This window comes from Flavihumibacter solisilvae (genome assembly GCF_000814475.1).
Classification (GTDB): Bacteria; Bacteroidota; Bacteroidia; order Chitinophagales; family Chitinophagaceae; genus Flavihumibacter; species Flavihumibacter solisilvae.
The window spans coordinates 114,871-172,541 of sequence record NZ_JSVC01000011.1 but is presented as its reverse complement, the minus strand read 5'-3'; the positions used below and the strand labels follow the sequence as shown (position 1 = coordinate 172,541).

At 47.7% G+C, this 57,671-nt stretch carries 51 protein-coding genes (2 of these 51 only partly in view); 36 read left to right on the top strand and 15 right to left on the bottom strand.

Annotated features, from left to right (window positions below; translation table 11 throughout):
* A protein-coding gene (locus OI18_RS11075) for a capsule assembly Wzi family protein (RefSeq protein ID WP_082037929.1) crosses the window boundary here: on the top strand, positions 1-58 show its final stretch. The gene continues 1,601 nt to the left of window position 1, outside the view; 58 of the gene's 1,659 nt are visible here — the last part of the coding sequence; the start codon falls outside the window, past its left edge; its stop codon occupies positions 56-58.
* 109 nt (positions 59-167) lie between these two features.
* Positions 168-1,058 (top strand): fumarylacetoacetate hydrolase family protein, encoded by an 891-nt coding sequence (locus OI18_RS11070; RefSeq protein ID WP_052273099.1) that lies wholly within the window; start codon positions 168-170, stop codon positions 1,056-1,058.
* Here the strand turns inward: OI18_RS11070 and OI18_RS11065 are convergent.
* Positions 1,025-1,567, bottom strand: a complete 543-nt coding sequence (locus OI18_RS11065; protein ID WP_039139949.1) for a hypothetical protein — start codon at positions 1,565-1,567, stop codon at positions 1,025-1,027. The genes OI18_RS11070 and OI18_RS11065 overlap by 34 nt on opposite strands.
* Before the next feature lie 107 nt (positions 1,568-1,674).
* Here OI18_RS11065 and OI18_RS11060 point away from each other — a divergent pair, with 107 nt between their 5' ends.
* From OI18_RS11060 to OI18_RS11030, 7 genes are all read left to right on the top strand, one after another.
* Entirely contained in the window at positions 1,675-2,565 is an 891-nt protein-coding gene (locus OI18_RS11060; RefSeq protein WP_039139867.1) for a winged helix-turn-helix domain-containing protein, read from the top strand.
* A gap of 36 nt (positions 2,566-2,601) precedes the next feature.
* Entirely contained in the window at positions 2,602-3,465 is an 864-nt protein-coding gene (locus OI18_RS11055; RefSeq protein ID WP_039139864.1) for a helix-turn-helix domain-containing protein, read from the top strand.
* Positions 3,466-3,572: 107 nt separating this feature from the next.
* Entirely contained in the window at positions 3,573-4,268 is a 696-nt protein-coding gene (locus OI18_RS11050) for a hydrolase (RefSeq protein ID WP_039139862.1), read from the top strand.
* Between the two features lie 61 nt (positions 4,269-4,329).
* Positions 4,330-6,102: an amidohydrolase gene (locus OI18_RS11045; RefSeq protein WP_039139861.1), complete on the top strand. Its 1,773-nt coding sequence runs from the start codon at positions 4,330-4,332 to the stop codon at positions 6,100-6,102.
* A gap of 8 nt (positions 6,103-6,110) precedes the next feature.
* Positions 6,111-7,493, top strand: a complete 1,383-nt coding sequence (locus OI18_RS11040) for an alginate export family protein (RefSeq protein WP_039139859.1) — start codon at positions 6,111-6,113, stop codon at positions 7,491-7,493.
* A 6-nt stretch (positions 7,494-7,499) separates the two neighbouring features.
* Positions 7,500-8,165: a YoaK family protein gene (locus OI18_RS11035; protein WP_039139857.1), complete on the top strand. Its 666-nt coding sequence runs from the start codon at positions 7,500-7,502 to the stop codon at positions 8,163-8,165.
* Entirely contained in the window at positions 8,152-8,700 is a 549-nt protein-coding gene (locus OI18_RS11030; protein ID WP_039139856.1) for a YceI family protein, read from the top strand. The genes OI18_RS11035 and OI18_RS11030 overlap by 14 nt, the downstream gene beginning before the upstream one ends.
* A gap of 33 nt (positions 8,701-8,733) precedes the next feature.
* On the opposite strand, the gene OI18_RS11025 is transcribed toward OI18_RS11030, so the two are convergent.
* Positions 8,734-9,366, bottom strand: a complete 633-nt coding sequence (locus OI18_RS11025) for a hydrolase (protein WP_039139853.1) — start codon at positions 9,364-9,366, stop codon at positions 8,734-8,736.
* A 115-nt stretch (positions 9,367-9,481) separates the two neighbouring features.
* Here OI18_RS11025 and OI18_RS11020 point away from each other — a divergent pair, with 115 nt between their 5' ends.
* Positions 9,482-10,897 carry an alginate export family protein gene (locus tag OI18_RS11020; protein WP_039139948.1) on the top strand — a complete coding sequence of 472 codons (1,416 nt, stop codon included), beginning with the start codon at positions 9,482-9,484 and terminating at the stop codon, positions 10,895-10,897.
* Between the two features lie 11 nt (positions 10,898-10,908).
* Here the strand turns inward: OI18_RS11020 and OI18_RS11015 are convergent, their stop codons facing one another.
* The 3 genes from OI18_RS11015 to OI18_RS11005 all read right to left on the bottom strand — a co-directional run bounded on the left by OI18_RS11015 (position 10,909) and on the right by OI18_RS11005 (position 13,984).
* A complete protein-coding gene (locus OI18_RS11015) occupies positions 10,909-11,607 on the bottom strand; it encodes a phosphatase PAP2 family protein (protein WP_039139852.1) in 699 nt (232 codons plus the stop codon).
* A gap of 94 nt (positions 11,608-11,701) precedes the next feature.
* Positions 11,702-13,360: a SulP family inorganic anion transporter gene (locus OI18_RS11010; RefSeq protein WP_039139850.1), complete on the bottom strand. Its 1,659-nt coding sequence runs from the start codon at positions 13,358-13,360 to the stop codon at positions 11,702-11,704.
* A gap of 12 nt (positions 13,361-13,372) precedes the next feature.
* The gene (locus OI18_RS11005; RefSeq protein ID WP_052273097.1) at positions 13,373-13,984 is read right to left on the bottom strand and encodes a methyltransferase domain-containing protein; all 612 of its coding nucleotides are present in this window, start codon (positions 13,982-13,984) and stop codon (positions 13,373-13,375) included.
* 135 nt (positions 13,985-14,119) lie between these two features.
* On the opposite strand from OI18_RS11005, the gene OI18_RS11000 reads away from it, so the two are divergent.
* Positions 14,120-14,824: a Crp/Fnr family transcriptional regulator gene (locus OI18_RS11000; protein WP_039139848.1), complete on the top strand. Its 705-nt coding sequence runs from the start codon at positions 14,120-14,122 to the stop codon at positions 14,822-14,824.
* A gap of 4 nt (positions 14,825-14,828) precedes the next feature.
* Here OI18_RS11000 and OI18_RS10995 read toward each other — a convergent pair whose 3' ends face one another.
* On the bottom strand, positions 14,829-17,150 hold the full coding sequence (locus OI18_RS10995; protein WP_039139945.1) for an ABC transporter permease: 2,322 nt from the start codon (positions 17,148-17,150) through the stop codon (positions 14,829-14,831).
* 227 nt (positions 17,151-17,377) lie between these two features.
* Here OI18_RS10995 and OI18_RS10990 point away from each other — a divergent pair, with 227 nt between their 5' ends.
* The 9 genes from OI18_RS10990 (at position 17,378) to OI18_RS10950 (ending at position 32,148) form a co-directional block, all read left to right on the top strand.
* Complete coding sequence (locus tag OI18_RS10990) at positions 17,378-20,236, top strand: TonB-dependent receptor (protein WP_039139847.1); 2,859 nt, start codon at positions 17,378-17,380, stop codon at positions 20,234-20,236.
* Positions 20,237-20,238: 2 nt separating this feature from the next.
* The gene (locus OI18_RS10985) at positions 20,239-21,300 is read left to right on the top strand and encodes a phytase (RefSeq protein WP_039139845.1); all 1,062 of its coding nucleotides are present in this window, start codon (positions 20,239-20,241) and stop codon (positions 21,298-21,300) included.
* 37 nt (positions 21,301-21,337) lie between these two features.
* The gene (locus OI18_RS10980) at positions 21,338-24,550 is read left to right on the top strand and encodes a GH92 family glycosyl hydrolase (protein WP_039139843.1); all 3,213 of its coding nucleotides are present in this window, start codon (positions 21,338-21,340) and stop codon (positions 24,548-24,550) included.
* A 65-nt stretch (positions 24,551-24,615) separates the two neighbouring features.
* Positions 24,616-25,827, top strand: a complete 1,212-nt coding sequence (locus OI18_RS10975) for a purple acid phosphatase family protein (RefSeq protein WP_039139842.1) — start codon at positions 24,616-24,618, stop codon at positions 25,825-25,827.
* A gap of 102 nt (positions 25,828-25,929) precedes the next feature.
* A complete protein-coding gene (locus OI18_RS10970) occupies positions 25,930-28,092 on the top strand; it encodes a xanthine dehydrogenase family protein molybdopterin-binding subunit (RefSeq protein WP_039139840.1) in 2,163 nt (720 codons plus the stop codon).
* Positions 28,089-28,568 (top strand): (2Fe-2S)-binding protein, encoded by a 480-nt coding sequence (locus OI18_RS10965; protein ID WP_039139839.1) that lies wholly within the window; start codon positions 28,089-28,091, stop codon positions 28,566-28,568. Before OI18_RS10970 ends, OI18_RS10965 begins: the two co-directional genes overlap by 4 nt.
* 12 nt (positions 28,569-28,580) lie before the next feature.
* On the top strand, positions 28,581-29,249 hold the full coding sequence (locus OI18_RS24870) for a hypothetical protein (RefSeq protein WP_052273095.1): 669 nt from the start codon (positions 28,581-28,583) through the stop codon (positions 29,247-29,249).
* Between the two features lie 71 nt (positions 29,250-29,320).
* Positions 29,321-30,934: a B12-binding domain-containing radical SAM protein gene (locus tag OI18_RS10955; RefSeq protein ID WP_152616792.1), complete on the top strand. Its 1,614-nt coding sequence runs from the start codon at positions 29,321-29,323 to the stop codon at positions 30,932-30,934.
* A gap of 65 nt (positions 30,935-30,999) precedes the next feature.
* Positions 31,000-32,148: an alpha-hydroxy acid oxidase gene (locus OI18_RS10950; RefSeq protein WP_039139838.1), complete on the top strand. Its 1,149-nt coding sequence runs from the start codon at positions 31,000-31,002 to the stop codon at positions 32,146-32,148.
* 18 nt (positions 32,149-32,166) lie between these two features.
* On the opposite strand, the gene OI18_RS10945 is transcribed toward OI18_RS10950, so the two are convergent.
* The 3 genes from OI18_RS10945 to OI18_RS10935 all read right to left on the bottom strand — a co-directional run bounded on the left by OI18_RS10945 (position 32,167) and on the right by OI18_RS10935 (position 33,889).
* Entirely contained in the window at positions 32,167-33,030 is an 864-nt protein-coding gene (locus OI18_RS10945; protein ID WP_039139837.1) for an SDR family oxidoreductase, read from the bottom strand.
* A gap of 107 nt (positions 33,031-33,137) precedes the next feature.
* Complete coding sequence (locus OI18_RS10940) at positions 33,138-33,437, bottom strand: YciI family protein (protein ID WP_039139835.1); 300 nt, start codon at positions 33,435-33,437, stop codon at positions 33,138-33,140.
* Positions 33,380-33,889, bottom strand: a complete 510-nt coding sequence (locus OI18_RS10935; protein WP_039139834.1) for a hypothetical protein — start codon at positions 33,887-33,889, stop codon at positions 33,380-33,382. The genes OI18_RS10940 and OI18_RS10935 overlap by 58 nt, the downstream gene beginning before the upstream one ends.
* Positions 33,890-33,956: 67 nt before the next feature.
* Between OI18_RS10935 and uvrA the strand changes: the two genes are divergently transcribed.
* From uvrA to OI18_RS10885, 10 genes are all read left to right on the top strand, one after another.
* Positions 33,957-36,485: an excinuclease ABC subunit UvrA gene (gene uvrA / locus OI18_RS10930; RefSeq protein ID WP_039139833.1), complete on the top strand. Its 2,529-nt coding sequence runs from the start codon at positions 33,957-33,959 to the stop codon at positions 36,483-36,485.
* Positions 36,486-36,659: 174 nt separating this feature from the next.
* Positions 36,660-37,334, top strand: a complete 675-nt coding sequence (locus OI18_RS10925) for a YceI family protein (protein WP_082037927.1) — start codon at positions 36,660-36,662, stop codon at positions 37,332-37,334.
* A 41-nt stretch (positions 37,335-37,375) separates the two neighbouring features.
* Positions 37,376-37,765: a hypothetical protein gene (locus OI18_RS10920; RefSeq protein ID WP_039139829.1), complete on the top strand. Its 390-nt coding sequence runs from the start codon at positions 37,376-37,378 to the stop codon at positions 37,763-37,765.
* A gap of 19 nt (positions 37,766-37,784) precedes the next feature.
* Positions 37,785-38,714 carry a DUF5777 family beta-barrel protein gene (locus tag OI18_RS10915; protein ID WP_152616791.1) on the top strand — a complete coding sequence of 310 codons (930 nt, stop codon included), beginning with the start codon at positions 37,785-37,787 and terminating at the stop codon, positions 38,712-38,714.
* A 33-nt stretch (positions 38,715-38,747) separates the two neighbouring features.
* Positions 38,748-39,152 carry a c-type cytochrome gene (locus tag OI18_RS10910; RefSeq protein ID WP_039139827.1) on the top strand — a complete coding sequence of 135 codons (405 nt, stop codon included), beginning with the start codon at positions 38,748-38,750 and terminating at the stop codon, positions 39,150-39,152.
* Between the two features lie 6 nt (positions 39,153-39,158).
* Complete coding sequence (locus OI18_RS10905) at positions 39,159-39,377, top strand: hypothetical protein (RefSeq protein WP_039139825.1); 219 nt, start codon at positions 39,159-39,161, stop codon at positions 39,375-39,377.
* A 24-nt stretch (positions 39,378-39,401) separates the two neighbouring features.
* Positions 39,402-40,310, top strand: a complete 909-nt coding sequence (locus OI18_RS10900; RefSeq protein ID WP_052273091.1) for a 4Fe-4S dicluster domain-containing protein — start codon at positions 39,402-39,404, stop codon at positions 40,308-40,310.
* A gap of 11 nt (positions 40,311-40,321) precedes the next feature.
* Positions 40,322-41,638: an NrfD/PsrC family molybdoenzyme membrane anchor subunit gene (gene nrfD, locus OI18_RS10895; RefSeq protein ID WP_039139824.1), complete on the top strand. Its 1,317-nt coding sequence runs from the start codon at positions 40,322-40,324 to the stop codon at positions 41,636-41,638.
* Positions 41,619-42,518, top strand: coding sequence for a hypothetical protein (locus tag OI18_RS10890; protein WP_152616790.1), 900 nt, complete (start codon positions 41,619-41,621; stop codon positions 42,516-42,518). Before nrfD ends, OI18_RS10890 begins: the two co-directional genes overlap by 20 nt.
* 20 nt (positions 42,519-42,538) lie before the next feature.
* Positions 42,539-43,906: an NAD-dependent succinate-semialdehyde dehydrogenase gene (locus OI18_RS10885; RefSeq protein ID WP_039139821.1), complete on the top strand. Its 1,368-nt coding sequence runs from the start codon at positions 42,539-42,541 to the stop codon at positions 43,904-43,906.
* On the opposite strand, the gene OI18_RS10880 is transcribed toward OI18_RS10885, so the two are convergent.
* The 5 genes from OI18_RS10880 to OI18_RS10860 form a co-directional block, all read right to left on the bottom strand.
* On the bottom strand, positions 43,907-44,143 hold the full coding sequence (locus tag OI18_RS10880) for a hypothetical protein (protein WP_152616789.1): 237 nt from the start codon (positions 44,141-44,143) through the stop codon (positions 43,907-43,909).
* Between the two features lie 310 nt (positions 44,144-44,453).
* A complete protein-coding gene (locus OI18_RS10875) occupies positions 44,454-45,494 on the bottom strand; it encodes a phosphotriesterase family protein (protein ID WP_082037926.1) in 1,041 nt (346 codons plus the stop codon).
* Positions 45,451-46,278 carry a phytanoyl-CoA dioxygenase family protein gene (locus tag OI18_RS10870; RefSeq protein ID WP_039139818.1) on the bottom strand — a complete coding sequence of 276 codons (828 nt, stop codon included), beginning with the start codon at positions 46,276-46,278 and terminating at the stop codon, positions 45,451-45,453. Before OI18_RS10870 ends, OI18_RS10875 begins: the two co-directional genes overlap by 44 nt.
* 12 nt (positions 46,279-46,290) lie before the next feature.
* On the bottom strand, positions 46,291-47,460 hold the full coding sequence (locus OI18_RS10865) for a Gfo/Idh/MocA family protein (protein ID WP_205410025.1): 1,170 nt from the start codon (positions 47,458-47,460) through the stop codon (positions 46,291-46,293).
* Positions 47,461-47,477: 17 nt separating this feature from the next.
* A complete protein-coding gene (locus OI18_RS10860) occupies positions 47,478-48,920 on the bottom strand; it encodes a glucoamylase family protein (protein WP_039139817.1) in 1,443 nt (480 codons plus the stop codon).
* A gap of 171 nt (positions 48,921-49,091) precedes the next feature.
* Between OI18_RS10860 and OI18_RS10855 the strand changes: the two genes are divergently transcribed.
* The 6 genes from OI18_RS10855 (at position 49,092) to OI18_RS10830 (ending at position 57,069) form a co-directional block, all read left to right on the top strand.
* Positions 49,092-49,958: an AraC family transcriptional regulator gene (locus tag OI18_RS10855; protein ID WP_039139815.1), complete on the top strand. Its 867-nt coding sequence runs from the start codon at positions 49,092-49,094 to the stop codon at positions 49,956-49,958.
* A gap of 181 nt (positions 49,959-50,139) precedes the next feature.
* Positions 50,140-51,453 (top strand): TolC family protein, encoded by a 1,314-nt coding sequence (locus OI18_RS10850; RefSeq protein ID WP_039139813.1) that lies wholly within the window; start codon positions 50,140-50,142, stop codon positions 51,451-51,453.
* A gap of 9 nt (positions 51,454-51,462) precedes the next feature.
* A complete protein-coding gene (locus OI18_RS10845) occupies positions 51,463-52,590 on the top strand; it encodes an efflux RND transporter periplasmic adaptor subunit (protein WP_039139812.1) in 1,128 nt (375 codons plus the stop codon).
* Between the two features lie 18 nt (positions 52,591-52,608).
* Entirely contained in the window at positions 52,609-55,800 is a 3,192-nt protein-coding gene (locus tag OI18_RS10840) for an efflux RND transporter permease subunit (protein ID WP_039139811.1), read from the top strand.
* A gap of 47 nt (positions 55,801-55,847) precedes the next feature.
* Complete coding sequence (locus OI18_RS10835) at positions 55,848-56,408, top strand: RteC domain-containing protein (RefSeq protein ID WP_039139809.1); 561 nt, start codon at positions 55,848-55,850, stop codon at positions 56,406-56,408.
* 88 nt (positions 56,409-56,496) lie between these two features.
* Complete coding sequence (locus OI18_RS10830; RefSeq protein WP_039139807.1) at positions 56,497-57,069, top strand: nuclear transport factor 2 family protein; 573 nt, start codon at positions 56,497-56,499, stop codon at positions 57,067-57,069.
* Positions 57,070-57,072: 3 nt separating this feature from the next.
* Here the strand turns inward: OI18_RS10830 and OI18_RS10825 are convergent, their stop codons facing one another.
* On the bottom strand, positions 57,073-57,671 hold the 3' portion of the coding sequence (locus tag OI18_RS10825; protein WP_039139806.1) for a pirin family protein. Its footprint extends 271 nt past the window's final position; only the last 599 of its 870 coding nucleotides appear in the window; its start codon lies beyond the right edge, outside the window; the stop codon is at positions 57,073-57,075.

The following is a 57,671-nucleotide window of genomic DNA, read 5'->3' as shown; positions in this document are numbered from 1 at the left end:
CGGTCGCAAGAACGTAAATAATGTTTTTGCCGGGTTGTCGACCGCATACCTTTTCTAACTGGACCTTCGCCGATACTGAAGACGATTCCCGTCATTATGTAAGTTTTGCCTTTTATTTGTACAAGCTGCCGCATTTCTCCGCGCTTTCAAAATATAAATAACTGGTCATGAAGCTATTTAAAACCACTAAAGGAATTATTCTGCAAGATCAGGAACAGTTTTACCTGGTCAACCAGGATTGGGATAAATTGATCAATCGCAACAATCTCCACGATCATCTTGTTGCCCTTTTAGAAAATGCAGGTGCTATATCGGAAAAAGACGCGTTAAAATATTGCACAGAAAATATTCTCCCACCCGTCGGGCGCCAGGAGGTGTGGGCGGCAGGAGTTACCTATTTGCGCAGCCGCGACGCAAGGAAAGAAGAATCGGCTGAATCGGGTGGGGCAGATCTTTACGATAAGGTTTACCAGGCTGACAGGCCGGAACTCTTTTTTAAATCGATGCCACACCGGGTTCAGGGTCATGAACAGGAGTTGAACATCCGGCGTGATTCTGCTTGGAATGTACCTGAGCCGGAATGTACGCTGTTTATCAACTCTGCGGGGAGCGTCCAGGCATACAGCATCGGGAATGACATGAGCTCACGCAGTATTGAGGGTGAAAATGCCTTGTACCTGCCGCAGGCGAAAGTGTACGAAAAGTCTGCCGCTATCGGGCCATGCCTGTATGTTCCGGCTGAGCCATTGCCCTTAACAACAACAATAGCTATGCGCATCCTGAGAAACGGGACCTGCCTGTACGACGATAGCACTACACTAAACCGCATGAAACGCAGCTTTGATGAACTTGCAGGCTATCTGTTCCGGGAATGCGTTTTTCCTGATGGTTGCTTCCTGATGACAGGAACCTGCCTGGTTCCACCCAATGACTTTACACTGATGGAAAAGGATCGGGTGGAAATTTCAATCGGCGGTATCGGCATGTTGGCGAACACCATATCAACCCGGAAAGACAACTCTACTCAGCAACCGCCTTTGCGAGGGGCACGTTTATAGATTATTTTACTATCTCGTTCTACATAGTCGCCCGATACTATTGGATAGGCATACTTGGGCGCGTGCGATACACTACGGCTTCTTATAATTATCTTGTCGTTAACTTTCAGGCTATGCAATTGCTGAAATTCATTAGACTCTTCCAGCCCAAAACTAAGAATGTAATCTTCACCATTAATCCTGACCATCACGCCGAAACCTAATCGTGAGCCTGGCGGAAGAGAAAGAGAGGTTACAATTGCCTCCATATTGGTAGAATCTCTTGTATGCTTAACTATTTTAGCAGACGCGGAAAGCACTTTTTGACCTTCGGGAGACGCTTTCCATTTTGTGTACGCTATACCACCTGGAGTAGCCTCCCATTTTTCCCTTTCGGTTTTCATTTCAGCAGCAGCGGGTGGCTTTGGGGTTGATTTTTCAGGAGTTTCATTTTTGATTTCGCGATTGGCAAATACTAGTCCGCTTACCACAACCAGCGATAAGATCAGCGCATAAATAACTTTTTTCATATTTTTTGTAGGTTTAACAGGTGCAACAAAAATACTTTGATTCATTTCAGCCTGGGGGACCTGGATCGTAAATAATAGTGTAAACTTTGTAAATATATCTTGACATTATGCTTGTTAAAAGAAATTTCCTGCGCCTGAAACGTAAGCATATGGGCGGATTATTTATACTATTGCTTATCTCGATAATTTGCGTGGCTTTTAGTATTACCGGCAATGATGACTTTGACTTTGCCAGGAGGGAAATTTTGCTCCGCCGGATCGGGCATGAAATACTCCTTCAGTCGGGCGACAGTGTATCACGGGTACTACCGGTAAAAAAGATCGCCAAAAATGAATACCAGATCAGTTTTGAGAATGAGTTTACTTTTCAGCCCGAATCCCTGGTGAATACTACTCAGCGTTTGTTAGCCAAAGACCCGCTCGCAAGTGATTATGTTGTTAACGTACTGAACTGTGCCAATGCCAGTGTAGTTTATGGATATGCTATCTCAAAAAATAAGAAAGATGATATTGTAACCTGTAAAGGAAGAAGGCAACCCATAGCGTGTTACATGATTAATATTAAATTCAAACCGACAGGAATAATTACAGCAAAGAATGGATATCTCCTGGGCAGCCTGGCAGTTTTAGCATTTGTGGGATTTATTTTTTTAAGACCTGTCAAGTCGCGGAAGGACTTACCTGGCAGTCAGCATACTGGAATATTCACTTTAGGGTCGATGTCGTTCGACGCGGAGACCCGTAAGCTCATGATAAATGGAACGACCATAGACCTGACCAGGACTGAAACCCGTGTACTACGTATTTTTGCGTTGTCTCCTAACGAGGCTATAGAGCGAAGCCGGCTACAAAAAGAGATCTGGGAAGATGAAGGTGTTATAGTAGGCCGCAGTCTCGATATGTTCATATCAAAACTTAGAAAAAAACTGGAATTTGATCCGAATATCAAACTTGTTGTTATACGCGGCAAGGGATATAAGCTTGAAATCAGCGCTTAAGAAGATCTTTCGACTCCAATATTGCATGCAGGACCAATGTCAGCCACAACTCCCATACTTTCCCTCAGCCGCGATTCACCCGGGATGCCTTTTGAGATCCATACTATGCAATGGATTGACCAGAACCGCTGGGAGCAGAATTCTGCGCCTCACCGGCACGATTACTTTGTGATCATCTGGTTGAAGTCTGGCTCCGGTGTTCACCTGATCGACCTCGACAAATACGACCTGCAGCCCGGTACTGTTTATTGTATCAGTCCCGGCCAGGTGCACCAGCTCAAAAGCAGTGGCCCGGTTGATGGGTATGTGATTTCTTTCCGGCCGGAGTTTATGGCTTTGATGGATGAGAATTTTGAACTCTTCTTCAATGCCGGGCTGTTCAGTACTTACTGCCAGTCGCCCGTTATTAAAATTGACCCGGAGTCCGCAACAGAAATGGACGACATCGCCGCAAAAATGATAAAGGAGTATTCCAACTATTTCCTCCTGCGATCGCAGATCCTCCGGGGTTACATGAAGATCTTCCTCATTTTCCTTACCCGCCAGTTCGAACTGGCAAACGAAGAGGAATCCCAGTCAAAGAATATAACCCTGGTTAAACGATTCCTTTCATCAGTGGAAAAGCATTATATCAGCAAACGCATGGTAACGGATTATGCCGGCGACCTGGCTGTAACGCCCAATTACCTGAACGAAGTGGTTAAGAAGATCACCGGGTATACTGCCAGTCACCATATCCAGCAACGCATCATCCTCGAAGCAAAACGCCAGGTGGCCTATTCCAACCTCTCCATGAAAGAAGTGGCTTATCAATTGGGTTTTGATGATATTGCCCATTTCAGCAAGTTTTTCAAAAATGCCTCGGGGCAGAGCTTTACCGACTTCAGGAAAAGCCTGTGATCGATGATTTGTACAACACGATCCTGTGTTTGTCAATTGTGCAGGGCATAACGTCGTAATAGCTTTGTGTCATCAAAATCATAAAACAACAAGCTAAATTTTCAGTTATGAAAAAGATGATCAGAACAATTGGCGTTATTCTTTCAGTTATGGCTACTGCTCTTACAGCTACAGCCCAAAAACCTTCGCCGGAACTGCTAAACCCAACCAACCATGCCCTGGTGCTTATTGACCATGAAAGCCAGATGGTATTTGCCGTTAAGAATATCTCTACCGACGAACTCAGGAACAATACGGCTATCGTTGCCGGTGCCTCCAAAATTTTCAATGTGGCTACTGTGGTAACTACAGTTGCTGAAAAGAGTTTCAGTGGTCCCGTACTCAAGGAAGTTTCTGAATTCTATCCTGCCGGCAGTTATATCGATCGTACAACCATGAACACCTGGGAAGATGTAAATGCGCACAAAGCCATTACCTCTAAGAATAAAAAGAAGATCGTACTTGCAGGTCTCTGGACAAGTGTATGTATCGTAGGACCTGCATTATCAGCTAAAGCAGACGGTTATGATGTATATGTGATAACTGATGCCAGCGGCGATGTAAGCAAGGAAGCGCATGACATGGCAATCAACCGGATGACACAGGCAGGAGTTAAAACCATGACTTCCATCCAATACCTGCTTGAACTGCAAAGGGACTGGGCAAGAAGCGAAACATATAAACCCGTTACCGACCTGGTGAAGAAATATGGTGGCGCATACGGCGTAGGAATCCAGTATGCACACGAAATGCTGAATCACTAAAAGATCCTGAAATAATGTCTATAGGGGCAGGTATGCATCTGCCCCTTTTAAATTCTTCGTCATGAAACATTTCATATACTTATTTCTCATTGTTCTTTCCTTTTGGCGCCTGGATGTTTTCGCCCAGAAGGCAGATCTCATCATTACAAACGGGAAGATAACAACCCTGGCTGATGACAATGAGGAGGTGCAGGCAGTGGCGATTGCGGGTAACAGGATTGTACGCACCGGGTCCAATGCACAGGTTCTTCAGTTGAAAGGCAGGCAGACAAAGATCATTGATGCCGGGGGCAGGCGGGTTATTCCTGGCTTGTTCGACAGTCACCTGCACGTGATCCGCGGCGGAAGATTTTATAATACAGAACTTCGCTGGGACGGCGTCACCACGCTGAAGCGGGCACTGGAAATGCTGAAAGAGCAGGCCCGGAATACCCCGGAAGGACAGTGGATCAGGGTTGTGGGTGGCTGGAACGAGTTCCAGTTTGAAGAAAAGCGACTGCCCACTATCGAAGAGATCAATGAAGCAACTGGTAAGGTTCCCACTTTTATCCTCTATCTCTACGGGAAGGCCTGGCTGAATAAGGCAGGGCTGGAGAAACTCAAGATCAATGGAGAAACCCCAAATCCCGCGGGTGGACTCATCCAGAAAGACAGCGAGGGCAACCCGACCGGGCTGCTGGTCGCAGAGCCCAACGCGTTCATACTATACTCTACCCTGGCAAAACTTCCTGAACTCAGCAATAATGAAAAGATCAATTCGACCATCCAGTACATGACAGAACTCAATCGCCTGGGTGTAACTGCGGTTATGGATGCCGGTGGTGGCTTCCAGAATTTCCCGGATGACTATGCCATTACTGATTCTTTGAATAAGGCCGGGAAGATCACCGTGAGGTTGCCTTATTTTTTGTTTGCACAAAAGAAGGGATCCGAATTGAATGACTATACGCGGTGGACCGGCATGGTGGAAATTGACAGGCACACCAGCAATGGCAAAAATGAAATTGATTACCATGTTTCCGGTGGTGGCGAGAACCTGGTGGCAGATGCTGCAGACTTTGAGAATTTCCTGTTCCCGAGACCGGAGCTCCCGGTTTCAATGGAAAACAACCTGAAAGCAGTTGTTAGCCTTCTGGTTAAAAAACGCTGGCCTTTCCGCATCCACGCAACGTATAACGAAAGTATCTCCAGGGATCTCGATGTACTGGAAGCGATTAACAAGGAAACACCATTTAACGGGTTGGTTTGGTTCTTTGATCATGCCGAAACCGTGAGCGAAACCAACCTGCAGCGCATTAAGGCGCTGGGCGGCGGAATCGCCATCCAGCACCGGATGGCATACCAGGGTGAACTCTTTATCCAGAGGTATGGAAAGCAGGCTGCATTGGCAACACCTCCGGTAAAGAAGATGCTGGAGTTGGGACTGCCTGTGGGGCTGGGTACTGATGGAACGCGCGTGGCAAGCTACAATCCATGGATAGCTTTGTATTGGATCACAACGGGTAAAACAGTAGGCGGAACCCAGGTGATGGCCAGGGAAAATACACTGGACCGGAAACTGGCCCTGCAGTTGCTGACCTCAGGTGGTTATGACCTTATTAAGGAAAAATCAAAGGGTAAGATCATAAACGGGTACTATGCCGACCTGGTGATCCTTGACAAGGATTACTTAACGGTTCAGGAAGAAGTGATCAAATCAATTGTATCCAAACTGACGATCGTAGATGGAAAAGTCGTTTATGGTGACGAAACGTATAAAGCCTATGCACCAGCGGCCTTACCTGTTGTACCGGAATGGAGCCCCGTGAAACAGTTTGGCGAATACCAGCATTAATTTAAAAGATGATACGACATCGGATCTTTATTCTGTCGCTTGTAGTAAGTATAATCTCTGCAAATGCCCGGGCACAGCACCTGCCGGCATTCAAACCTTTGCGGTATGATGAGGACTATTCCTGGCTGAAAAAGGATTCGATGACTGATTTTTACAAGAGGATGAAATACCTGCCACTGTCGGCTAACGGAAATACATACCTGGGCTATGGCGGAGATGTGAGGTTCCAGTATTTCTATTCCAAAAACGAAGCCTGGGGAGATGCGCCCAAGGATGATGACGGGTACATTCTCACCAGGTGGCTGGGTCACGCGGATCTGCATGTAGGGAAACATTTCAGGACCTTTGTGCAATTGCAAAGCAGCCTGGCCAACAGCAGGATCGATCCCAGCCCGGTGGATGAAAACCCGCTTGAATTGCACCAGGCATTTGTTGATGTCAGTCCTGTTGTTTCTGGGAAAACAAATCTCACTTTCCGGCTGGGACGCCAGGAACTGATGTATGGTTCACAACGGTTGGTCTCAGTCAGGGAAGGACCAAATAACCGCCAGTCATTCGATGCGGTGCGTACTATTCTCACATCGGGCGATTACCGGGTAGACGCTTTTTATAGTCACTTCGTGAAGGCGGAGCCCGGCATATTCGATGATGGCTTTAACAAGAATGTCAAATTCTGGGGAGCTTACCTGGTACGCAACAAAATGGCCCTCGTTCATAATATTGATCTTTACTATTTAGGTCTGTGGAAAAGAAACGCAACATTTAACGATGGCAGCGGCACTGAGACCAGGCATTCCGTTGGTACAAGGCTGTGGAAAAGCAATGGCGATTGGAAGTATGATATGGAGGGATTATTCCAGTTTGGAAAATTTGCAGGGAAAACCATTTCCGCGTGGACTGCTTCCATCAATACTTCCTATGAATTCAGTGAAGCCAGGTTCAAGCCTGAGATCGGGTTTAAGGCCGAACTGATCAGTGGCGACAAACATAAAGACGATAATAAACTACAGACCTTTAACCCCTTGTTTCCCCGGGGTGCTTATTTCGGCCTGGCCGCCCTGATCGGCCCTGCGAACATGCTTGATATGCATCCGTCCGTATCGTTGAAACTTACTGACAAAGTTAACCTTGGCATTGACTATGACATGTTCTGGCGTTATAGCAAGAATGATGGATTGTATGCCGTGAACGTAGCGCTGATCTATCCTGACGGAAACTCCGGCAAAGCTAAAATTGGTAACCAGCTGGCTACCAACCTGGGCTACCAGGCAAATGATTTTTTATACCTGCAGGGCGAGTTCACCTGGTTTAATGCAGGCAGCTACCTGAAGGAGGTCGGCTCTGGTAAGGACATCCTGTTTACCGGTGCAACGGTGCAGTTTAAATTTTAATTTTTTATGGAAGTACCAGCTAATCATCTCGGGCGGATTAGTTTCCTGCTGGCATGTGTAGGTGGGTTTTGTGACACGGTAACCTTTGTGGCAGGCGATTCTATTTTTTCCGCACATGTAACCGGGAACTTTATTGTATTTGCTGCACAGGTGATTTCCGGCAGCACTGAGGATTCCTGGATCAAACTGCTCACTTTTCCAGTTTTCGTAACAGCTGTGATGTTTGGCGGCTGGCTGGCTGAAAGAAGCCTGGCGAAGTACAGGATCCTGCTGGTTGAAAGCATCTTACTGCTTGTTGGTGGCGCAGTCGCATTGATATTACCATTCCTGGGAATAATGCCGGGTGTGTATTTTGTCGTGATGGTCACCGTATTTGCACTTGGACTACAAAATACTTTCGGCAGGTTATTCGCGAAAGAAACCTTCGGGCCAACAACCATTATGACAGGAAATGTAACGCAGGCTTCTTTAGATCTTGGGAATATTCTGCGAAAGGGGATGAATGCTGATGCCGCTTCCCGGGAGAGTTTCAAAAAGCTATCGGTAACTATTGGCGGCTTTCTTGCCGGGTGTTTATTGGGTGCGCTATTGGGTAAAACTTTGGGACTGGCCGCAATAGGTATACCCGGGTTGGTCCTGTTGTCATACATTTGTCGAAATGCCGGGCAGTAAGCAAACAAAGACAATATGGGCTATCGACCCTGTTCACACGAAGTTCAGGTTTGATGCCAAATATCTTTTGATAACCAGTGTCTCCGGCTGGTTCAGGGAAGTAGAGGGAACCGTGCACTCGGTAAACGACGACTTCACGGGAAGCGAGATCTGGCTCACGTTTTATACGAATTCAATTTTTACCGGCGTCGACGAAAGGGATAAACATCTTCGCTCTGAAGATTTTTTCGACGCGCGAAATTATCCTACCATAAAGTTTCATTCCCGCGATGTGACGAGGGATGGCAATGGCCTGCGGATCAGCGGGGAACTTTCTATTAAAGAAAAGACTCAGGGACTGGTATTTTCAGCAAATTACCTTGGTAACGTGACCGATCCTGCGGGCAATATCAAGGCCTGTTTTGAAATGGATGCAACACTTGATCGTAAAGCTTTCGACATTACATGGAACCAGGTATTCGACAAAGCCGGTGTGCTCATTTCTGATGAAGTGAAATTACATGCCGATATTCAGCTATTAAGAATTCCCGGATGACTTCCTTCCCTGTAATAGGGTACGGACTGGTCTTTACCACCTCAAAGTTTCTACGAAAAATGATCCGTTTTCCATCAACGCATCAAAGAATACCTGTTTGGTGTCCAACCGGTTCCAATCTCTTTGCAGTTCACAGGCATATTGTGTAACTGAAATTAATTGTACACCCGCCTGTTCCATTCTGCGTAAAGCTGTTTCATGGGCGATTGTTGAAGTTCCTCCAACGGCATCCACTATAGCATATACTTCGTAGCCCTCTTTAATCAGGTCTAATGCGGGGAAACTTAAGCAGACCTCGGTCCATAAAGCACAGACAACTAATTTCTTTTTTCCTAGGGCCTTTACTGCATCCTGGAACTCCTTGTCTTCCCATGAGTTCACCGTGGTTCTGTCTATTTCTTTAACGTCTGGCAATACAGCTTTGATGTGCTTGATAGTAGGTTTGTTAATTCCGCTTTCCACATTCACCGTGGTAAGAACGATGGGAACATTAAAACCTTTTGCCACTTTGGAAACAGTTACGATGTTCTTTACCAGCTCTACATGGTCCATAGACCGTACTGAATTTACCTGCAGCGGTTGGTAGTCGATAAGGATGAGCGCTGAATTTGCCGGCGAAAGCAGATGATCTGTTTTGGGATCCCTGATGGGGGTAATACTGCTCATGGTAAATAAATTTTAAGGTGGGAAAATCAATAAGTAAGTTAAAATTTATTTGGCCCCCATTAACGGGAAATTAAGGTAGATTTGAAGTATTCGTTTATATACCTAAGTGGGATCCGTGAACACCCGGAATCCGACATGTAGCTGCTGCTTTTTTATCTGGATCACCTGCACTTTGATCCTGGAGTACAGCATTTGTACCGCACAATCACTTCCCGCTTTTAAGCCAATTCGTTACGAAGAAGATTATTCCTTCCTGAGAACTGATAGCGGGAGTACCTGGTACCAGAAGATTAAATATGTGCCATTGAGTAAAGCAGGCAATGTTTATTTGTCGATCGGTGGAGATCTGCGTACGCGTTTCACTGTGGCCAGGAATGAAAAATGGGGTGACGCGCCGATATCAAAAGACACATACTGGGTAAACCGGGCGCTGCTGCATACCGATCTTCGGATTGGAGCAAGGTTTCGGTTCTTTCTGCAACTGCAAAGTGGTTTTGTTTATGGCAGGAATGACCAGGTGACGGTGTTGCCGGTGGAACATAATGAATTGGAAGTCCACCAGCTTTTCACTGATGTTTCCCTGCTTAAAGATCCTGAGCGCTTGATTCTCAGGGTTGGTCGCCAGGAAATGGTGTGCGGGTCCTTACGCCTGGTTGCTGCAAGGGATTATCCCAACGTACGAAGGTCATTCGATGGTGCGAGGCTGTTGTTCCGGAAAAATGCGTGGCAGAGTTCTGTTTTTTATCACCGCGTCGTGGAAGATAAAAAATGGGCGTTTGATGATGGGGTGCTTACCCCGGGTATTGAGTTCTGGGGATGGCATAATAAAATTTCTGACCTTCCCTTCCTGCAGAATATAGAGTTGTATTACCTGGCTATGGACAAGAAACAAAGTCAGTGGAATGATGTAAAAGGACATGAGCAACGCACCACGGTCGGTACCCGGATTTTCGGGAAAGGAAAGAAGTGGACCTACGATTTTGAAGGTCTCTATCAATTCGGGCATATTGCCGACAACAGGATCCGTGGTGCCTGGTCGGTTTCCTCCAACCTCTATGTAATGCCGGGTGCACAGAAACATGCACTGAAACTGGGCCTTAAAACTGAACTGATCAGTGGCGACCGTAAGCCAGGTGACGGCTCGGTGCAAAGCCTGAACCCATTTTTTCCCAATGGTGGTTATTTTGGTCTGCCCGGGCTGATTGGTCCAACCAATCTCTTTGATCTTCATCCCTCGATAGCAATTAAACCTGGCAAAAAAATTACTGTTGGTGCGGATTACGACATCTTCTGGCGGCTGAGCAATGGTGATGGTATTTACGGTCCCGCCCCAAACCTGTTGTATCCCGCGGGCGGAAGTGACAAATCATTTATCGGGCATCAGCTTGGTGTTGATCTCAACTACGATCCCAACGCCTATCTTAATTTCCTGGTTAACCCGTATTGGTTCTGGCCCGGATCTTTTCTCGACGAAAAGAGCAGCGGAAAAACTATTTTTTTGATATACCTGGTGGCACAGGTCAGATTCTGATAACCGTTGCCTCATGGAAGTACAATCAACTCCTTTTTCTTCTTCCCCCACCTGTATTGGTGCGTCCAGTATGCCATTTTCATGCTGATGATGCCAATGCCTGCGCCCACCAACACATCACTTATGTAATGACGATTATTGGCAACGCGCATCAGTCCCACGCTGGAGGCCAGGGTGTACGCTGCATACGGCATCCAGGGAAGCCGGTCTTTGTATTCCTCTGATAAAAATGTAGCCGCTGCAAATGCATTCGCCGTATGTCCCGAAGGAAACGAATTGTAAGTGGTCTTATCCGGACGAAGCTGATGGGTTGCATTTTTCAGCAGGGAGGTGGTTCCTATTGACATTAACTCGCCTTTTATTAAGATGGCAGTCCGGTTCAGAATATCTGTCTTCGATTTTATGCCGGCAGCGTCCAGCGCATAGGCAATGACAATTGGGGAGTACTGCAGGTAATTGTCGATATGGGTCTGGAAATTGGGGAGATGCTCATTTCGCTCCTCGGCTACTTCATGTTTGATCGATTCGGAAGATCCGCCATTGGCTATAATTCCTGCCACAATAAGGGATGCAGGTGTATAAAGGGATCGGAAATTGATTTTCTGGATGGTGCGTAGCCTGACACTGTCAGTGTTTTGTCCCACTGCAGCAGACGAAACAAGTATACACAAAACGGGTAAAAGCGGTTTGAGTTTCGACCATGTATTCATTACGGCATAGCTATCGCCGGAATCTGTAGAAATTCTGGATTACGGCGCTTGGGTGCATCGTAGCTCACGATTTTTAGAAATATTTAATAAATCATCAGGGTTGTAAAATGATGGCTTTGCTCCTTTTCAACGCGGCGGCCAGGTTGCTCGTAATATTCGCTTTGCCAATGGCAAATTGCAGCCGGGAGTTTTTCAGTTCTTTCAACACCTGGCTGCTGTTGACCTCGGACAATATCAATTTTGTTCCCCGTTGTTTTGACTCTTTGTGAATCTCTTCAATTGTTTTGATGCCTGTCGCATCGATAATAGGAACCTGTCGCATCCGGATGATCAGGACTTTCGGTGCTTTTTCGACCAGCTTGATGGCATCCTTGAATTTGTGTGCTGCCCCAAAGAAGAGCGGGCCGGTAATTTCAAAGACCTCTACATCACGGGGGATGATAAAGTTTGCAATAGCTGCTTTGTCATTCCCATTGCGAAATATGGCTGCCTGGTTGGTCAATATATTCACATTGCTGTAGTGAATCATATCGCGCATAAACAGGAAGGTGGCCAGTACAATGCCCACTTCAATCGCAATAGTGAGGTCAATGAATACGGTCAGGATAAAAGTGACCAGGAGCACAGCGGCGTCGCTGCGTGCCCCGCGGAGCACAGAACGGAAACTCTGCCATTCACTCATGTGATATGCTACCACCACCAGGATTCCTGCCAGTGTAGACATGGGAATCAACGCAGCCCATTGGCCGAAAAACAGCACGATCGCTAACAGTGTGATGGAATGTATGATACCGGCAACCGGCGTCCTGCCACCATTCTTTATGTTTGTTGCAGTACGTGCAATGGCTCCCGTTGCCGGTATGCCGCCAAAAAGCGCAGAGAATACGTTGGCGGTTCCCTGCGCGCACAGTTCCATATTGGACTTATGGTTCCCGCCGATCATTCCATCAGCAACTAAGGCCGATAGTAATGATTCGATTCCTCCCAACAGGGCGATGGTGAATGCTGGTTGCATTAGTGCTTTAATTGTAGCAAGGTCGATCTGCGGAATTGCAAGAGTTGGAAATGCTGTAGCGATGGTACCAAACCTGCTGCCAATAGTTTCTACCGGGAGTCCAAATGACTGCGTCGAAATGGTGGTCAGCAGGATTGCTGCCAGTGTGCCGGGGATTTTATGCGTTATCCTGGGAAACAGCATTATGATTAGAACCGTGGCTCCTGCGTTCGCGAATGCGTAAGGATTGATGGTATTGAAATGATGGGCATAGGCCTTCCATTTGCCAATGAAATCCGCAGGGAGCTCGTTCATTTCCAGGCCCAGGAAATCTTTTATCTGCGATGAAAAGATGATCAGGGAAATGCCCGTTGTAAACCCGATGACCAGTGGGTGCGGAATATACTTGATCACAGATCCCAGCCTTGCTATGCCCATAATGATCAGCATGACGCCTGCCATCAGTGTGGCAATGATCAGCCCGTTCACGCCATGTGCCTGCACAATCCCATACACAATAACAATGAATGCACCGGTCGGTCCGCCGATCTGGACCTTACTGCCACCCATAGCCGAAATGATAAAGCCGGCGATGATGGCTGTATACAGGCCTTTTTCAGGGGAAACTCCGGATGCGATCGCAAATGCTATAGCCAGCGGCAGGGCAACAATTCCGACGATCAGTCCGGCAACCAGGTCTTTACGAAACTGGCCTATGGTATAACGTGACAGGGTGTCAAGCAACTTAGGTCTGAACATCGGCAAGGGGGCTTAGATTTTTATCCAAAACTTCAAATAGTCGTTGATTGCGGTTCCTACTACCTGGTACCCTGGCGGCACTTCATCTTCCAGGCTATGGTAGGTCACCAGCCTGGTGCCTGCAGGCTTTTTTTCCAGTTCCCTAAAAAGATATCCATTATAGTAATTGAACAACTCTGCAGAGTAGTCTATACTGTCATCAATTTTTTCGGTGCCGCTAAGGTTTTCGTAAAAAGAATTGTAGAAATAAAAATGATCGTAATGCTGGAAGTCGACCTGCGTGAAGTTTCCATATAGAAAATGTGCATTGTCAAGCTGCAAAACCTGCTTTGCTTTTTCAGCCTGTTCAACCAGGTTCCTGCGTTGCTCAATTCCAAAGAAGCTGGCCTTAGGCTGGTAATAGGCAGCCGCCAGGCAAAATTTTCCGATGCCGCTGCCAATATCAAGGATCCGGACTCCGCTATCGGTCGACAGAAACCTTGCAGCTTTTTTCGCGACCCTTAGTGGGGTCCAATGCCTTCTTGCCTGGTTTTGAATGCCTACAGGAAATATGCTGTTGAAGCTGTCATCCGTCTGGAACCATTTTTCCTGCAGCAATGATTTTGCAACACATTCCTTGTTCATCCTGCAAAATTAGACCGCACCACCTTTCCCCCCGGTAAATCATCTCACCCCAAAAAGTGAGTTTTATCACCTTTTTTCACCCGACGGGTGGCACCCGACGGGTGAGTCCCGACGGGTTAGTAAATTTGGCGAAGTATGAGTATAAAAGGCATCTTTCCCATAGACAACTGGGACTTTAACAGCGAGTCGGTCTTGACTGACCTGCCGGAGAAAGACCTGCAGTTGTTGATGTTTCACCAGTCGCGACAGCAGTATAAAAAGGGTGAAATCATCTTCAGGGAAGGGGCTTACCCGTCCGGCATTTTCTTAATCGAAGAGGGAAAGGTGAAAAAGTATAAAACGGATAAACATGGGAAGGAGCACATCATTTATGTAGCCAATAGGGGTGAACTGATTGGATATCATGCGATCCTTTCGGAAGACCGCTTTCCTGATTCCGCGGCCGCGCTGGAAGAATGCCTGGTGGCTTTTATTCCCCGTGAAGATTTCATTACTGCGGTACGGGAATCAGAAGTACTTAGTAAAAGACTGCTTAAGACCCTGAGCCATGAATTTACCGTACTAGCCAATAGCCTTACTTTACTTGCCCACAAATCGGTGCGGGAACGACTCGCCATGCAGCTGGTCATTATCCGTGAAAAATATAAAGTGAATTTTCAACCTGGAATGCCGGTAGAAATCAATATGGGCCGCGATGACCTGGCAAGTCTCGTCGGCACAGCGCGGGAAAATGTGGTCAGGATTTTATCGGAGTTCAAAGAAGAAGGAATCCTGGAAACCAGGGGCCGGAAGATCATCATTACAGACGTGCAAAAACTAATTGCGATTGCGAATGATTGAACCATTATTCCGTTCTTAAACTTTTTACGGGATTTGCCATTGCGGCTTTTATGGATTGGAAGCTGATGGTAAACAACGTTATGACAATTACAGCTATTCCTGCGATTACAAAAATGCCTGGCGAGAGGCTGATCCGGTACGCATAGTTTTGAAGCCAGCTGCTCATTATCCACCATGATACCGGCAGGGCAATTGCCAGGGAAATGATGATCAGTCGTAAAAAATCTCTTGACAGCATAGCCGTAATGTCAGCTACTGAAGCACCAATGACTTTCCGGACCCCAATTTCCTTTCTTCTTTTTTGTGCAGTAAATGCTGCCAGCCCGAACAGTCCAAGGCAGGAAATAATAATTGCCAGTCCTGCAAAATATTTTGAAAGAGCCGACACCCTCAATTCAGAATCATATTGTTTCTGGTAGGCTTCATCCAGGAAATTAAAAGTGAATGGAGATCCGGGATTGTACCTGGCATACAGCTGCTCAATGGCTGCAATAGTTTCGCGTTGATTCGCCTGCCGGATACTTGCGATGATCGTTCCGCCTGGCCATAAAAACAGGTAGGCAGGCTTGATTGGTTCGTGGAGGGATTCAAAATGGAAGTCTTTCACAACACCAATAACCTGCACGTTCGTTCTGAACCGGGTAATGGTTTGTCCAACCGGATCTTTCAACCCCATTGCTTCTACTGCTTTCTCGTTCAGGATAATTGTTGCCGTATCACCGCTAAACTCCCGGGAGAAACTCCGTCCTTCTTTCATCTTCATGCCCATGGTTTCAATGAAGTCGTAGTTGACCTCGAACGCTTCAAAGAAAACCTTCCGGTCATCTTCCATTCCGGACCATCGCATGCCGCCATGTCCGTATCCGCGTCCTACCAGCTTGTGATACGCCGTGCTTGCATTGCTGACACCGGGAATATTTTTCAGCTCTGCTATAAAAGCATTTTCCTTATCCTTCATACTTCCTTCCACAGGGAGGCGAAGTACGTTGTCTTTTTTATACCCTGCGTCCGTGTTTTGGATAAATTGGATCTGCCGGTAAATGATCATTACGGCAACAATCAAAATGGTTGATAGTGTAAACTGGAAAACGACAAGTCCCTTTCTCGATAACACTTCAGCAAAGGATGTTGAAATTTTCCCCTTCAGCACAGTAAGCGGGTTGAATTTTGATAGATACAACGCCGGGTAGCTTCCTGCAAGTAAACCGGTGCATACAATAACCGGGATAAAATAGATGATGATTGTCGTGTCAAAATTCAGGTGGATTTGTTTCCCGGTAACCTGGTTGAAGGCAGGCAGCAGGAAATAAGCAATAACAACTGCAAATACGGTTGCGCATCCGGTGAGCAATAATGATTCGGAAAGGAATTGCAGGATGAGATGCCGGCGGGTTGCGCCCACTACTTTCTTTATCCCGATTTCTTTCAGCCGCCTTGCCGCCTTGGCTGTGGAAAGGTTCATGAAGTTGATACAGGCAATAACGAGGATGAATATCGCCAGTATGGAAAACAGTCGCACATATTCAATCCTGCCTTTGTTTGTCACGTCACCATTATTGCCATATAAGTAGAGATCTGAAAATTTAACGGCGGAAACTGTTATCGAGTCACCGGTGTTACGGGTAATCACATCGGCAATGCTTTTATTGAAATTGTCGATCCTGGTTCCCTCGCTTACCAGCACGTAATTTCTCGGGCCTTTGTCCCATGTTGCAGCCCAGGGCTTTTTTAGTTGAAAGTATTCAAACGACAATACAAAATCGAACTGCTGCGAAGAATGGACAGGTACTTTTTCAAATACCCCCGACACATGAAAGGTTGTATCCTGGTCAAATCGTACGGGCTTTCCGATTATGTTTTCCGTGGTACCAAAAAGTTTGTTAGCCAGCTCATCAGATATAACAATGGATCCTTTGTCCTGTAGTACGGCACTTTTATTACCCTCAATGAGTTTGAAAGAAAAGATCTGGAAATAGTCTGCGCCAACATATTGGCCACGTGCTTTGATGCTTTTGCTTCCTGCAAAAAGCGTGTATGGCGGAAACCACTCAACAGGAGCAACCCCTGCGGCAAATTCAACTCCCTGTATTTGTTCTTTAACTATTTTACTGAGTGGACCGGATGAAGACTCTGAATTGTTCTCTAATAACTGGTACAGGCGGTCCTGGTTCGCAAAGGATTTATCATAGCGCATTTCATCATTCACCCATAAAAATATCAGCAATGCACACGCCAGTCCGGCAGACAGTCCGAGTACGTTAATAACAGTAAACTGTTTGTCTTTCAGCAGGTTCCGCCACGCAATTTTCAGGTTGGTCCTAAACATATATACCTGGTATTCAAAAGCATGCCAGTGAACAACTGGTTGATTATTAATAACCTGCATGCAAAAAAGAAGAGCATGTGTCCGATTACGATACAGTAATTGACCGGTTTTGTAACAGGCAGTAACGCCTGCTTCGCCGCCTTCATAATTAGTTAATGATTCGTTCAAAATCCCGTAATGCTGAACTGATACCTTCGGTCCCGTTGTAAAAAACACCAAGACCGTTTATGAAAAAACTGTACGTACTGCTGGCGCTTACATGCCTGGCCTGTACTGCATTTGCCCAGAATGCAGTAATTAAAATCAAAGTCGTCGATGAACAGAATCTCCTGCTACCGGGAGCGAACGTTACACTGGAAGACAAACGTTTTACTGCAGCAACGGGAAATAACGGATATGCCGTACTCACTAATGTTCCGGAGGGAAAACATACCCTGACCATCACCTATATCGGGTTCAAAGAATACAAATACGAACTCACTGCTTCAGGATCAACGATCGAATTAACAGCGAAGCTGCAATCGGGTGTGGAATCTTTGAATAATGTGCTGGTACTTGGCGACAGGCTCAAGGGACAGGCGAAAGCACTGAACCAGCAAAAGAATGGCGACAATATCACCAATATTATCAGTGCTGACCAGATAGGCCGTTTCCCTGATGCGAACATCGGTGATGCCATCAAAAGAGTGCCCGGGATAACTATGCAGAATGACCAGGGCGAAGCCAGGAATATTGTGATTCGTGGCATGGGTCCTGAATTCAACTCTGTTACTTTCAATGGTGAAAGAATTCCTTCGGCAGAAGGAGACAACAGGCGGATCCAGATGGATCTTATCCCTTCAGACATGGTGCAGACTGTGGAAGTAAACAAGACACTTACTGCCGATATGGATGCCGACGCGATCGGTGGATCAGTAAACCTGGTATCACGTGCAGCGCCGAATGGTTTGCGTTTATCCGGAACGCTTGCAGGCGGGTTTAACCCGGTGCGTGACAATGGCTTCATCGGTACCGCAAATTTTGTTGTGGGCAACAGGCTGGCAAACGACAAATTTGGATTTGTTGTAAGTGGCTCCTATAACCGGAATGTGTTTGGTTCCGATAATGTTGAATCTGTGTGGAGCAAAGATGCAGACGGCAAATTGTTTGTGAGCGACCACGATGTAAGGGTTTACGACGAAATGCGCATTCGCAGGAGTCTTGCAGCAACCTTTGATTTTAAGCTTCACCCGTTGCACACCATTACTTTGACCGGTTCCTATAACTGGCGTGATGATAAAGAGAACAGGTTCCGTTTGCGTCACAGGTACCGCGGCGATGCGGAAGACCCGGACCAGGCAGAATTGATTTATGATGGGAACGGAAATATAACGGGATATACGAATGGTGAAGTGCTCAGGCAAACCAAGGGCGGTCTCGATGACAACCGCAATGAAAGCCGCAGGCTGGAAGACCAGCGCGTACGATCACTGGCTTTGAAAGGTGAGCATTTTTTTGGAAAGCTCCGGACCGACTGGAGTGTGCAGTATGCAAAGGCCAGCGAGAAAAGACCGCATGAAAGATACTTTGCAATGGGACGTCGCAACATTACCATCAGCCAGGATATCACTGACCAGGAATTTCCATTGCTCACGGATGAAACGCCTTTATCCGGCTATACCCGCCTCAGTGAACTTACCGAGCAGTTCCAGGACCAATATGAAAGAGATCTCAATGCAAAACTAAATTTTGAATTGCCGCTTTCCATCATCAACAACCGGAAAGGTGCATTCAGGTTTGGCGGACGTTTAAGATCAAAGAAGAAGGTGAGGGACAATACTTTCTTCTCGTATGAGCCGGTTAACGGGTTTGGTGATATCACCCAGGTTCCGCTGGTAAATAAGACCAGCAGTGATTTTTACCCGGGTAGCAAATACGTTGCAGGTGATTTCATTTTTGCCAAATACCTGGGCGGACTAGATTTCAAAAATTCATCACTCTTCGAAGAAACGGATGAGCCGGCTGAATACCTCGCCGGCAACTATAATGCCAAAGAGACCATAACTGCCGGTTACGCGGAATTGAAACAGGATTTCACGGACAGGTTTTCAGCAAGGGTCGGACTGCGCGTAGAACGCACGGATATCAATTACACCGGTAATATTGTGGAAGATGAAGAAGACCTTAAAGGCACTGCGGACCTGAAGAACAACTATACGGACGTGTTGCCTTCAATAAACCTGAGATATAAACTGGCAGACAATTTTGTGATCAAGGCAGCATGGACAAATTCACTTGCCCGGCCTAAATACTACGACCTTGTTCCCTATTTTAACATCAACCCTAATGACCTGGTGCTTGGTGCCGGTAACCCTAAACTCGAACCGGTTCGCTCTTCAAATCTTGACCTGATGGCTGAAAAATATTTCAGGTCTGTTGGTTTGATTTCCGGCGGTGTGTTCTACAAAAAGATTGACAGGTTCTTTTATTCCTACATCGATAACAATTACACGCAGGACGAATTTGCAGCTGATTTCCCGGGTGTAAATAACCCGATTGGCGCTGGCGAAAACTGGGAATTCTCCCAGCGTCGCAATGGCGACGGGGCCGATGTACTCGGATTTGAAGTATCGGTTCAGCGCCAGCTCGATTTTCTTCCCGGCTTCTGGAAAGGCTTCGGCGTGTACCTGAACTATACGTATACACATTCCAAAGCATCCGGCATCTACGACGCTTCAGGAAAGCTGGTGCGCAACGATGTGAAGCTACCCGGTGCTGCTCCCAATATGTTTAATGCTTCGCTGGGTTACGAGAGTAAAAAACTGGCGGTTCGTTTGTCGGGAAATTATACGTCTTCGTATGTTGATGACAGTGATGATGGCGGCTATAACGAAAACAGTTTCTTCGATCGATACTACGATAAGCAGTTTTTCCTTGATGCCAATGCCTCGTACGCCATCACCCCGAAATGGCGGGTATTTGCAGAGGCGAATAACCTGACCAACCAGCCTCTGCGCTATTACCAGGGTGTAAAGGAAAGAACAGCGCAGGTTGAATACTATGGACCGAAACTTAACCTGGGTGTAAAATTCGACCTGGTAAAATAACTATGAGCACGACAGCTGTACTACTTCGTCTTGTCTGGATCACTTCGTCCGTATCGTTCCTTTCCTGTGGCGGTCCGCTGAAATCAGCACCGGCCCCGGATGCTGTGCAACCGCTGGTTGTAACAGAGCAGGTTGTGTACGATACGGACGATCCCGCAATCTGGATCAACAGTTCCGATACTTCAAAAAGCCTGGTGATCGGTACAGACAAGGAAACCGGGGGCGGATTATATGCTTTCGACCTGCACGGCAAAATCGTAAATAAGGTCACTGGACTGAAGCGCCCCAACAACGTGGATATCGCATACGGTGTAAAGTTGAACGGAACATTTGTTGACCTTGCTGTGGTAACGGAAAGGGAGTCGCAGTTGGTCAGGTTCTTCACCCTGCCGGCCCTGGAACCCGCAGATGCTGGTGGAATTAAAGTGTTTGCAGGTGAACAGGATCGGCTGCCAATGGGCGTTGCAGTTTACAAACAGAGTTCCGACAGTGCGCTCTATGTTATTGTAGGAAGGAAGTCAGGCCCGCACGAAGGATACCTGTGGCAATATAAGTTACAGGATAGTGCCGGCGTTGTTACTATGAGGCTCGCCAGGAAGTTTGGAAAATACAGCGGGAAAAAAGAAATTGAATCCATTGCAGTGGATAATGAATTGGGATATGTGTATTACTCCGATGAACAGGTAGGAATACGGAAGTACTACGCTGATCCTTCAAGTGGAAACGAAGAACTTGCCATGTTTGGAACAGGTGAATTTAAGGAAGACAACGAAGGGATCTCTATCTATAAAACGGGCGACAGCACCGGCTATATATTGGTCTCGGACCAGGCAGCAAACTGTTTCAACATTTACAGCCGTGAAGGTTCAAAAGGCGACCAGAACTTACATAAGCGGGTAGCCGTTGTGCCCGTAAAGGCACAGGAAAGCGACGGGAGTGAACTGACCTCCGTCAGCCTGCCCGGTTTTGAAGGCGGACTGTTCGTTGCCATGAGCACCGACAAAACCTTTCAGTACTACAGCTGGAAAGACCTCGCGAAAAAAGCAGGGCTCAAAACTCCATAGAACTACAACAATCGGTAGCTTCCATAAAATTTGACTTTTGCAAAAGACCAGCCGACTGTTTTATTACTTCCTGCTTTTTAGTGCATTCCTGTCAACTTCTGCCTTCGCTCAATCGCCCGTAAACTATGTTGATCCATTTATCGGAACGGCGAAGAGCGATGTCTTCACGAGGTGGGGAAGTGAAGGAGGCACTTACCCGGGTGCTGTGGCTCCGTCCGGTTATATCCAGCTTTCACCCGAGACAAGGGGCGGAGGAACATATAACTACGATGACAGTTCGATTTTTTATTTCAGCTGTACGCGTCACATGAGTGGTTTTCCCAGTGGATCTGCTGGCAGGCTTTTTATTATGCCGGTCAGCGGCGATGCGACCATCGATGCGGGATACAATCGCCAATTTTCACATCGCAATGAAAAAGCCGAACCTGGTTATTATAGTGTATTGCTTGATGATGGCATTCTTGCAGAAGCCACAGCGACAGAAAGATCAGGGATGTTCCGGTTTACTTTCCCCGCTGGCATGATCCCGAAAATAATGATTCGCGATGCCGGGCAGGTTGTGTCAAAGTCGTCGCGGTTGATTCATTCTGCTAACAGTGTATTCCTGTTCAGCAGCGATGCGAAAGATCTCGAAACACGCAAAGACGCAACGGTTATTTCATTCAAACCTACCCCAGGTAAAAAAAGTGAAATAGTTCTGAGGTTGAGCGTTTCAGGCGCAGGCGTTGAAAGCGCAAAAAGAAATCTTGAGGTTGAAATTGGCCAGGATGGCTTTAACCAGGTAAAAGCAAAGACCAAAACGAAATGGTCAAAGGAATTGTCCGTTGTTGAAGTAACCGACAGCAGTACTTCCAATAAAACAATTTTCTACACTGCCTTATATCATTCCCTGCTGTTGCCGTGGATCATTTCAGATGTAGATGGTAACTACCGCGGCGCCGATGGAAAAATCCATAAAACAAATGGGAAAGCACAATACGGTGGCTTTTCCCCTTGGGACACTTTTCGTTCCCTCCATCCGCTACTCACGTTGCTGTACCCGGAAAAACAAAGGGATATGCTGCTGTCGATGCTTGATATTTACCAGCAATCCGGATTTCTGCCCATTGAATCCATGACCGGCAACCATTCGGTTCCCATAATTGCAGATTCATACCTGAAGGGCATCAGCGGCATTGACAGGCTGCTGGCATACAGGGCCATGAAAAAAAGCATCATGGAGCCACCATTCCTGCAGCACGATATGGAAGCTTTCCTGCAACAGGGATATATTCCTTTCTCTTACCCCGAATCGGTAACCCGCACCGTTGAATATGCTTATGATAACTGGGCCCTGGCTTCCTATGCAAAATCGATAATGAAGAATGATAAGGATCACGAAATTTTAATGAAACGCTCGTCTCACTACCGGAACCTCTTTAATGTGCAGGACCTGTCAATGTTGCCGCGTAAGGACGAGGAGTTCAAAATGAATCCGGGAACGATCGGGTATAAGGAGGGCGACAAGTGGGTTTACTCTTATTTCGTTCCGCACAATGGAAAAGACCTGGTGAACCTCAAGGGCGGGAATAAAGCTTTTGCTGATCAACTTGACGCTGCATTTGCGGACAGCCTCTTAGTGTTTGACAACGAAACGGTATTCCATGTGCCCTACCTGTTCAATGATGCAGATGACCCTGCGAGAACGCAGAAATGGGTCAGGAAATTTATGCAGGAAAGATTTGGAACTGGTCCGGGTGGACTACCGGGCAACGACGACCTGGGGTCTATGTCAAGCTGGTATGTATTCAGCGCCCTCGGATTTTACCCGGTTTCTCCCGGTCGCCCCGACTATGCGATCGGATCTCCGCTGTTAAAATCTGTAACGCTTCAACTGCGGAATGGAAAGAAGTTCAGGATCAGCAGTCACCATAACAACGATACAAACTATTACATTCAATCGATCAGGCTGAACAACAAAAAGTATATCAGCAATACCCTTTCTCATTCTGCAATTGTCAAAGGCGGTGGGCTGGAATTCGAAATGGGGCCTGGTCCGAAGAATATTTTTCCACCTTCACATGGCGATGCCCGGATCCAGGTTACCAGCGCATCAGTATCGAAGAAAGAAGTAGAACCAAATGAGCCTTTCAGGATTTATTTCAATCTCAGGAACCAGGGTGATTTGGGGACAAAGATCGTAAGGCTGTATGTAAACGGGCAGGTGTACGACAGTATAAACTGTCTCGTTCCTGCCAGCGGATCGGTGACAGATTCAATTGTTTGCAGGTTATATCCATTCGGTCCATCCGTCGTGAAAATTGATGAGTCCAATAGTATGGAACTCGAAGTAACCAAACCTGTTGCAGGCAGCCCGGAAACCCTGCAGATAAAAGGTTTGTTTGTTAGTCCCATGTTGCAACTGAACGAAATGCAGCGCATGCATTTCGTCGCCAAAAATATTGGTGGTGAAACCCGCGGATTCAACATTCCGCTTATGCTGAAGGACTCCGTAATAAAGACGTTGGACGTTACACTCCGGCCCGGCCAGGAGATAAAGCTGACAGCGGAATTTGCTGCACATAAGGAAGGGTTCCAGGATGTAAGTGTACATGGAACTAAACAGCAGTTCAAAGTGTACAGCAAAGCCAATGACGCTGTGGTGCTGTCACTTGAGATGAAGAATATAGAAGAGGGAAAGATCATTAAGGATCAGTCGGGCTGGAAGAATAATGGCATGATCATCACGACAAAAAACCAGCCGGTTAAACCAGGGTCTGATTTGTTGCTGGGGGAGGACTGTTATATAGAAGTTCCAAACGCCACCAGCCTTGATGTAATGAATGAGTCACTTACCATGATGGCCTGGGTTCACCCTGAAAAAGAAACCCGCGGATTGGTTGACCTGCTTACCAAGGGAGATAATCACGTGTTGCAATTGTCGGGCAATAAACTTGGATTCTTTGCCGGTGGATGGGGAAGGGGCGACTGTATGGTTGACCTGCCGGCCAACTGGGTCGGCAACTGGCACCATATTGCCGGGGTTTGTGATGGCAATAGTTTACAAGTATACATCGATGGTAAACTCATGGGCAAAACAACGCTTGCTGATCCTGTGAACCTGTCCGTGACAAGCAAATGGAATGTCGGAAGAAATGAAGAGTTTCCAAATGAGCGGATCTTTCATGGTTACATGAACAGGATCAAAGTGTTTACAGCACCCTTAACCGAAACGGAGATCTTACAGGAAATGGGAAAAGCACAACAGTAATTGCGCAAACGATTGTGAACGGTTCGTTTTGCCGGCACCCGTATTTTCAGGTTTAAACAATTGGTATGAAAAAGCCCGGCCTGCTTTCAGGTAGAAGACAGTTTCTTGGTTCAGTTGCAAAAATTGCTGCATTGGGATCGCTCAATGTTACCGCATTGCCTGTCCTCGCCAATGAGCAAACTGAAGAAAACGCTTCGCTATTCCTGACAGCACCCTATTTGCAGGCTGTTAGTGCCACAAGCATCAGTATCCGCCTGGTTACGGCGCAACCGACTTATTGCTGGGTTGAATATGGAACCAACGGCGAATTCAACCAGAAAGCACATGCGATTACGGATGGACTTGTAAACGCTTATAACAGGATCCATGAGATCAGGATAGAGGGCCTTACACCCGGGATAAAATACAACTATCGCGTAGCCGCAAAAGAGATCGTCCAGTTTCAGCCATATAAAGTAACATATGGAGAAGTAGTTCACAGTGAGGCATACACGATGAACACCATCAATCCATCAGCACAGGAAGTAAACTGGTTAGTGCTGAATGATATCCACGACCGGCCGGAATCGTTCAGGCAACTGTTGGACCTGAACGGCAATGATCACTATGATTATGTATTCCTTAATGGCGACATGTTCGATTACCAGACCGATGAGAAACAACTTATCGATCACCTGATCGCGCCCTGTACTTCCTGCTTTGCGACACAGAAACCGATGATGTTTGTTCGCGGAAATCATGAAACGCGGGGAAAATTTGCACGCAACCTGAAGGATTATTTTGGCGGCCCCACCGGGCAGTATTTCACTTTCAAATGGGGGCCTGTATTTGGCATTGCACTCGACACCGGCGAGGATAAAAACGATGATCACCCGGTCTATGCTGGTATAGTGGACTTTGATACTTACAGGATCCGCCAGGCTGCATGGCTGGAAGCGCAGCTGCAGAGCAAGGCCGCACGTAAGGCAAAATACAGGGTAGTGATGATGCATATCCCGCCATTCTATTCCGGCGATGGCCACGGTACACTGCATTGCCGCGAATTGTTCTCGCCCATCTTCGATAAATATGATGTAGATCTTGTTATTTGTGGTCATACCCATGCATATGGTGTGCATCCACCTGTATCCGGATCACATAAATACCCCATCATCATTGGTGGCGGGCCTAAAGACGGTAGGCGGACACTGATCAAAGTGAAAGCAAATGCGCAACAACTTTCACTCAGCATGCTGCGCGACGATGGTGCAGTGGTTGGCTCTTATACCGTGAGTTGATATGTCAAAGGAATTGGATGAAATCGACAATTCCTGCCAACATGATTGAGGTAACTTAGCCCTTCAACAGTACCCTGTTTTTTCATCCTAAAAAACACTGGTATGGAAGGGTTAAACAGTATAGGGCGCAGGCAGTTCATTCGCAATACAACCCTCGCTGCCGGCGGGTTGATCATTCCGTTCAAAATAACGCCACGCAACAAAACCAAAGCCGGTGCGCCGGAATTGTTTTTCAGGCCAAATGCTTATCTCCGGGTCGGGTCCGATGATACCGTTACGATTGTCCTTTCCCACTGCGAAATGGGCCAGGGCATCTGGACTTCCCTAAGTATGCTGATTGCAGAGGAACTGGATGCAGACTGGAAATCTGTAAAGGCTGAGCATGCACCTGCCGCTGTCGAGTTTTACCATACTATTTACGCTACACAACGCACCGGCGGCTCAACAAGCCTGCTTTCAGAATTTGACCGTTACCGTAAAGCAGGAGCCACGGCGCGACAGTTACTGGTGCAGGCCGCAGCAAATCGCTACAAGGCAGATGTGAAAAATTGCCGCACGGAAAACGGCCAGGTGATTGTCGGTGAAAACAGGATTCGTTATGGCGAGTTGGTAGAAGAAGCGATGCGGCTGCCTGTGCCCGGCGAGGTAAAACTAAAAGAACCGGCAGACTGGAAGCTGATCGGTAAAAAAGTAAAACGCCTCGACACGCCCGACAAGATCAATGGCAAGGCGATTTTCGGTATTGACGTGCAGTTCCCCGGATTACTCACGGCCATGGTTGCACGCGCGCCAATTCCCGGCGCAAAGGTTAAGTCGTACGATGCTTCGGCAACAAAGTCGGTTGCCGGGGTTCGCCAGGTGGTACAGGTTCCCAGTGGTATCGCGGTACTGGCAGACGATTTCTGGGCGGCGAAAAAAGGCCGCGATAAGCTGAAAGTGGAATGGGTGCCAGGCGATGGTGAAAAAATTGATAGTGACAACCTGCTTGCGGAACTGAAACAACGGGCAGATAAAGGCGGAATTGTAAACAATACTTCAGGTGATCCGGATGCTGCACTGAAGCGTGCTGCGAAAATTGTAGAGGTTGAATATTACCAACCTTTCCTCGCACATGCACCAATGGAACCGGTAAATTGTACAGTGAGACTTAGTAAGGACAAATGTGAAATCTGGACAGGCACACAAACACAGACAGATGACCAGCGAGCAGCATCCGAGATCACCGGGCTTCCCATTGAAAATGTGTTTATCAATACAGTATTCCTGGGTGGCTCTTTTGGAAGGCGGAATATTACGCGGTCAGATTTTGTACGCGAGGGAGTGGAAGTGGCAAAGGCTTCCGGCAAACTGGTGAAGACTGTGTGGACCCGTGAAGATGATATCCAGGGCGGGATGTACCGGCCTGCTTTCCTGCACAGGTTTAAGGTTGGACTTGACGCTAATGGAGAACCCGTTGCCTGGAAACAGGTTAGTGTGGGTCAGTCTGTAATGACAGGAGGTCCGTTCGAAAAAGTTGCCGTGATCAATGGTGTTGACATGTTTTCAATCGAGGGCATGCATAACGCACCGTTTGTAAAAGGGATCAAGGACCAGCGCATCGAATTGAATACACCGGTATGGCCTGTGACTGTGGACAACTGGCGTGCAGTGGGCCTTAGCCATACCATTTTCGCAATGGAAAGCCTCACTGACGAACTTGCCCATGCAGCAGGGAAAGACCCGGTGGAATACCGGCGCATGTTATACAAACAGGAACCACGCTTGCTGAATGTACTGAACATTGCCGCGGAAAAAAGCGGCTGGGGAAAACAGTTGCCAAAAGGCCAGGGCATGGGTGTTACTGTTTTTGAAGCAGTGCAGAGTTATGTCGCACTCATTACTGAACTGTCAGTTACGAAAGAGAAGGGTGTAAGGGTAGAAAAAGTTACCTGTGCCATCGACTGCGGCCTGCCTATAAACCCTGACGGCATAGTTGCCCAGACAGAAGGAAGCATTGCATTTGGTTTGTCTGCTGCTTTATATAGCGAGATCACTTTCAAAAAAGGCAGGGTGCAGCAAAAGAACTTTTATAACTACCCGATGCTGCGGATGAATGAAATGCCCGACATCGAAGTGCATGTAGTACAAAGCACGGAAAAGCCGGGAGGCGTTGGTGAGTCGTCTGTCGGCCAGATCATGTCTTCGCTGACAAATGCAATTTTCGCAGCAACCGGGAAAAGAATCAGGTCGCTTCCTGTTATTCATCATTCAACCAGTCTGATATGATAAAGCTAACCGTAAATGGGAAATCCTACGAACTGGACCTGCCATCAGATATGCCCGTGTTATGGGTGATCCGTGACAGGCTGGGACTGACCGGCACCAAGTATGGTTGCGGCGTCGCACAGTGCGGAGCCTGCACCGTACATATGGACGGCGAAGCAATCAGGTCATGCGTTACCCCGGTATCGAGGGCCGCCGGCAAATCGATTGTTACTATTGAAGGGCTGGAGCCTTCTCTTAGTAAACCTTTACAGGAAGCGTGGACTGAGATCGATGTGCCCCAATGCGGGTATTGCCAGTCGGGGCAGATCATGGCCGCAGCCATCCTGATCCGTGACCAGCCGCAGCCGACAGACAACGACATCGATAATGCGATGGCCGGAAATATCTGCCGTTGTTGCACCTACCTGCGGATCCGCCAGGCCATTCACCTTGCTTCCCGGCTGAAAAGTTCCAATGCCATGCTTTCCGCTATCTAAAAACTGACTACGATGAAAAAGATCAGGTATGCGCCTGCTTCGCGGGTATGGATTACCGGTACTATTGTGGCGGCAGGTATTGTTTTTTCTCCTTTCGCCTTCCCGGAAAATGCTGTGCAAGAGCCCGTGAATCTCGCCTTCACTCTTGCGGATACAATTGACAGGACCAAAGCGCAAAATTCTAATGAGGAAAAAAAGCGGGCAGCAGAATCAAAAGCCGCGTTTGCTGACGCCTACAAGGTATTTATGCATCCGCGTTGTATGAATTGCCACCCTTCGGGTGATGCCCCACTGCAGGGCGATAAAAGCACCATCCATACGATGAATGTCCAGCGCGGTCCGGATGGCAAAGGGCTGTTCGCCATGAAATGTAAAAATTGTCACCAGGATGCCAACCTTGAAGGGGAACACCTGCCCCCCGGTATCGAGACCTGGCACCTGCCAACTGCCCAACGCCCGATGGTGTTCCAGGGTAAAACGCCCCGCCAGTTGGCAATGGGCTTCAAAGATTCGGCATTTACCGGGTTCAAAGACATTCACCGCCTGGTCGAACATGTGGAAACGGATCACCTGGTACTACACAGTTTTACTTATGGTACCCGTCCGCCGTTAAGCCATAAGGATTTTGTTGCGCGGGTGAAGGAATGGATAGACAAAGGGGCAGAGCTGCCGGATAAGTGAGCGACTGCGGGAAAAATCAGGTATTCTGACAGGTGATTTTCCCCTTGTCTGCTGTCGGTTAACGTGGGATATTGCCCGTATCCACAGCGCCATCCATGTTGCCCGTAAAGAACAAATCCACTGTATTGCTCGTAGGTTTTGAAGACCAGGACAATCTCGGTATCAGGTACCTGGCATCAAGTCTGCGGGAAGCAGGACATTCTGCTTTTATTGTAAAATTCCAGGATGATCCATCCCCCATCATTGAGTCGATTGAACAACATCTGCCTGGCATAGTTGGCTTCTCGCTGATCTTCCAGTATTACACGGAAAGGTTCGGCATGCTGATCAGAGCATTAAGGACTGCCGGCGTGAATGCACATTTTACCATTGGCGGTCACTATGCTTCGTTTGAACCTGCCCAGCTTTTTGAATTCATTCCCGAACTGGATTCGATAATAAGGTTTGAAGGGGAGGAAACATTGGTTGAACTGGCCGACAGAATTGCGTGTAATGAGGATTGGTCTGACATTCGTGGAATGGCCTGCATTGACAACGGGTCGTTATTGATCAACGCGGCAAGGCAGGGAAGAAAGAACCTGGACGAACTTCCCTGGCCGGTCCGGGAGGATATCGATTATTCCACTGAGGATTTTCCCACGGCATCGATGATCGGTGGCCGCGGCTGTCCATGGGTATGTTCATTCTGCTCTATTATCACTTTTTACGAGGGCAATGGTACGCGGGGAAGACGACTGCGTAGCCCTGCATTGATAGTTGATGAAGTGGAATACCTGCGGGACAGGGGAGTCAGGATCATCCTGTGGCAGGACGATGATTTCCTTGCCGGCGGGAAGGCAGGCGTGCGATGGGCGCATGCTGTAGCCGAAGAATGTATCCGCAGGGGGTTAAACAAGGACCTGCGCTGGAAGATCTCCTGCCGGTCTGACGAAGTGAAAGCAGAATCGTTAGCGCCACTTGTGGAAGCAGGCCTCACCCACGTTTATCTAGGTGTGGAAGCGGGTGATCCGGAAAGCCTCCGCCACCTGAACAAAGTGCTGCAGCCTGAATCGCATTTCCTGGCGGCGGAAGTGCTTAAGCAACTGAATCTCTCTTTTGATTTCGGGTTCATGCTGATGGAGCCGTGGTCAACATTCGACACGATCCGCAACAACCTTAAGTTCCTGGAGGAGTTTGCAGGCGATGGTTACGCGCCGGCAGGTTATTGCCGGATGCTTCCATACGTGGGAACGGGCGTGGAGAAAAAGCTGCTGGCAGAAGACAGGCTCGAAAAAAAGGACTGCTATGCAGATTACCATTTCCTGGATCCCCGCCTCGACCGGTTTTACGAATGGCAGCTGGGTGCTTTTAAACACCGGAATCATGGACCAAACGGGACCCTGAATCTCCTGAGGTTGCTGAATTTCGAATCGCATCTTGATTTCGCCGAAAGGCCCTTCAGCAGTTCGTTCTGCAACAAAGTGCAGGCCGTCACTTCCCTCTCAAATCATTTCATGCTGGCTACCCTGTCCGAAGCCCTGGCCCATTTTGAAGAATCCGGCCTTAGCAATAAGACGGTTTCGGATGAATATCTCCTCGCGCTTTCAAGTGAACATAACCGGCAGGATGAACACCTGAGAAATGATATTCTGCGGATTCTTGCCAAGATGCCAGTTTCTTACAAAAGGAAATTCGTCGTGATGTAGCCAAATGAGTGGTTTTTGTTAGTAATGAGGTAGACGGGTAATGGCCATTGCCCGAAATTAGCTCCATGAAATGGGAGTATAATTACAAATATCCATCTGTTGATGACCTGAGGGAAAAAGCGAAAAGCAGGATTCCCGGATTTGCCTTTGAATACCTCGATGGCGGCTGTAATGAATTTGTCAACCTGGTTAAAAACACTAAGGAACTGCGTGATGTGGAGCTATTGCCTTACTACCTCTCCGCTCACCGTGGTTCGGACCTGAAAACAGAACTGTTCGGTCATGTATATGACGCGCCATTCGGGATCGCACCTGTTGGACTGCAGGGACTGATCTGGCCCAACTCTCCTGAAATTCTTGCCAAAGCTGCATTGCAGCATAACATACCCTTTATCCTGAGTACTGTAACCACCTCAGGAATTGAGCGCATCAGTGAGCTCACCGAAGGGCGGGCCTGGTACCAGCTATACCATCCTGCAGAAAACACCTTAAGGGATGATATCATCAGGCGGCTCGAGGCGGCCAACTATCCCGTGCTGGTATTGCTTTGCGATGTGCCTACGTTTGGGTACCGCGCCCGCGAAATCAGGAACGGTTTGTCTATGCCGCCGCGAATGACGCTCCGCAACATCTTCCAGATCATGTCCAGGCCGGAATGGGCATTCAGGACTTTGTATCATGGCACTCCGGGGTTCGCGACACTGAAACCATACATGGAAAAAGGAATGAGTATGAAGCACCTCGGGCAGTTCATGAACAGGACTTTTTCGGGTCGTTTAAATGAGGAGAAGATCAAACCCATCAGGGATATGTGGAAGGGCAAACTTGTATTGAAAGGTGTGGCTACCGTTGAAGACGCTGAGGCGGCAGGACGGATGGGATTTGATGGGATCATTGTTTCCAATCATGGCGGGCGCCAGCTGGATGCCGCCCAATCTACCATTAAATCGCTTGAGCCGATCGTAGAGAAGTATAAAGGCAAAATGAAGATCATGATGGACAGTGGTATCCGAACCGGTCCGGATATTGCCCGTACGCTCGCCAGCGGCGCTGAATTTGCGTTCCTGGGTCGCTCTTTCATGTACAGTGTCGCAGCCCTCGGGAATGAAGGTGGGAACCATATCATTTCCATCCTGAAGACCCAGCTAAAGCAAGTAATGGAGCAGGTTTGTTGCGAGAATGTAACCAATCTTCCTGCACACCTGGTTAAATAGACTGTCAACCGGCAATTATTAATCAGCTCTCCTGCTCACAAGTTTGTCAACAAGGTCCTTCACACTGTTGTTGATATTGCTGATAGTGCCTGTCAGCTGTCCCGCGCCGATCAGTGTCCATAATGGTCTCTGTCCCTTCGGTGTGTCGATCAGTTCAAGGATCTTGTCCGCAATTTCGCGCGGGTCTGGACTTGAATCTGTTGGTTCAAAATATTTAAGTACGGCGTTTTTGTAGTTGATCATGTCTGCTGCATAATCCTTTTCAGCTGCCGGGTTCTGCGGTACCATCTGGTTGGAGACAATGTCTGTTGTCTGGTATGCTCCCGGCTGGAGAATGCTGACATCAATTCCTGAGGATTTCAGCTCATAGTAGTAGCTCATTGAGAGCGCGTCTACAGCGGCTTTACTTGAAGCATAAATGCCCATTACAGGTGTCGGTTGTCTTGCAGTGACACTTGACAAAGTGATCAGTAATCCGTCTTTCTGCCTGTGCATAAAAGGAAGAACTGCCTTTATCATCCGGTCTACGCCAATTACATTGATCTGGAACATCTGGTTGGTTTGCGCGGCACTCAGTGTTTCGTTCAGACCAATATACGCAGAGCCTGCATTATTGATAAGGACATCGATAATTCCTCCCGTTTTGATGCTGATGGATTCAATGGCCTGTTTCACGGAATCGTCGCTGGTAACATCCAGTTCCACAACCTCCAGATGGTGCGCGTTGTCACCAGCCCATTGAAGTAAAGAAGCTGCAGTCGCTGCATTCCTGCCATTAGTGTTCCGCATTGTTGCAAACACCCGGTGCCCGGCTTCTGCAAGTATTTTTGCTGTAGTTAAGCCAAATCCGCTGCTTGACCCGGTTAGAATGATATTTTTCATCCTGTTGAATTTAAAGCACAAAGCTATTAGTCCTCCGGCCACAAGTCAATGAACAAATGATGCAGTGTCTTTTATTTTTCAACTATTTTTTGCGTGACCTCCTGCCTTCAGGTTCTCGCAATTGCCTTTGCCATCGGGTACACTTCACTCCCGAATCCCAGGTTTGAAAGTATCGCCGGATCATGTTGCACAAGCGACAATGCCTCCGCCTCATCCTGCACTTCGAGTATGGCGACCCCAAAAGCTCCCTCCGGGTGTACAACAGGCCCGAAAACAACTGCCTTATGCATCTCCAGGATATTCGTCCAGTATAGCACATGTGCCTGCATCATAGTTATTTCGTCCTTAGTTATATCTGCAGGAAAAGTGGCTCTTGGCGCATTAAGTTTGTAATAAAAAAAAGGCATAATGGTTTGTTTATCCAGTTTACTGTCCCCCGGAAATGTTCCAGGAATTTTTTCAGGTTAATGCTGTCCTGGGTAAGAATGTCCGGTTCTGAAATCTTTGCTGATGCGAAGATCATATCCGCGTCCCTGCATTCATTCCGCAATTCTTCTTCGGTCGGATCTGCGAGTAAGACAAGATCTCCGTCAATTGATTCCAGGTCCATATGATGCTTAAGCATCTGCATGTTGCTTTCAATGATGCGAATGCTGCTGAAATAAGAATCCCTGTTCGAGCTCATATTCTCAGCTTCATCAAGATCGCTTGGCCAGATATAGCCTTCTGTTTCCTGCTTCCTGGTGATCAGGAATATGGCGATGATCGATCCATGATGCTTCTTTGCCCAACTCAAAGCATCGTCAACAGCAGGGTGGGGGTAGTTTATACCATTGAACAGCAGTACCGCTTTTGCCATAAAAATCTGTTGATGGTCTCTAATAAATATAGCCAATTTCCCGGCATACGTTTTGAATGACGCTGTCATGGCCACACATCGTAACGGATTTGTCCAGGTACGGGGAGCCCGCGAACACAATCTTAAAAACGTTTCACTCCAGATTCCCCGCGATGCACTGGTAGTTTTTACCGGGGTATCAGGTTCAGGTAAATCATCTTTAGCTTTCGGAACACTTTACGCAGAAGCGCAACGCCGCTATCTCGAATCGGTGTCACCATATGCGCGACGCCTGTTTCACCAAATGCCGGTACCGGTGGTGGATACTATCGATGGACTTCCGCCGGCAATCGCGCTCCAGCAACAACGGAGTTCCCCGACAACCAGGTCATCCGTTGGTTCTGTAACTACTTTGTCCAACCTGCTGAGAATGCTGTATTCCCGGGCGGGTACTTACCCAAAGGGGCAAGCGCTGTTGTATGCTGAATCGTTCTCCCCGAATACACCGGAAGGTGCCTGTCCGCAGTGTCATGGCCTTGGCCGTATTTACGATGTGACCGAGAAATCCATGGTACCGGATGATAGCTTGACCATCAGGGAACGGGCCATTGCAGCCTGGCCGACAGCCTGGCAGGGCCAGAACCTCCGGGATATATTAACCACGCTGGAATTCAATGTGGACATCCCCTGGAAAAAGCTGTCGAAAAAAGATCGTGACTGGATCCTCTTTACTGATGAGCAGCCTACTGTACCGGTTTATGCCGGCTTTAACCCTGAAGAAGTGAAAGAGGCGCTTAAACGTAAGATGGAACCGAGTTATATGGGAACCTTTACCGGTGCGAGGCGCTATGTGTTGCATACGTTCGCCAATACACAGAGCGCGTTGATGAAGAAGCGGGTATCCCAGTACATGCTGAGTACCGAATGTCCAACCTGCATGGGTAAACGACTTCGCCGCGAATCACTTTCAATAAAATTCGCAGGTTATGATATTACGGAGTTATCGAGGTTGCCGTTAAAAAAGTTATCGGGAATTTTCAATTCCTATGCCGATGGCACAGCGACCCTGGATCAAAAAGTGGCAAAGGATCACCAGGAGAAAGTGTTGGTGGCGCAACGGATTGCAGAAGACCTTGTAGCGAGACTGCGAGTGCTGATGGATCTTGGTTTGGGATACCTGTCGCTCGAACGAAGTACTCCGACTTTGTCACCAGGCGAATTACAACGGCTGCGACTGGCAACCCAGGTGCACTCGAATCTCTTTGGTGTTGTATACGTGCTGGATGAACCATCTGCCGGACTGCATCCTGCTGATACGGAAGCCCTGTTGAAAGTGCTGGACTTATTAAAGTCATCAGGCAATTCTTTATTTATAGTAGAGCATGAACTTGATGTGATCCGTCATGCCGACTGGATCGTTGATGTGGGTCCGGCCGCGGGCGAACGTGGCGGAGAAATATTGTACAGTGGCCCGCCGGAAGGACTGAAGGATATTGAAAACTCCCGGACCGGCCGCCACCTGTTCGATGATAATGTTTTTACTCCACTTAACCCACGTAAGCCCCATGACTGGTTGCAATTGAAAAGTGTTTCCCGCAACAACCTGGTGGATCTCGATGCGAGGTTTCCGCTGGGGGTGCTTACAAGTATCACTGGAGTATCGGGATCTGGGAAATCAAGCCTGGTCAGCCAGGTTTTGGTAGAGCTGGTTGCAGCTCATCTCGGCCATGAACTTCCGCAGGAAGAGGAAGAACAGGATACGTTGCAGCAGGAAAATGTGGTAACCATCGGTGGGAAGATCACTGGCGGAATGGAAAAAATCAAAAGGCTCGTGCAGGTTGACCAGCGGCCCATCGGCCGTACACCACGGTCCAACCTGGCTACTTATACCGGCTTATTTGATCACGTCCGGAAATTATTTGCTTCCGCAAAAGCAGCAAAGGCAAGACACTACGATGCCGGCCGCTTTTCTTTCAATGTTGGGAAGGGCCGGTGCGATAATTGTGAAGGGGAAGGTTTCGTGATGGTGGAATTGTTATTCCTGCCAAGCGTGTATTCTCCCTGCCCTGTTTGTAACGGTTCACGGTACAATGCAAAAACGCTGGAGATAAAATACCGGGAGAAAAATATCGCCGAAGTACTGGCAATGACCGTTGATGAAGCGCATGAATTCTTTACGGAAGACGAAAGTGTGAAGCGGTCACTGTATGTATTGCAGGAAGTCGGACTCGGTTATATCCGGCTTGGACAACCTGCTACCGAGTTGTCAGGCGGCGAAGCCCAGCGCATTAAACTGGCGACTGAATTACAGCGGACAGGCCGTGGCAATACGCTGTATGTCCTTGACGAGCCAACAACCGGCCTTCACCCCGCAGACGTAGAAAAGCTTGTCACCCAATTGAATCGGCTCGTTGATGCGGGCAACACAGTGATCGTTGTTGAACATGATATGAGCGTGATCGCACGAAGTGATTGGGTTATGGACATGGGACCCGGCGCAGGCGAGGAGGGTGGGCACATTGTTGCTGAAGGCACTCCAATTCACGTTGCAAATTCAAAAGAAAGCAAGACAGCCGTTTACCTGCACCGGGAGCTAAAATTATCAAGGCTTATTTAACGGTAAAATCCGGCTCTCCGCTATGTAGCGTTCCCCCAAATAGTATTACCTTGTAACTACTTCGATTAGCAACTGTTAATTCCCCTCAACAGTTGGTTTGCTCAGCTGGTAGCACGATATCCGTACTGGAAACTATTTGCCTGAAATACACCAGAACATTTTAATTGAGCGCTTATGAAACATTACAGCGAGCGAATAATGGGCGTAATAATTGTTGCAGTATGCCTTATTGGCTATGTCGTAGGATGTACGCATGATGATGAAGTTTTGTCCAGTAAGGGACCAGATATAACACGCGGCGAAGAAAAAGTGACACTGGCCAACACGAACACCACTTTTGATAAGGCACATTCCAATGTACAGTGGTCGACCCAGTATCTCGGGTCAACCGCACTGTTAACAGGCCGGTTCGATAATTTCGGCTTCAATATTTTTGACTTCGATGAATCCAACGCTGCGGGCATTCGCTTCGAAGCCTGGGTTTGGCTGAATACAGTTAATACCAGTGAGCCGGGGCGGGATGATGGATGTCTCCTGCAAACCTTCGGGACCGATGCTACTTTAACTGACGAAGATGAGAACCTCGCTATTATCCGGAGTAAATCGGTTGAATTAAGTACTACTGATAAGGGCTACAATGTAAAGGCTGATCTCATTTTCAATGGGGTCACCAAGGAGGTGACCTGCAAAATGGACTATGATGGTAAAGTAACTTCCGGAACCAATGTGGTACATGGGTTCAGCCTGCAGTTCCAGTTCCTGGCCAAAACAGATTTCTTAATAGCGTCGACCAACATAGGCGATAACGTGGATGTAAAGTGTAACGCCAATTTCAGGGTGGCACAGTAAGCCAGTCCTGGAGATCTTTTTTACTCTTCAATGCCTCTGTTATGAAAGGTAAACTATGTTTTGTCCTGACCGGGATTGTTATGTGTATGCTGCTGTCCCCAGGGTGTTACAATGATGTTCTCAGTCCGGGTTCCGACCCGAACGGTCCACCGCAGTTTGTCAGCTTCAGTGGTGACCTGATTCCATTGTTTAACACACATTGCAATGGAACCGGTTGTCATGATGAAGTGCCTGCACATGCGCCTTCACTTGTTCCTGAAAAGGCTTACACATCCCTCATGTCTGGAGGCTATGTGAATACTGCAGTGCCGAATTCCAGCACGATCTATACTGTTGTACAATCAGGATCAATGCCACCCACCGGTGCATTGAAGCCATCTGATGCGCAACTTATCCTGGACTGGATCCGGAATGGTGCGCCCAACAATTAAATACGCCAAAACAATGCGCATGAAAACTTTAATTACCTGGAAAATAGTAAGAGGGCCATGCCTCGTTTGGATATTGGTGTTATGGGCAATGGGATTTGGCACAGCGGCAGTTTATGCACAGGATACAGCACAGGCGGCGACTGCAGTCGCGCAAAAGCCGAAACCTACCGTTGTCAAAAATACTTTTGAAAGCATCTGGATTATCGATAACCAGACCGTTATGGTGCCGGTTAAAGGCACTTTCGAAATGGATATCCTGCACCGCTTCGGCGTATGGGAGAATGGGTACGAAGATTTTTTCGGACTGTTCGCATCATCCAATATCCGGATTGGAGCAAGCTATGCACCGATAAATAAATTGAACGTGGGTGTCGGTATTACCAAATATAAAATGATGTGGGATGCGAATGTGAAGTATGCGATAATTGAGCAGATGTCCTCGGGTCGCTGGCCTGTAAGCATTACATACTATGGGAACGCTGCCATTGATTCAAGGTCCAGCGATAATTTCCAGAACTTTTCAGACCGGCTGACCTACTTTAACCAGATCATCATTGCCCGGAAAATTACCCCGAAGTTTTCAGCACAGGTAGCACCCAGCCTTTCACACACCAATGTGGTGAATGGCTATTACAGTGAACCCGGAAAAGTAAGTGAAGAAAGAAATCATAACCATTTCGCTGTTGCGGTATCCGGCCGGTATAAGCTGAAAGAATCCATGGCAATCATTGCAAATTATGACCAGCCGATTACCAAGCACAAGGCAGGGAACCCACACCCGAACATTTCATTGGGGCTTGAGATCAGTACCAGTGCGCATGCGTTCCAGTTTTTCGCCGGCAATTATTATTATTTATCGCCGCAACAGAACAACATGTATAACACGAACGATTTCACAAAAGGTGAATTCCTGATCGGATTTAATATAACGAGGCTTTGGAATTACTAAAGTTTATAATCAATACACTTAAAAAAATATGTTATGAGAGCTAAACTTCCTATTGTTTATTGTTTGGTGGCGGGAGCAATAATGTTTTCCGCATTTGCTGTTATGGGTTTCCAGGACGGCTGGACAGTGCCCGATAAATACCAGAAGATGGCCAACCCTGTGGCTTCTTCAGCAGAGTCTATTGCAACTGGTAAGTCACTTTGGGCAAAGCATTGCCAGTCTTGTCATGGTAAAACCGGTAAGGGCGATGGTACCAAGTCGGCAAACCTGAAAACGCATCCGGGAGATTTTACGAAGCCGGAAACACAAGGCCAGTCCGATGGTGCACTCTTCTATAAAACTTCAGAAGGAAAAGGTGATATGCCAAACTTCAAGAAGAAAATTCCGGATGAAAATGATATCTGGAGCGTAGTGAATTATATCAGGACACTGAAATAAATATGTATGAAGAATAACCGGAGAACCTTGTTATACTGGTTCACTGCAGTGTTTTCAGGTCTTATGTTTCGCAGGATTTTTTCTTCCGGGAAAAAGGAGGAGGTAACGACGATGAAGTTTCTTTCCCACGACGGCAAACTCGTAGAAGTGGATTCAAAGTACATCAGCCGGAAGAAGAGATCCGTGGAAAAAGAGGAAATCAAAAATTGGGTTCAGCGAAACTGATAACTCCATCATAAACTGAAAATCATGGAAGATAATTTATCCAGCCGGAGAGCGTTTATCGCCGGTGGGTTGATGGCAATGTTGAACCCCGGGTGTTCTTCGGGGGAAAATTCCATCCAGCCATCTGGTGAGAAAGTAAAACTGCTCTCGGTAGACGGCGAAGAAATTGAGGTCGACCGTGCATTTCTCAAACCTGTTCCGGATTTACCTCCGCTAAGCAATGCCGAAGAGCGGGTGGGAATCAAGGGCAAAAAATTTGTGATGGTTATTGACCTTGCGCGGTGTAAGAATGTAGGCAAGTGCAGGGAGTCCTGTAACCATGCGCATGCCCTTCACCCCGATCATAACTGGATCAAGATCTACCAGATGCAGGATGGCGATCACACGGCACCTTACTGGCAACCTACCACCTGCATGCACTGCGATTCTCCACCCTGCGTTAAAGTATGCCCGGTTGATGCTACGTTCAAACGTGAGGATGGAATAGTTGCCATCGACAGTGACCGTTGTATTGGTTGCCGGTTTTGCATGGCAGCCTGTCCTTATACCACCCGCGTGTTTAACTGGGAAGATCCCGGAGTGCCCGAGCCCCTGGCAAGCCAGCATTATTCCTGCGAGTCGAGTATTCCGCAAAAAAAGGGAACTGTAGGGAAATGCGATTTCTGTCCCGATAAAGTCAGGAAAGATGAATTGCCACACTGCGTAACGGCCTGCCCGAATGGGGTATTCTTTTTTGGCGATATAATCGAAGATTCTGTTACCAATGGTACCGAAACCTTCCGTTTCAGTGAATTGATCCGTGACAAAGCAGGCTACCGGCTGATGGAAGACCTGGGTACGAAACCAAGCGTGTATTATTTGCCTCCGGTTGATCGCAACTTTCCTTTTGAATCGGGGCTCCCGTCCACACAGGAAACTACAACACCTCACTAAAGCAAGGAGCCGTGAAAGAGCATTCACCGTTATCAACCGAAAAAATTATCAGTGACCTGTATCCGAAAAAGTTCGGTCGCATCGGTAGGGTGTGGACCTTGTTCCTGGTGATTGTTTGCCTTATAGGAGCATATGCCTACTACAGGCAACTCCGCTATGGCCTGGTTGTTACCTCCCTTCGTGATTATGTGTCATGGGGCATTTATATTTCCAACTTTGTTTTCTTTGTTGCCATCAGTCTCGTTGGATCTTTGATAACTGCGATACTTAGACTTGCCAACGCAAAGTGGAGCACACCATTGACACGGATCGCGGAAATGATTGCAGTATCAGCCATCGTTTTTGCCTCCCTGATCATTATAGTAGACATGGGGCGGCCGGAGCGGCTCGTCTATATCTTTACCCACACGCGCATCCAGTCTCCCATAACCTGGGATGTTGTTGTCATTTCCACATACTTTGTCATAAGCCTCCTCCTGCTTTATCTTCCCTTATTGCCTGACCTGCAAATCCTGAATAGCCATCCAAATCGTAACACCGGTTTTCTGAACCGGATCTACCGGTTCCTGGGCGCTTTCTGGAAAGGCACCCGTGAACAGGAAGCCATCAATAACAGGTCGATCATCTTGCTTTGCATTCTTATCATCCCGGTTGCATTCACCATTCATACCGTTACTTCATGGCTCTTTGCAACGACCTACAGGCCGGGGTGGGACAGCACAAACTTCGGGGCATATTTTATCTCGGGCGCATTCCTCGTAGGTGGAGGTGCTGTACTCGTTGCCATGTACCTGTTTCGGAAGTTTTACGGCCTCCAGAATTATATCACGTATCGTCACTTTGATAATATGGGCAGGGTGGTGGTGATGCTGGCATTGCTATACCTCTACTTCAATGTGAATGAATACCTGGTACCCGCCTTTAAAATGAAAAAGCCCGAAGAGCACCATCTCGAAGAATTGTTCTCCGGGAAGTTTTCCCTTGGCTTCTGGTTCGCCATAATTGTGGGAATGATCATCCCGATGTTCATCTTAATGTTTAAAAAAGGACGCCGGCCATACCCGGCATTCTGGGCAGGAGTGATGGTGGTGGTGGGGGCCTGGTTCAAGCGGTACCTCATTGTGACGCCAACTTTATTACACCCTTTTCTTCCTATGGCTGATGTGCCTGAATCTTACCTCAATTATTTCCCCAGCTGGGAAGAATGGGCAATAGCGATGGGCTCTCTCGCGGGGGTATTGCTGATCATTACATTGCTGGCGCGGGTATTTCCCATTGTTCCAATGCATGAATCCATAACTGAGAATGATGCACACCAGGAAAATTGACATTAGCAAGCTGATAGCCGTCATTGCATTATGCATGCCGGTAATGTTATGTGCACAGGATTCGTCTGCACCAGCCGCCCGGGAGTCTCTCCTTTACCTGAAATACCAGCTTAAGAATAATCGCATTCCTTACTTGCAGGTGCAAACGAAAACGAAGGAAGGAAAAGCTTTTCTGCCGGCCGGAAACGTTCCTGTTGAGCTTTTTCTCGATAAGGATTCAGCTGCTGAAGCATTGATTGGCAAGGTGACTACCAATAATCTTGGCGAAGCCACGATCTGGATGCCGGGCTCACTGGCAAAAGCCTGGGATCATGCCAGCGATCATACCTTTTACGCGCAGGCGAAAGCAGTAAAGAATTTTGATGCCATGCAGGCTTCTGTTACGATTATAATGGCCCGGCTGGAACTGGATACGGCAGCAGGCAGTGATGGCCGTTCCCTTAAAGCAAAGCTGGTGAAGAAGGAAGGTGAAAGCTGGGTGCCAATGCCAGAGGTTGACGTCCGGCTGGCAGTCAAAAGATTGGGCGGATATCTGCCCGTGGCAGGAGATGAAACTTATACCACTGATTCAACCGGGTCGGTAACGGGCGAATTTGCCTTGCAGCATCTTCCTGGTGATTCAACCGGTAAGATTGAGGTGGTGGCCCGCGTTGAAGAGAATGACGAGGTGGGCACCCTGGAAACTTCGTTGTTAGTGCCCTGGGGGGAACCGGTTGTGTACAAAAGCGATTTCAATAAGCGGTCATTATGGGCTACCGGCAGAAAGGCACCGATCTGGCTGATGTTGATTGCCTATGGATGCATCATCGGCGTCTGGTCTACGGTTATCTACCTGTTTATAAACCTGTATAAGATCATCAAACTTCGTAGCCAGGCCTGATTTTTTGAGGATATTTGGTTATGAAACTCACATCTGTCAACCCGGCTACCGGGCAGAAACTCCACGAATATCCCTCGCATCCAATTGCAGAAGTGAATAGTAAGATAGACCAGTCGCACCAGGCATGGCTGGAATGGAAAAATACATCTTTCGAAGAGAGGGCTGTTTTACTAAACAAGATGGCGGACCTGCTGTTGTCGCGTAAGGAGGAATTCGGACTGCTGATGGCTACCGAAATGGGAAAGCCCTTCAGGGAAGGTGTAGCCGAAATAGAGAAGTGTGCCACATGTTGTACATACTATGCCCGGCATGCGAAAGAGCATTTACGCGACCAGCTGATTCAAACTGAAGCATCAAAGAGTTATGTCAGTTTCCAGCCGATCGGGGTGGTGCTGGCAATCATGCCCTGGAACTTTCCCTTCTGGCAGGTATTTCGTTTCCTTGCGCCAGCCCTCGCAGCAGGAAATTGCGGCGTGCTGAAGCATGCTTCAAATGTCCCGGGATGTGCTGTGGCTATTGAAGAGGTAGTAAAGCAATCGGGATTTCCGGATCATGTTTTCCAAACTTTGCTGGTGGGAAGTGCCATGGTTGAGAAAATTATGGAACACCCGTTTATCCAGGCTGTGACCCTGACCGGTAGCACTGCGGCCGGGAAACAGGTTGCCCGGAAGGCGGGTTCGCTGGTCAAAAAGTCGGTACTTGAGCTTGGAGGCAGCGACGCCTATATCGTGCTTGAAGATGCAGACCTTGAACGTGCTGCGGAGACCTGTGTCAGCAGTCGCCTCATCAACAACGGACAGAGCTGTATTGCGGCCAAGAGATTTATTGTCGTGGAACCGGTAATCGAAAAGTTCACAAACCTGTTTGTGGACAAGATGAAGGCAAAAAAAATGGGCGACCCGCTGGATCCGGCTACTGATATTGGCCCGCAGGCCCGTGCCGACCTTCGCGATGAACTTCATTCCCAGGTACAGGATTCCATAGCCAAAGGCGCCAAATGCAAACTTGGCGGGGAGATCCCGCCGGGAAATCATGCATTCTATCCGCCCACAGTTCTTACAAACGTGACCCCGGGGATGCCTGCTTATGACGAAGAGCTGTTCGGACCTGTTGCTGCGATCATTTCAGCAAAAGACGAAAATGATGCCATCAGGATCGCGAATGACAGTATGTTCGGGTTAGGTGCAGCTGTGTTCACTTCGGATCCCGGGAAAGGCGAAGAAATTGCCGCTACCCGCCTGCAGGCTGGATCCTGCTTTGTGAATGAACGGGTACAGTCTGATTCCCGCCTTCCCTTTGGCGGTATCCGGCAATCGGGATACGGTCGCGAACTGGGCGATTTCGGGATCCGCGAGTTCGTCAATATCAAGACGGTATTTATCCGGTGATCAGGGATTGTTTAGTGGCTTGTCTGCTTCAATGTCCGGGTCGGCATCCACTTTCTTTCCTTTCAGGTTGTCGGGTGTCACTTTCTCTTTTTGCCCCCTTTCTTCACCGGGTGCCTTGTCAACGGCCTGTTGCTGGCCATAATCAGGCTTGGTGGAATCGCTTTCATTTGGATGCTTTTGGCTGTCTCCGCCCGATGTGCCGGGAGGATCAGGCTGGATTGCATAGAGTTTTTTCATGGCAGGAACTTTTAAGTTTAATGTATTGCCTGCATCGGAAACTGCAATAGTTATTCCATGCGCCAGCAAGTGGGGGGGTGAGTCGCGGACTGCTAATATGATTGAAAATCAGGAGGCCGGGTAACGAACGTCCATTAAGTGTAAAAAGCGCACTTATACAATATGTTGATTTGCAATTGCTTATAGGCTAATCCATGTATTAACCATGTATTAACCATGTACCATCCCCGCTAAAACAGCGTATTTGACACATGGTTGATACATGGATGACACATGGTTAAAGCAACTTATACTGAAAAAATCAGTCTCTTTACCTGATCGCGAAAGCCTTTTGGGGATTAACCGAACGTACCTGGTGCAATTCGTCCGCAGTGAATCCCATAGTAAAAAGCATCGGAACCAACTTTTCGCCTATAGCCTGATAGGGCTGGGAGTTGCCATTTTTAAATAGGGAGAGCTTGTCATAACTGCCGTTGGAATCAACGCTCCAGCCATCATCATGCGAAAGCAGCAACCGTGATAATAAACTGTTTTCTTTCAGGTACAGGACATATTTCGTGTATTCCGCAACGTTGTTTTCGTTTACACCATCCAGGCTTATCCAAACTCCGGCTTCGGCCAATTTTTTCCGTTCTTCATCTGTGCCGTTTTGGGCATGCACCCAGATCAGTTTGTCGGCTGCCAGTCCCTCACTAATACAGTATCTTAATTCATCGGCAGCTGCAACGCCATCACCTGAATGGACAGCAATCGGAAGTCCTGTTTTCCGGCTTACGATAATCGCTGCTTTCAGCAACTTCAGTTCTGTTGAATCAAGCGGTCCTTTGTCCACCCCTAGTTTGATAAACCCCGGGCGAATGTCGGTGCCTCCAATGCCGTTGTCAAATTCATTCTGCCAGGCATAGGCGATGGATTCGGCAGACAGGGAAGGGATATAAGCGGGTAAATATTTTTTTTCTGCAGCTGCATAAAAGCCGGTGTTGGTGACAATGGAAACACCGCTTTCGAGCGACAGCTTCTTTAGCAGTGTTACGTCGCGCCCGATGAATTCCGGAGTACATTCAACCAGCAGGTTTATCCCGGATTGTTTCAGCTTCATGAGGTGAGGTAACACTACGTTGAGTGCCGGGTCAGGGATATAGGGAATCCGAACGATTTTGTCTGCACCGGCAAAATTCGTTACCACGTGCTCATGCGGTAACACCAGCAGGGAGTCTGAGGGTTCCAGTTTGCCGTTCACTGTCATGATGTAACCGCTTTGCGCGGTTGCATCATGCAGTAGAAACAGCAGAATGATATGTACCAGTTTATTTAAGTGCCTCGTCCTTTTCCTTATCGAGAAAATTTGCATTGTCACTTATTTTTTCTGTCTCCCATTGCAGCAGGGCTTCGTCAGGTACCACATCCAGTGGAACAGTACTCGATTGGGATGGTTCATTATAGGGAACATTTTCACTCCTGTTATACACCGAAATAAGTGACCAGCGCGGCTTGTCAGACAGGTTGGCTTCCGACCGGTGAAGCAGGTTGGGATGGAAGAAGAGTGCGTCACCGGCATTGATTTCAACGTATACGAGTTCTTTTGTTTTTAAAGCCAGCTCGACATAGTGTTGTGAAGCACCGACCTGTTCGCCACTGAAGCCATGTTCAATCCTGCCCATTTTATGGGTTCCTTTAATTACCTGCAGGCAGCCATTTGCCTTATTGGCATCAGTTATTGCAATCATGATAGAGATCATCTGGTCCGGAAACAAAAACTCGTTCTTATACCAGTACCCATAATCCTGGTGCCATTCCCATGCCCCGCCGACCTTGGGCTCCTTTTGCATCAGCTTGCTATGGAAGTGACAGACCCTGCTGTCACCATCCATAAGCCTGTCAGCTGATTCGACCATCCGCCTGCTTTTGCTGAGCAGCCCATAAGTATCATTCCCAGGTGTATACCAGAGCGTCAGTTTTGTCTTTTTCCCGGACTGGTCGTTAAGGTCAAAGGCATGCCGGCGCATTATACCGTCATCGAACGCTATCTCCTGCAGTTTTTTTACCTCGTCCCCTAAAAGGAAATTTTTTACAATGACATAGCCATCATTATTGTAATCACGGACCTGCTCTTCTGTAAATTGAAAGTTTGTCATGGTGATTGTTTTTTAAATCATCGGCCACTTGAATTTGCTCTGCAGTTTGATTTTGGTGCCGGAAGCAGAAGATTTTCTCGCTGCTTCGATTATTTCAAGTACGTGAAGGGCATGCTCCACGTTGATGCGCGGTTCAGTTCCTTTCAACATCGCTTCCCCCACTTTTGTTGCACCTTCCTGCCATACATATCCTTCTGAATCCTTGTTGTACAGGGTTGGCTTTTCGTTTTCGGCATTTACCATTATTACCCCGTTGGTCTCCCAGTCGTAGCCGATCAGCCGCATATTTCCTGAATCCCCAAAGATCTGGATGGAATGCTGGTCGGTGGTACCCGCCTCGTGTCCGTAGGGGTCAAAAAAGTTGAATCCGCACATGACGTGGGAAATAATCCCGTTGTCGTGCTCCAGAAGGATATGTGCATTGTCTTCTGCCTTCACTTTTATAATTCCTTTTTCATCGATCTTTCTTTCGGGCTTCACAATGCTGAGCATAGCCATAACACTTCTGGCAGGACCGAGCAGACCCGTCAGTGTAGCCATATTATACACCCCGAGGTCGGGCATACTTCCACCCAGCTCTTCATAGAAGAACGATGACCAGGTTGGACCGGTATGGCCGTATTGCCCGTGCGCACTTGCTACCTTTCCCAGCTTGCCTTCCTGGATGGATTTGCTCATGAACACGAACTGCGGACTGTTAACCACTGCAGGTGCTCCCCAGATGCGGAGGCCTTTTTTTGTTGCCATGTCGAGCAATGCCTTTCCTTCTGCATAGGTGTTTGCCATAGGCTTTTCACTCCACACATGCTTGCCCGCCTGCAAAGCCTTTTTGTTCAGGTCTCCATGCACCTGCATGTCTGTAAGGGTCACCATCATGTCGAATGGTACACCTGCCAGCATTTTATCAATGTTCGGGTACGTTTGCGCGTTTACGTTATACTTCTTGTTCTGGTTTACTGCTCTTTCGGGCTTGATATCGCAAAGGCTTACGATTTCGATCATGCTGGATGTTTGCAGGTGCGGAATATACCGGTTGCTTACACTGCCACATCCGATGATTGCCACCCGCAACTTTTTCTGTGGTGTTGTCAAAGCAAAGCTTTCGAGTGAAGAAAGCAGCACCGCTGCCCCTGCAGCTGCTGTGTACTGGAGAAATTTCTGTCGTGAAATTGTTTTGTTCATGTTGTTGTTTTTCAAGGTCATTTAATTCTCGGGCTTGAGAAGCCGAGTTTTTTCAGGCCGTTCTGGATGTCAGGGATTCCCATAAAAAGCTTCCAGAGCAGGCCGGTGCGATAGTTTTCAATCATTACGATGATCGGGCCCTGGTCGATCGCCAGGTGCGACTTTGCATACCAGTTGTGGTGGATGCTGAAGCCATCGACGAACCCATATATACTCCAGATCCTGTCACCCATTTCTTCATAGAAGTACCGCAATGCCTGCATGCTTTCCTTTGGTGTGTACGGCATTGATGAGATCGCAGCTGTCGGCTGTATCACGCCGAAGTCTTCGTCAGGCGAATGCGCTACATAGCCTTTATAACTGTCGCCAGCCGTTAGTCCCCAGCATTTTTCACTGTAGCCCTTAAACTTTTTAGGATTTTCCATACAGTATGCACGGTTTATCAGCGTGTGATTGCGTGCTTGTTCGAGGTAGTCAATTCCCAGTGTGTCCTTCAGGCCGTTCGGGTCAATGCCCTGGAAAGTATACTGTTCAAAAAACAAAGGGCCACCAGCTGTAAAGTTCCCTAAAGGCAGCTTAATTCCGTAAAAGGTTTTGCCGTTGCGGAAGCCTCCGCTTCCAACCCAGCTTCCATTGTATACGTCTTTCGAAATGGGATGCCGGGGAGAGGCAGCCGCCATGATATAGGTTATCAGGCATTCGTTCCAGCCCCATACGGGGAAATTCATGTCAAAGTCATTATTCGGGCTCCAGTGCCAGAACAACTTATTGCTGTTGTTGGTATGCCAGTTCCAGTTCGCTGCGCCCCAGATCTGGTCAACACGTTTACGTAAGTAAACTTCACGGGGATCGTTGCCTTTGAAATATTCCCTTGCACACAGGAATCCCATGATCAGGTACGAGGTTTCTACGATGTCCGCCCCGTCGTCGAGCCGGTCAAACCTGATTGTTTTCCCCGTGCGCCCGTCCATGAAGTGCGGGTAAATGCCATGATAGCAATCGGCGTTGATCAGGAAGTCAGCGATCTTTATCAGCCTGCGCACTGCTGTGTCCCGGCCGATCCAGCCTCTTTCGACTGCCACGATCGTGGCCATTATTCCGAAACCTGTTCCGCCGATCGCACCGGCATCTGGTCCAAACTCTGTTTTGCTGAAGTTGGGTTCACCCCAGGCTTCGTTGATATAGTCCCAGTAATGTTCTGCCTTTACAGTATTGCTTCTTTCCAGTGCCAGACCGCTTACAGGATGAGCGCCATGCCAGAAGAAACGGAAGGTTTGCCTTTGTACCGTTTCCAGCAATGCATCATCGCTGAGGCCCTTGACAACACCCACCGGCACAATGGAGTCGGGTGCCGTCCGGCTATTTGTTTTAGTTTGACTGAATAAGGCTGAACTACATAGGACACTGACCAACGCCAGCAAAACCGTTCGAGGCAATGTGCCAAGCAATCGTTTTTTCATATAGCAGCATTTAGTTTGACCGGTCCGCCAGCTGGCACTGCACGGATCAGGTTGTCAAATCTAAAAAGCCGGGAAAAGGTAAACCACCATTATTTTATGTGAAACATATACTTTTCTTGCAAAATCGGTCAAAAAATGGCTAATTTTTCATCATAAAACAATCAGATTAGAATGAAGCCTGCGCTTGAGTACCTGCCCCGTGAGAGTGATCATTCCTTTGTGGTAAAGTATTTTGACTATAACTATTATCCCACGCCCTGGCATTATCATCCCGAATATGAAATAGTAATGGTGACCGAGAGTACCGGGAAACGGTTTATTGGCGACGCAGTAAGCGACTTTGAACCAGGTAACCTTGCGTTTATTGGCCCGAATATTCCACACACCTACAAGAACGATGACAGGTATTACGAAGATGGCTCAGGGCTCCGGGCAAAATCCATTGTTATTCATTTTACAGAAGCATCGCTCGGAACCGATTTTCTTGCCCTTCCCGAATCCCGCATCATCACCCGGTTGTTTGACCAGAGTCTTAATGGCATTGAGATCTTAGGTAAAACACGCGACAGGATAGCCACAAAACTCCACGAAATTGTCGAGCTCAAAGGAATGCGACGCTGGCTCTGCCTGGTTGATATCCTGACCGGGATCGCTGAATCGAAGGAATGTGAAGCAATTACCAACGCATCCGTGATCGGGTTCAATGAAAAAGAATCAAGGCGCCTTTGCAACGTACTTGACTGGATCACCAACAATTTCGAAAATAATATTTCACTGTCTGATGCGGCCCGTGTGGCACAGATGAACGATAATGCATTCTCCCGTTTTTTCTCTCAACGCACGCGGAAAACTTTTTCTTCTTTTGTCCAGGAACTCCGATTGCAGAAGGCTGCCAAATTGCTGATTGAAAACGAGATGACGGTTACCGAGGTTTGTTATGAGTGCGGCTATAATAACATCTCAAACTTCAACCGGCAGTTCCTTCAGCAATACCAGTTAAATCCACTCCGGTACAGGAAGCTGTTCTGCCGGGAGTGAAAATACGAAGGTACATACCCGGTTATTTGCGGTAGATGTAGTGACTCATTATGAATCAATGAGTTTTGTGTATTCTTATCGTTTATTTTTGTATTCAACTGTACCCTCGTACCTGCCACGATTGCTTTGCCCTTAGCCTTATACTGGTTCACTATACACCCACAATAACCTGTACTTCAACATGAGATACTTTTTCATGCTGTTGATGTTTTTGGTCATGCGATCTACCGTGGTGGCACAACCGCGAACGGACACCACCTTACCCGTAATGACCCTTCAGCAAGCTGTTGCATACTCACTCGAACATCAGCCGACCATAAGGCAGGCAATGGTTGATGAGGAGATAACGGACCAGACTATACGCAGTAAACTGGCTGATTGGTTTCCCCAGGTGAATTTCGCTTATACATATCAACGCAACTTTAAGATTCAGACGGCTGTCATTGACGGTCGTGTGATTGAGCTGGGCGTGAAGAATGTATCAGCAGCGCGCTTTATGTTCAGCCAGACGATTTTCAACCGCGATGTATTGCTGGCAAGCAGCACGAAAAGGGAAGTGCGCCTGCAGGCGGAGCAGAATACTGGCAGCGAAAAGATTGAAACGGTGGCGTCAGTATCCAAAGCTTATTATGATGTGCTGAGTTCCATGCAGCAGGTGAAAGTTGCATCAGAGAATATTGTACGTATCGACAGGAGCCTCAGGGATGCTTATAACCAGTATAAAGCCGGTGTTGCAGACAAAACAGATTATAAACGGGCCACAATTGCATTGAACAATGCAAAAGCCGACCTGCATTCCAACCAGGAGCTGCTGAAGGCGAAACTGGAATACCTTAAAACGCTGATGGGCTTCCCTGTTGAACAGGCTATATCACTGTCTTACGACAGCCTGAAAATGGAACAGGATGCTGTCGTTGACACCACTATGGCAGTTGACTTTACCGGCAGGATAGAATACAAACTTCTTCAAACGCAACAGCACCTGCTTGAGGCCAACCTGAAATATAACAGGTGGGCATTCCTGCCGTCTCTTGAGCTTGAAGGCGCTTATAATTTCAATTACCAGAACCAGGCATTCAAAAGCCTTTTCAGCGTAAACTATCCCAATTCCTATGCTTTGTTCACCCTGGCCTTCCCGATATTCCAGGGCGGAAAGCGCAGGGCTGATATCCGGTCGGCGGAATTCCAGGTAGAGAGAAACAAGCTGGAACTCCTGAACCTGAAACAGGTGATCCATTCGGAATATGCGCAGGCGATTGCTGTTTACAAAAGCAGCCTGGCTAATTATGTGGCATTGAAGGAAAACCTGGCACTGGCTAAAGAAGTGTACGACGTGATACAGCTGCAATACAAGAACGGAATTAAAACCTACCTGGAAGTCATCAATTCCGAAACAGACCTCAGGACAGCATCCATCAATTATTATACAGCATTGTATAACCTGCTTGCAAGCAAAGTGGATGTTCAACGATCACTTGGACTGCTCACTTATTAATACTTTACTATGAACATATCTCAATATACCGGTATCATATTGCTGACGTTCGCTGCTGCATGCGGCAACTCAACTCCGCCGCCTCCGGCAGCGCCGCCCCCGGTGAAAGTTGTACTCCAGGAAGTGCGCCAGGGAACTGCCGTATTTTATGAAGAATTTCCGGCAACGGTCAATCCGCTCAACCAGGTTGATCTCCGCGCACAGGTCAGTGGTTTCATAACGGGAATCCATATCGCGGATGGAGCAAGGGCTAAGAAGGGCCAGCTGCTCTACAGTATCGATGCCCAGTTGTACGAGGCGAATTATGGCCAGGCCGTTGCCAACCTGCAGGTGCAGGAGGCCAACCTTGTAAGGGCGCAAAAAGATGTAGACCGATATCATGAACTGGAAAAGAATGATGCGATCGCAAAACAGCTCGTGGACAATGCAGAAGCGGCACTGGAGGTGGCAAAGAAACAATCGGAAGCAGCAAAGGCCAACATCAGTGCTGTTCAGACAAGTGTCCGTTATACAAAAGTAACAGCTCCCTTCGACGGACTTATTGGTATTTCACTTGTGAAGAGTGGTACGGCAGTGGTTGCCGGTCAAACAGTGCTGAATACAATTTCTTCAGACAATGAACTTGCGGCTGACATTAATCTTGACCAGCGGGAGATCTACCGGTTCAGCCAGTTCCTGCAGCAAAAAAAGCAGGACTCCATTTTCTCCCTCGCATTTGGAACGGACATCTATCCACACCACGGAAAGCTTTTATTGATGGACCGTGCTGTTGATCCGCAGACCGGAACCATCAAGGCAAGGATAGTATTTCCCAACCCGGACAAAACCCTGCGCGCCGGCATGAATGCAGTTGTGAGGGTAAAAACTGATGCCCCGGCAAATACTATTATCATTCCATACAAATCCATTACTGAGCAGTTGGGAGAATTTTTTGTGTATGTGAAGACAGACAGCAGTAAGGTTACGCAAAAGAAAGTAGTACTGGGAACAGTGATTGGATCGAACATAATCGTACGCGAAGGGCTGGCCCCTGGTGATTCGGTTGTTACACAGGGTGTGCAGGCCCTGAGGGAGGGTGCTGTAATTGAAAGTGTACCGCCTGCTGCACCAGCAGCCGCAGATAAGCCAAAACAATAGACCTAAAGCCGATCAAGCATGATAGCAGATACTTTTATACGACGCCCGGTAACCGCAATAGTTATTTCCGTTGTGATCGTGTTGGTTGGACTCATTTCTTTATTCAATCTGCCGATTGCCCAGTATCCCGAAATCACGCCGCCGACAGTGTCCATCAGTGGCAACTTTATCGGCGCGGATGCGCAAACCGTTGAACAGACGACAACAACGGCCATTGAAACGCAGGTGAACGGAACACCCGGCATGACATACATGACGAGCAACAGCACAAGCAGCGGGCAGAGCAGTATTACAGTTAATTTCGAAGTAGGGACCAATATTAATATAGCCACTCTTGATGTGCAGAACCGGGTGAGCGTTGCTGAGCCAACACTTCCCGACGCCGTGAAGCGACTGGGTCTTACCGTCAGGAAACGCAATCCAAGTATAATGGTCGCCCTTGCGTTTTATTCGCCGAACGGAACACACGATGTGAATTTTATAGGCAACTACGTTAACCTCTATGTAAAAGATGCCATTACCCGCGTTAAAGGGGTGGGAGATGTTTTCTCGAGGGCTGATGATTTCAGTATGCGTATCTGGCTCAACCCGGAAAAGCTTGCAGCACTCAGGATGACACCATCAGAAGTAAATGCAGCTCTCGCGGAACAAAACCTGCAGGTAGCAGCCGGAACGGTAGGAGGTAACCCACAGCCGATTGCACAGACTTTTGAGTACTCTGTTCTTACAAACAGCCGCCTTAACACCAGGCAGCAATTTGAGGACATCATTGTTCGGAATCGCCCCGCGGAAGGTAGCATTGTGTACCTGAGAGATGTGGCCCGCGTTGAGCTTGGCAAATTTGACTATGGCATCAATGCCTTCGCGATGGGAAAGCCTGCCGCTTTTCTCCTGATTTACCAGGCGCCCGGAGCCAACGCATTAGATACGTACGAAGGGGTATTGAAGACGCTGAACGAACTGAAGAAGAACTTCCCGAAAGACGTGGATTATTCCATTCCGCTCGAAACGGTTACGGTTGTTAATGCTTCTATCAATGAAGTACTGCATACTTTCCTGGAAGCGATGGCGCTGGTAGTGTTCGTGGTATTCCTTTTTCTCCAAAGCTGGAGGGCAACACTCATCCCGGTATTGGCCATCCCGGTATCACTCATTGGTGCATTTATATTTTTTGGTCCGCTTGGTTTTACAATTAATACACTGACTTTATTTGCCTTTGTACTTGCGATCGGAATTGTGGTGGATGACGCCATTGTGGTGGTGGAAGCTGTGCAGCACAATATCGATCACGATAAAATGTCGCCGAAAGAGGCAACGCAGAAAGCCATGCACGATATCTCCGGACCTGTGATCGCCATCGCCCTGATCCTGGCTGCAGTATTTATACCTGTGGGATTCATTCCCGGTATTGTGGGAAGGCTTTACCAGCAGTTTGCCATCACCATTGCGGTATCCGTGTTGATTTCAGCGTTTGTGGCATTGTCGCTCACTCCGGCCCTTTGCAGCCTGATGTTGAAGCCATCTAAAGAAGAGGGTGCAAAACGTAACTGGCTGGAAAATTTCTTCTTCCATTTCAACAGGTGGTTTAACAAGGTAACGCGCGGTTACGCAAGTTCAGTGGCAGCGTGGATCCGCAGAACGCCATTTGTCCTCGCAATGTTGGTTGTGTTGTTCGTTGGCCTGTTCTTCCTTTTCAAAAACAAACCAACGGGGTTTTTGCCGACCGAAGATGAAGGCAGGATGTTTGTTACCTATGAAATGCCGGAGGCGACAAGTACCGGTCGAAGTGTGGCCATGCTGAATGATATTATCGGGAGGATCATGAAGATACCTGAGACGAACGTGGTGGGCGGACTCGCGGGGCTTAATATTATCAGCTTTTCCACGAAGTCAAATGCAGGTACAATATTCGTCAGCCTGAAGCCATGGGACAAACGAAAAGATAAAGGCCAGCATGCCCAGGCGATTATGAACAAGATCAGGTCGATTACTGCCGATATCAAAGAAGCCAGGATCCTGGTAATCGCGCCACCTGCCATTCCCGGTTTGGGAGCCACTTCCGGCTTTACATTCGAACTTCAGCAGACCACGAGCACCGATAGCCTTCAACAGTTTGAAAAAGTGACGAACGAGTTCCTGGGAAAATTGTATCAGCGACCTGAAATAGGATTTGCATTTACTTTCTTTAACGCGCGCACACCAAGCTACCAGATGGATGTAGATCGTGAGCAGGCGAAAAAACTTGGTGTCCAGGTGTCCGATGTATTCGCTACCCTGTCAACTTTTCTCGGAAGCAGCTACGTCAATGATTTTAATGTGTATGGAAGAAACTTCAGGGTGTTCTCGCAGGCCGACAGTACCTACCGGAGCAATCTTGAGCTCGTAAAAAGATTTTATGTCCGTAACAGCCAGGGAAACATGGTTCCGCTGGGTTCACTGATCACAACAAAAGTGATTGAGGCGCCTGCCGTAATTTCCCACTATAACATTTACCGGTCTGCGGAAATAAATGGATCACCAAAAGAAGGTTACAGCAGCGGGCAGGCTTTACAGGCATTACGTGAAGTGGCTGAGACGCTTCCGGATGGCTATAGTTATGAATTCTCAGGATTAAGCCGTGAAGAGATTGCCGCCGGTAACACACAAAACATCATCTTCGCCATTTCCATTGTATTTGTGTTCCTGTTCCTGGCAGCTTTGTATGAAAGCTGGTCGGTTCCCTTCTCCGTACTTTTCGCCGTACCGATCGGTGCATTCGGTTCAATCCTGACACTCACTTTTCTCCCGGCACTAAGTAATAACATTTATGCACAGATCGGGTTGATCACACTGATCGGGCTGGCAGCCAAAAACGCCATCCTGATCGTAGAGTTTGCGAAGGAAAGGGTTGATAAGGGGATGGATATCGTTCACGCCACCTTGCAGGCAGTTGAGCTTCGTTTGCGTCCGATTGTGATGACGAGCCTGGCCTTTATCCTGGGTGTACTTCCCCTGGCCTTTGCATCTGGTGCCGCTGCGGAAAGCCGGAAGACTATTGGCTGGACAGTATTTGGCGGAATGCTTGCAGCAACCACACTCGCGATATTCGTTGTTCCCGTATTGTATGTGCTTATTACGAAAATTTCTTATGGCAGGAAGTTGAAAAAATATGAAGAAGGAAAAATGCAGGAAGAAACAATAGATAAATCCATCCACGAGAGCAGGTCATGATTTTTTGACTACTTTTGGGGCTAATCCGAGACCCTGAAAAGTATTTTATGAAAACCAGTCATCGGGAGATTTACCAGTCGATGGTAGACTCTCTTAATGCGATTGATTTGCAGCCCTCCCCGGAGCGCGACGCAGCAGCAAAGGCCTTCATGATCTGCCTTCAGCATTGGAGCCGCTTACAGTCAAGCGTGATGTCAGAAGGATATGAAAGTATCCGGGATGAGATCTATTTCTTTAAACGGGTAAAGCCGTTATTCACCGGGCGGATTGAATATTTTACCAAAATTTTCCAGTCTCTTGCTTTCGTGCCGCCGGATCCTGTCGGCTGGCCAGCCTATTGGCGAAAAGAAGCAGGCCGGCTTGTCCAGTTTCATGATCAGCATGCCGCATTTGTGGAATACTTCAGGAAGGGATACACGCATCACGATGAAGAATATTTCGTTCGGTCGATAGATGCTGAAGTGCCGGTTGTATGGCGGACTCCTTACGATTCCAGTGCCTTTCTATGCAGCACGCATGATGAACTTGTTGCCCAGTTATGGGCGCATGAACGCTTTCATGAATTTGCTTCTATCCGCTTAAAGTCAATTTCACTGGTTCATATTTAATCTTTACATTCACTAACGATTTCCTACCCGCCATACTCGCACTGAAAATTCCGTACAGCTTTTACATCTTATACTTAATTATACAGCAATGAAAAAGCTATTTGTATGGATGCTTTGCATCAGCATTGCCTTTTCCTGCAACACCGCCGCAACCAAAGATGAAACATCCGGTACCGGCGATACAACTTCAACTGCCAGCGGTACCTCCGGCCGGTTCAGAAAAATTGAAGTAGCCGATGAAAAGTATATAGAAATAGGAAGGGCGGGATTAGCCGCCCTGACTTCAGGTGATATTGACAGCTGGATGTCACAGTATGCTGACAATGCTGTTTATCAATGGAACAGCGGCGACAGCATTAATGGAAAAGCTGCAATAGCAGGATATTGGAAAAAGCGGAGATCCGAAGTTATCGACTCAGTGGCCTTCAGCAATATGATCTGGTTGCCTGCCAGGGTTCTTGAGTCACAGGCTAATGAAGAGCCCGGCGTCTGGTTACTCGGATGGTATACCGTAAATGTGAAATACAAATCCGGTAACAATATGACCCAGTCGATCCACACTGTTATGCATTTCGATGCCAATGACAAGATTGACAGGGTGGTTCAATACCTGGATCGTGCTCCTATAAATGCTGCTGTTTCCAGCAAGCCTGGTAAGTAACAATTATTCAAGCACACCATATTTGCCTGACTGGAATTCCATTATAGCTTCATGGATTTCCTGTTCGGTGTTCATTACAAAAGGGCCATAGCTTACAATGGGTTCATTGATCGGTTCGCCGCTGATGACCAGCACTACGGCATTGTCATCTGCTGCAATGGAAATTTCCTCACCTTCATTTCCGAACAGAACGAATGAGTGCTCTTTAACTTCTGTTCCGTTCACTTTCACATTGCCGTTAATGACCAGCAGGGAGGTATTATGGGTAGCAGGAATATTGAAAATGGTTTCACCTCCGTTCTGCAGTTTGATATCAAACAGGTTCACTGGTGAGTACGTGCTTGCGGGGCCCGACACATCACCAAACTTACCGGCAATTACATTTACCACGCCACGGTTATCCGGCAACTCTATCTTTCCCATTTCCCCGGCAGTTATCGCCTGGTAGTGTGCAGGTGTTGCTTTATGTTCTTTCGGCAGGTTTACCCATAACTGTACCATTTCGAATGGGCCGCCTGTTTTTGAAAACTCCTTTTCATGATATTCCTTGTGCAGGATACCCGCGCCGGCAGTCATCCACTGCACATCACCCGGGTTGATTA

Coding starts and splice junctions, on each gene's coding strand:
- OI18_RS11070 (WP_052273099.1), top strand. CDS start 168: ATGAAGCTATTTAAAACCACTAAAGGAATTATTCTGCAAGATCAGGAA.
- OI18_RS11065 (WP_039139949.1), bottom strand. CDS start 1,567: ATGAAAAAAGTTATTTATGCGCTGATCTTATCGCTGGTTGTGGTAAGC.
- OI18_RS11060 (WP_039139867.1), top strand. CDS start 1,675: ATGCTTGTTAAAAGAAATTTCCTGCGCCTGAAACGTAAGCATATGGGC.
- OI18_RS11055 (WP_039139864.1), top strand. CDS start 2,602: ATGTCAGCCACAACTCCCATACTTTCCCTCAGCCGCGATTCACCCGGG.
- OI18_RS11050 (WP_039139862.1), top strand. CDS start 3,573: ATGAAAAAGATGATCAGAACAATTGGCGTTATTCTTTCAGTTATGGCT.
- OI18_RS11045 (WP_039139861.1), top strand. CDS start 4,330: ATGAAACATTTCATATACTTATTTCTCATTGTTCTTTCCTTTTGGCGC.
- OI18_RS11040 (WP_039139859.1), top strand. CDS start 6,111: ATGATACGACATCGGATCTTTATTCTGTCGCTTGTAGTAAGTATAATC.
- OI18_RS11035 (WP_039139857.1), top strand. CDS start 7,500: ATGGAAGTACCAGCTAATCATCTCGGGCGGATTAGTTTCCTGCTGGCA.
- OI18_RS11030 (WP_039139856.1), top strand. CDS start 8,152: ATGCCGGGCAGTAAGCAAACAAAGACAATATGGGCTATCGACCCTGTT.
- OI18_RS11025 (WP_039139853.1), bottom strand. CDS start 9,366: ATGAGCAGTATTACCCCCATCAGGGATCCCAAAACAGATCATCTGCTT.
- OI18_RS11015 (WP_039139852.1), bottom strand. CDS start 11,607: ATGAATACATGGTCGAAACTCAAACCGCTTTTACCCGTTTTGTGTATA.
- OI18_RS11010 (WP_039139850.1), bottom strand. CDS start 13,360: ATGTTCAGACCTAAGTTGCTTGACACCCTGTCACGTTATACCATAGGC.
- OI18_RS11005 (WP_052273097.1), bottom strand. CDS start 13,984: ATGAACAAGGAATGTGTTGCAAAATCATTGCTGCAGGAAAAATGGTTC.
- OI18_RS11000 (WP_039139848.1), top strand. CDS start 14,120: ATGAGTATAAAAGGCATCTTTCCCATAGACAACTGGGACTTTAACAGC.
- OI18_RS10995 (WP_039139945.1), bottom strand. CDS start 17,150: ATGTTTAGGACCAACCTGAAAATTGCGTGGCGGAACCTGCTGAAAGAC.
- OI18_RS10990 (WP_039139847.1), top strand. CDS start 17,378: ATGAAAAAACTGTACGTACTGCTGGCGCTTACATGCCTGGCCTGTACT.
- OI18_RS10985 (WP_039139845.1), top strand. CDS start 20,239: ATGAGCACGACAGCTGTACTACTTCGTCTTGTCTGGATCACTTCGTCC.
- OI18_RS10975 (WP_039139842.1), top strand. CDS start 24,616: ATGAAAAAGCCCGGCCTGCTTTCAGGTAGAAGACAGTTTCTTGGTTCA.
- OI18_RS10970 (WP_039139840.1), top strand. CDS start 25,930: ATGGAAGGGTTAAACAGTATAGGGCGCAGGCAGTTCATTCGCAATACA.
- OI18_RS10965 (WP_039139839.1), top strand. CDS start 28,089: ATGATAAAGCTAACCGTAAATGGGAAATCCTACGAACTGGACCTGCCA.
- OI18_RS24870 (WP_052273095.1), top strand. CDS start 28,581: ATGAAAAAGATCAGGTATGCGCCTGCTTCGCGGGTATGGATTACCGGT.
- OI18_RS10950 (WP_039139838.1), top strand. CDS start 31,000: ATGAAATGGGAGTATAATTACAAATATCCATCTGTTGATGACCTGAGG.
- OI18_RS10945 (WP_039139837.1), bottom strand. CDS start 33,030: ATGAAAAATATCATTCTAACCGGGTCAAGCAGCGGATTTGGCTTAACT.
- OI18_RS10940 (WP_039139835.1), bottom strand. CDS start 33,437: ATGCCTTTTTTTTATTACAAACTTAATGCGCCAAGAGCCACTTTTCCT.
- OI18_RS10935 (WP_039139834.1), bottom strand. CDS start 33,889: ATGGCAAAAGCGGTACTGCTGTTCAATGGTATAAACTACCCCCACCCT.
- uvrA (WP_039139833.1), top strand. CDS start 33,957: ATGGCCACACATCGTAACGGATTTGTCCAGGTACGGGGAGCCCGCGAA.
- OI18_RS10925 (WP_082037927.1), top strand. CDS start 36,660: ATGAAACATTACAGCGAGCGAATAATGGGCGTAATAATTGTTGCAGTA.
- OI18_RS10920 (WP_039139829.1), top strand. CDS start 37,376: ATGAAAGGTAAACTATGTTTTGTCCTGACCGGGATTGTTATGTGTATG.
- OI18_RS10915 (WP_152616791.1), top strand. CDS start 37,785: ATGAAAACTTTAATTACCTGGAAAATAGTAAGAGGGCCATGCCTCGTT.
- OI18_RS10910 (WP_039139827.1), top strand. CDS start 38,748: ATGAGAGCTAAACTTCCTATTGTTTATTGTTTGGTGGCGGGAGCAATA.
- OI18_RS10905 (WP_039139825.1), top strand. CDS start 39,159: ATGAAGAATAACCGGAGAACCTTGTTATACTGGTTCACTGCAGTGTTT.
- OI18_RS10900 (WP_052273091.1), top strand. CDS start 39,402: ATGGAAGATAATTTATCCAGCCGGAGAGCGTTTATCGCCGGTGGGTTG.
- OI18_RS10890 (WP_152616790.1), top strand. CDS start 41,619: ATGCACACCAGGAAAATTGACATTAGCAAGCTGATAGCCGTCATTGCA.
- OI18_RS10885 (WP_039139821.1), top strand. CDS start 42,539: ATGAAACTCACATCTGTCAACCCGGCTACCGGGCAGAAACTCCACGAA.
- OI18_RS10880 (WP_152616789.1), bottom strand. CDS start 44,143: ATGAAAAAACTCTATGCAATCCAGCCTGATCCTCCCGGCACATCGGGC.
- OI18_RS10875 (WP_082037926.1), bottom strand. CDS start 45,494: ATGCAAATTTTCTCGATAAGGAAAAGGACGAGGCACTTAAATAAACTG.
- OI18_RS10870 (WP_039139818.1), bottom strand. CDS start 46,278: ATGACAAACTTTCAATTTACAGAAGAGCAGGTCCGTGATTACAATAAT.
- OI18_RS10865 (WP_205410025.1), bottom strand. CDS start 47,460: ATGAACAAAACAATTTCACGACAGAAATTTCTCCAGTACACAGCAGCT.
- OI18_RS10860 (WP_039139817.1), bottom strand. CDS start 48,920: ATGAAAAAACGATTGCTTGGCACATTGCCTCGAACGGTTTTGCTGGCG.
- OI18_RS10855 (WP_039139815.1), top strand. CDS start 49,092: ATGAAGCCTGCGCTTGAGTACCTGCCCCGTGAGAGTGATCATTCCTTT.
- OI18_RS10850 (WP_039139813.1), top strand. CDS start 50,140: ATGAGATACTTTTTCATGCTGTTGATGTTTTTGGTCATGCGATCTACC.
- OI18_RS10845 (WP_039139812.1), top strand. CDS start 51,463: ATGAACATATCTCAATATACCGGTATCATATTGCTGACGTTCGCTGCT.
- OI18_RS10840 (WP_039139811.1), top strand. CDS start 52,609: ATGATAGCAGATACTTTTATACGACGCCCGGTAACCGCAATAGTTATT.
- OI18_RS10835 (WP_039139809.1), top strand. CDS start 55,848: ATGAAAACCAGTCATCGGGAGATTTACCAGTCGATGGTAGACTCTCTT.
- OI18_RS10830 (WP_039139807.1), top strand. CDS start 56,497: ATGAAAAAGCTATTTGTATGGATGCTTTGCATCAGCATTGCCTTTTCC.